Here is a 57,671-nt window from a genome sequence, read left to right on the forward strand (position 1 = left end):
CACTGCCACTGATTTGCAACAGGGCGCCCAGAATGATGATGCCGGAGATCGCATTGGTCACACTCATGAGCGGTGTATGCAGGGAATGGCTGACGTTCCAGATGACCTGCCAGCCAATGAAAATCGCCAGCACAAACACCGTGAAGTGGCTGACAAAATCGGCCGGAGCAACGGCGCCAAGGCTCAATATAAGAGCCCCGGCAATCAGCCAGTAGAGAGCTATGGGCCGGGCTTTGCGAGGAGCCGGTGGCGATTTCTCCGGTGTCTTTTGAGCCGATGGGGCCGCCGGTTTGGGCGCCGCAGAAAGCTTGGGCGGTGGGGGTGGCCAGGTGATATCGCCACCATGCACGACGGTGCAACTGCGGGTGATCTCATCGGTCAGATCAATGACCAGCTGGCCGTCCTTGTTCGGACACAAATGTTCGAGCAGACGCCACAGGTTGTTCGCCAGCAGTTGGCTGGCCTGGGTGGCGGCCCGTGCGGCCAGATTAGTAAAGCCGATGACGGTGACATCGTGCGCCTTTACCACCTCGTCTTTCACCGTGCACTCACAATTGCCACCGTTGGGCGACGCCAGATCAACCACCACGCTGCCGGGCTGCATGGCTTTAACCATAGCCTCAGTGATCAGCTTGGGTGCCGGCTTGCCCGGAATCAGGGCGGTGGTGATGATGATATCCACTTCTTTGGCCTGCTCCATAAACAGGGCCATTTCCGCATCAATAAAGGCCTTGGACATCTCCTTGGCGTAGCCACCCGTGCCGGCCCCGTCTTCTTCCAGTTCAATGGTGAGAAATTCACCGCCCATGGACTCTACCTGTTCCTTGACCTCCTTACGGGTGTCAAAGGCACGCACAATGGCGCCCAGGCTTTTCGCCGCGCCAATGGCGGCGAGCCCGGCAACACCGGCACCGATGACCAGCACCTTGGCCGGGGGAATCTTGCCTGCGGCGGTAATCTGACCGGTAAAGAAGCGACCGAATTGATTGGCTGCTTCAATCACCGCCCGGTAGCCAGCGATATTGGCCATTGAACTGAGCACATCCATTTTCTGGGCGCGGGAAATACGGGGGATGGCATCCAGAGAGAGGGCTGTCGTGTGCTGGCCGTTGAACTGTTCAAGCAGGGGCGCGTTTTGACCGGGTGCCAGAAAGGATATCCAGGTTTTGGCCTTCTCCGGCGTGCTGCCCAGGGCTTCAAGTTCACTGCCAGGCAGGCCTTCTGCTTGTGCCTGGGGGCCGTTGATCTTTAACAGGACATCGGCGCGCTGGTACAGCCGGGTTACGTCGGCTTCCAGTTCTGCGCCTGCCTGTTCATAGAGGGCATCTGCAAATTGTGCCCTGGCACCGGCACCGGGTTCTATGAGGACAGTAAACCCCAGATCGATCAGTTTACGGGTGGTATCGGGCGTGACTGGAACCCGGGTTTCTCCCGGAGCCCGGTCAACGGGAACAGCTAGGGTTAGCGACATGTGTATCCCTCAATTGCCTGATGACTCTGCTCGCTGCGCAACGCCTGGCGCTGTATCGGCAGTCCATCCTGTTTTTATTGTTGTTACCGCTTTACCAGACACCGGGATCGGTGAAACTGCTCGCAGAGTATTCAGTTGCGGTTAAGCCCGGTCTGGTAGCGTCATACTGGCTGGCTATTGAAGTCGGTGCAAGTCCAAAGGCCGCGGGTGACCTTCAACGAGTCGGACTTGGGCAACTTTCAAGGGTTACCACTAAAGGAGCAGGCGAAACCGGGCAATGCAGGCTAAACTGAATTGAGATATGGCAGGCTGCGGGGTATTCTAAGGCCCGGCGTTCTGGAGTCGTCGCAGGCCATTAAAATTATAAACGGCTCGCAAGCTCACTCCGATGCGGGATAACACGGTGCCGGATCGTTCCCATAGAGGTAAACGGCCGTGTCGGTTTTCCCCGACTAACCACAATAAAAAACTGGAACATTGAGGTCGGTAACCCGGTCGCTCTGGCTCGCATTCGCACTCCGGTAAGATAGCAGTCAGCAGACGCGTGTTGAGTACCTCCCTGACCCCATGATGGAGAGTTGAACATGAAAAGACGTGACGTCATCAAAAAAGGCTTGATCGGCGCAGGTAGCGTGGCGGCAGCGACCACCATTGGCACTCCGGCACTGGCTGAAGACCGCATTACCTGGCGTATGGTAACCACCTGGCCGAAGAACTTCCCTGGTCTGGGTGTGGGTGCGCAACGCCTTGCCGATCGTATTACCGCCATGTCCAATGGCCGATTGACGGTACAAGTCTATGCGGCTGGTGAGCTGGTGCCGCCTTTGGGTGCGTTCGATGCGGTAATTGAAGGGTCTGCCGAGATGAGCCACGGCGCTGCCTACTACTGGCAGAACAAGAGCCGGGCCACGTCCTTCTTTACCGGTGTGCCGTATGGCATGACGTCCCGCGAACTGGCGGCCTGGGTTCGTTACATGGGTGGCCAGGAAATCTGGGATGAAATTTACGATCAGTTTGGCGTAAAAGGCTTTTTGTCGGGTGACACCGGTACTCAGGCCGGTGGCTGGTTCCGCGAAGAAATCAACAGCCTGGAAGATATTCAGGGTTTGAAATTCCGGACCCCGGGTCTGGGCGGCCAGGTATGGGAAAAGCTGGGCGCCAGTGTGGTAAACATGGCCGGTGGTGAGATTTACCAGGCATTGCAATCCGGTGCACTGGATGCCGCTGAATTTGTTGGCCCCTACAACGACCTGGCACTGGGTTTCTACCAGATTGCCAAGAACTATTACATGCCGAGCTTTATCGAGCCGGGCCTGGCGACCGAAGCGGTGGTCAGCAAGTCCAAGTTCGAGGCATTGCCGCGCGACCTGCAACAAATTGTCGAGTTCGCCTGTCAGGCCGAGTACGATCAGGTAGCCTCGGATTTCTACGCCAACGACCCGATCGCTCTGCGCACTCTGGTGGAACAGCATGGGGTTCAGGTTAAATACTTCCCTGAAGAAGTATTGCAGGCTGGTGCTGAAGCCGCCAAGGAAGTTCTGGGTGAATTGCGCGACAGCGATGACGCCCTGGTGCGTAAGACCACTGAAAGCTACTTCGAAGCACTGGCTTTGTTGCGTACCCGTACCGAACAGGTTGACGGTGCCTTCCTGACCGCCCGTCAGAAGTACTTCCAGATGTAATACGAGCCCAGGCTCAAAAAAACCCGGCCTGTGCCGGGTTTTTTTATGGGCGGGTTATCGACGTCGATAACCCGAAGCTGCTTATTGGCCGGCTTTTAGTTATAGATCAGAGACGGCAGCCAGGTAACCAGTTGTGGAAAGGCCACCAGCAACACGATCACGATCAGTTGCAGGAACACAAAGGGAACAGCGCCCTTGTAAATGGTCATGGTCGAGACGGAATCGGGTGCAACGCCCCTTAGATAAAACAGCGCGAAACCAAAGGGTGGCGTCAGGAAGCTGGTTTGCAGATTGACCGCGACGATCACCCCCAGCCAGACAGGTTCTACGCCCATCATCAGCAGAATTGGTGCGGTGATCGGCAACACCAGAAAGATGATTTCAAAGGTATCCAGAATGAAACCAAGCAGGAACATCAGCAGCATCACGAACAGAATGGCGCCTAACTGGCCACCGGGCAGGCTGTTAAGGAAGTCGCTGACCAGTTCTTCACCACCCATCATCCGGAATACCAGAGAGAAGACGGTCGCACCGATCAGAATGATGAAGATCATGGTGGTGGTATTCGCCGTCGCGTACATGACCTGACGCAAATTGCTATAGGTCAGTTTGCGTTGGAATGCAGCCAGTACCATGGCACCAATAGCGCCTACCGAGGCCGATTCTGTTGGTGTGGCAATACCACCCAGAATGGAACCGAGCACCGCAATGATCAGCACCAGCGGTGGCAGCAGGGTAGTGAACACATCTTTCAACAACCGGGACTTTTCTTCGGCCGTCATGATCAGGGCCGGACAGCTGTCGGGTTGACGCACGGCCTTGAAGATCATGTACAGCATGTAGATGCCCATCAGCATCATGCCGGGTATGAAGGCACCAGCAAACAGGTCGCCGACGGAGACCGGCGTGGGTGCAAAGTTGCCCAGCGACATCTGTACCTGGCTGTTGATGCCCGAGAGCATATCGCCCATGAAAATCAGAACGGTAGAGGGCGGAATGATCTGGCCGAGCGTGCCAGAGGCGGTAATGACCCCGGTTGCCAGTTTGGGGTCGTAACCGGCTTTCAGCATCGCAGGCAGGGACAGCAAGCCCATGGTGACTACTGTGGCGCCAATAATACCGGTAGAGGCGGCGAGCAAGGCCCCCACAAGAATCACCGACAAGCCGAGACCGCCGCGCAGGTCGCCAAACAGTCGGCCCATGGTAATCAGCAATTTTTCGGCAATGCCGGAACGCTCCAGCATCATCCCCATAAAAATAAACAAGGGTACCGCGACCAGTACCTCGTTCAGCATGATGCCCATGTAGCGCGGTGCAACACTCGATAAGTTCGACAGATCAAGCGCGCCCAGAAAGTGGGCAATGGCCGCAAATATCAGCGAGGTGCCAGCCAGCGAAAACGCCACCGGGAAACCGAGCATTAGCACACCAATAACGGCAAAGAACATGACGAGCGCGAGGATTTCGCCCAACAACGTTACTTCCATCAGACGTTCTCCCCGTAACGATAATCTTCAGGTACCAGTTCCTGTCGGTTAGCCAAGACCAGAATGCTGCGCCCGATCATGGCCAAAGCCTGAATTGCGACCACAACGGCAAATACGATAATGAACGACTTAACAACATAAAGGCCCGGCATGCCCCCGTAATTGGATGAGCCTTCCATGAAGCGCCAGGACCGGGCGACATAGGGGTAGGCATACAGACTGATGGTGATGATAAAGGGAAACAAAAACACCAGGCAGCCAAACAGGTCAACCAGAGCCTTTCGTTTAATAGGGGCAGTCCGGTAAAACACGTCGACGCGCACATGGCCTTCACGGAGCAAGGTGTAGCCAGCGATCCCCATAAACATGACGCCATTCATCCAGACATACAGATCCTGCATCAGGACCGAGCCAGTCGAAAAGACATAGCGCATGACAACGACGGTGAAGCATACCAGTACAATTCCCAGCGTCAGCCAGGAAAATACCTGGCCCAGGAATCGGTTCAGCAGGCAACAGAGCCTGACCACGAACGCGAGGCTTTTCATGAGTGATCCTTTTTTATCGGGACAAGGCAAACACGAGGGATAGTTTTGATCATCGGCTGCAATGTGTCGTTGTAGTCGTGAGTTATTGTTTTACTGTTGCTTTAAGCGAGTTTGGCGCTAACGAAGTAGACTGCACGCCTGGTCAGAGTGCAGCACAACGGTCTTTCAGGGGGTATTAAACCATGCCAGCGCAGCCGACGCCAATGCTTGCAACCTGACCTGCCAGTGCGCCCAAACACCCGTCTTTATACCGTTAAGGTTGGCCCGTAGGGTGGTGAATCGATAGAGTTGGCGGTTCCTTGCCAGCCGACGCCGTGGTTGGCTGTTGTCCTTGTTGTAGAGAGAGAGGCCACACATGGCGCAATCAACGCCTTCCGAACAGGCTGAAGGCCGCCCGGTAAACCGTGCGCTGGGCTGGGCCTATGAGCAGGTAGTCGGTGAGGAGGACGCCAGGGTATGCAAAGACATTCCGGAAGCAGCCTGCCGGCACCAGCCCCGCAATTTCTTTGCCTACCTGGTGGCCAATACCTTCAGCAAGATAGCCGATGAGCTGAACAGCGCCCGCCTCATTTTGCCGTGGTTAATGAGCGCTCTGGGCGTGCCGCTGGTTCTGGTCGGCTTTCTGGTGCCGATACGCGAAGCGGGAGTGCTGATTCCCCAGTTGCTGGTGGCGGCCTATGTTCGCGGGCGGGCCTATCGCAAACCCGTCTGGTTAGTAGGGGCCGCGGTGTCCTCACTGGCCTTGCTAACCATGGCGGCAGCCGCCCTGTTTAGTGAGGGGCTGGTCGCGGGCATCTGGATGCTGTTGGGTCTGGTGTTTTATAGCCTGGCACGGGGTCTGTGCTCGGTGTCGGCGAAAGATGTTCTGGGCAAGGCTGTGTCCAAGAGCCGGCGAGGAACAGTGATGGGTTACAGTGCCTCGGTGTCGGGCCTCGCTGTCTTGGGGTTCGGGCTGGTGCTCACCGGAGTCCCAAACCTGAGTGAAAAGCCCGCCCTGCTGCTCGGGCTGTTGCTGGTGGCGATGCTGTTCTGGTGGCTCGCCATGCTGGCGTTTACCGCCATTGAGGAGGCGCCAGGCGCAACCGAAGGCGGAGGCAATGGCTGGTCCGTTGCCTGGCAGCAATTGGGGCTGTTACGGTCCGATTCGACCTTCCGTTTTTTTGTATTGTCCCGGTCGGCATTGCTCAGTGTTGCACTGATGCCGCCGTTTTATGTGGTGATGGTGCAACAGTCTGAGGGTGGCGGGCTTGGCTTGGGTGCACTGATCATCATCAGCGGACTTGCAGCCTCTTTGTCGTCGGGCGTCTGGGGGCGTTTCAGTGACCGTTCCAGTCAGAGCGTTATGGCGGTGGCTGCGTGCGGGGCTGCGCTGGCAGGCATACTGGCGTGGGCGAGTGCTGCCTGGTTATCCGGCGTGGCTCATCTGGTAGGTCTGAGTCTGGCGTATGGGATTATCATGATCTGTCACGGGGGCGTTCGACTGGGCCGCAAAGCCTATTTGGTCGATATGGCAACAGAGTCCAATCGGGCCAGCTACGTGGCGGTCAGCAATACCGTGGTAGGGGTGATCATGCTGATCGGCGGACTGTTTGGTTTGCTCGGTGATCTGTGGTCGCCGCTGGCGGTCATCCTACTGCTGAGCGGCTTGTCTGTCATGGCTGCGTTGATGTGCGCCCGCCTGCCCGCAGTGCAGTAACACAGAGGGCAGGCGCAGTGCCCGAACGGCGATGAGGGCGATTTACAGCAAATGGGGGTTCATGCGTTTGTAGTCACGCAAAGCTTTGCGTGCGCGTTCGACATCATTATACAAACGCATACGATCGTCTTTGCTGCCAGTCCCATTAGGGTTTTCTCTAACGAACTGGCGTTTTGCTTCTTCGGCTTCAACAATAGCCTGCTCAAGCTCTTCCAGCTTTTGATCCATAGTTCCCTCGTTGTCCCACGATGACCGCAATGTCAGCCGGCCAAAGATTCCTGTGTGTGAGTTTCATGGCGGGTTGAAAAGGGTAAGATGTCACGCCATCGTTACGTCACTCACGCACTCAATGCTAGTTGACCCGCATGACAATTGCTACTGCATGCGCTGATTTGTCACTGATCTACAGGGTTTCTTGTCGTATCGATCCTACGCAGTCTTCGTTCTGTCGGATTGTTCTGGCGATGCGCGAGTGTGTACGACATGGAGCGGATGCTATTGAAGCGATTTTTGTGATGGAATTCAAATCATTAGACTAAATAGAACGGTGGTAGATTAGATTTTTATGGTTTTTATACAGATATCAGGCCTCAAGTGCCGGGTATTGCGGCTGTAGCGGCAGGCTTACAAGCGCATTAAGGAACAGTGTGTTCTATTCATGGGCGGCAGGTCGCCTTTCGCAGGCGGGTCTGAGAACCTACAGACAAACCAACCCAGAGTCCCATGTGCACCCCTTCGAGTCGTTTCCTCAGGGTGGCCGCATCATTGAGCTGGGATGTTCCCTTACCAATACCGGAGTTGTTTCATGTCCCGATCACTCATTCAACAGTTGCCTGAGGCCCTGGCCGATCTGAAAACTCAGGGTCTGTACAAAACAGAGCGCATCATTCATTCCCCCCAGGGGGCGCAGGTGACAACCGACGGAGGGACAGTATTGAACCTCTGTGCCAACAACTACCTGGGGTTGGCCAATAGCCCGGCGTTGATTGCCGCCGCTAAACAGGGGCTCGATGAGTTTGGGTTCGGCGTCGCCTCGGTGCGGTTCATTTGTGGTACCCAGGATGTTCACAAAGCACTGGAGCAGCGCCTGAGCGACTTTCTCGGCATGGAAGACACCATCCTGTATTCCAGCTGTTTCGACGCCAATACCGGGCTGTTTGAAACCTTGCTGAATGACCAGGACGCCATCATTTCCGATGCGCTCAACCACGCCTCCATTATTGACGGCGTGCGCCTGTGCAAGGCACGCCGGTTTCGCTACAGCAACAATGACCTGGCTGAGCTCGAGCACTGTCTGCAGCAAAGCCAGTCGGCACGGTACCGCCTGATCGTGACCGATGGGGTGTTCTCGATGGATGGCGTGGTCGCCAACCTGACCGGTATTTGCGATCTGGCGGAGCGATATGACGCGCTGGTTATGGTCGACGACAGCCATGCGGTTGGCTTTATGGGCGAGCACGGTCGTGGAACGCCCGAGTTTCATGGGGTGATGGACCGGGTTGATATCATCACCGGTACCCTGGGCAAAGCCCTGGGTGGTGCCAGTGGCGGCTATACGGCGGCGGCAAAACCCATCGTCGACTGGTTGCGTCAGCGCTCACGCCCTTATTTGTTTTCCAATTCGCTGTCGCCGAGTATTGCAGCTGCCAGCCTGAAAGTGCTCGATATGATCGAGCAGGGCGGTGACCTGCGCCGGCAACTCTGGGACAACACCCGCTACTTTCGGGAACAGATGGAAGCCGCAGGCTTCACACTGGCCGGTGCCAATCATCCGATCATTCCGGTGATGGTTGGCGATGCTAACGTCGCCAGCACCATGGCGGACAAGTTGCTGCAGCGCGGTGTGTATGTGATCGGTTTCAGTTACCCTGTAGTGCCTCAGGGTGCCGCGCGCATTCGCACTCAAATGAGTGCCGGGCTTACCCGGGAGCAATTGGATATCGCCATTGCGGCGTTCACCGAGGTCGGTCGTGAACTGTCGATTATTTAAGGAGTCCTCGCTATGAAAGCCCTTGCCAAGCTGTACCCGGAAGCCGGTATCTGGATGACCGAGGTCGATGAGCCCGAGGTGGGTCACAACGACCTGCTGATTCGCATTCGCAAGACGGCGATCTGTGGCACTGATGTGCACATTTACAACTGGGATCAGTGGTCGCAAAACACAGTGCCGCTGGGCCTGGTTACCGGCCATGAGTACGTGGGCGAAGTCGTCGGCATGGGCGAGGAAGTCACCGGCTTTGCCATAGGTGATCGGGTCAGTGGCGAAGGCCATATTACCTGCGGTTATTGCCGTAACTGCCGCGCCGGGCGTCGCCATCTGTGCCGCAATACCGTCGGGGTCGGGGTTAACCGGGCCGGGGCCTTTGCCGAGTATCTGGTGATACCGGCGTTTAACGCCTTTAAGTTACCCGACGACGTCAGTGATGAACTGGCCGCTATTTTTGATCCGTTCGGTAACGCGGTGCACACCGCCCTGAGTTTCAACCTGGTAGCGGAAGATGTGCTGATTACCGGCGCAGGGCCGATTGGTATGATGGCTGCCGCCGTGGCCCGTCATGTCGGCGCCCGGAACATTGTGATCACCGATGTGAATGATTTCCGTCTGGCCCTGGCAAAACGCATGGGGGCTACCCGCACTGTTAATGTGGCCAACGAGAGCCTCAATGACGTCATGAGCAGTCTGGGCATGACCGAAGGGTTTGATGTTGGCCTGGAAATGTCGGGCGTGCCCAGTGCATTTCGTTCCATGCTGTCGTCGATGAATCATGGTGGCAAGGTAGCGCTGCTCGGCATTCCCGGTGAAGACATGGCCATCGACTGGAGTCAGGTCATTTTCAAGGGGCTGGAATTGAAAGGCATCTATGGCCGGGAAATGTTCGAAACCTGGTACAAGATGGCCGGTCTGATTCAGTCGGGCCTGGATCTGAAACCGATGATTACCCACACCCTGCCCGTCGCTGATTTTCAGGAAGGCTTCGATATCATGCGCAGCGGCCAATCCGGCAAGGTGATTCTGGACTGGGTATGAATACAACGCTCTTTCTGAATGCCTTTACCAGCTATTTCGTGGTCATTGACCCGATTGGCGCGGCGCTGATTTTCTATTCACTGACTCTGGGCCGAACCTTTCGGCAGCGCCTCAGGGTGATTCTGAAGGCGACCGGGATTGCCGCAGCGGTGATTCTGATCTTCGCCTGGGTGGGTGAAGGATTGCTAACCACGCTCGGTATTAGCATGGATGCCCTGAGAGTGGCCGGCGGTATTCTGCTGTTCAATACAGCCTTCAGAATGATCACCTCAGCACCGCTGCCGGACAAACCCACAGACCGCAGCGTGGGTGACATAGCCGTGTACCCGCTCGCTATTCCGCTGATGGCTGGTCCGGGTACCCTGACCATCACGGTGTTGTTAATGGCCGACGCAGACTCTCCGGCCAATCAGGGCTGGGTCATTGCGGCGGTGATTTCGGTGCTGCTGGTTACTCTGACGGCGGGTTTGCTGGCCAGTCAGATCCGCAGGGTCATCGGCAAGACCGGCGATGAAATCATTCAGCGTTTGCTCGGTGTGATACTGGCGGCGTTGGCGATTCAGTTTGTTGCCAACGGTGCCAATGGGTTGTTCTAGTCCAATTTCGGAGTTCAACTCGCAATGTTGCCAATGGTCCGTGCCGGGTACCGGGTGCACCTGTCCGGGGTCGGCGTAAACCCGTCCATGGGGCCTAGGCCGCATGATATGAATCCCATCCATGGGATTCACCCTACGGGCTCGCTCCGCTCATGCTAAAACGCTCCCGGCGTTTTAGTCCATGTTGCGGACTACCCCGGACAGGTGCACCCGATACCCATCACTCAATTGAGTGCGAACTCCTTGCGTGGTGTTTTAAGTTAAAAATCCGTTCCCAGCGAGATCAGCGGGCCAATTCCGTACTGGTAGCCCATGCCCAGGGTGAACTCATTCAGGGTGAACAGGGCGCTGACGCCGGGTATCAGTTCAAACTCTGAGCGCTCATTGGCGCAATAGGCATAGCCGGTGACGTTGGATTCATCAATGTCGCAGCGGGTTGAAGCCAGCAAGCCCAGCGAGGTGTAGAACGCGATGCGGTCGTTGGGCGCGTAGCCTTTCAATATGGACAGGTGCAGCGGGAAACCCACGACCGCGTTGGTCGAGACCCGGTCAGTGTCGCTGTGTGGTGGCTCGTACATGTTCACGTTGCCGGAGTAGTCTGACCGCAATACCAGACCCAGCTCAGCACCCCAGGTATCGGCCATAAAGCCGACGCCCACATAGGGCGATTCGAAATAACCCTGCTGACCGCCATAGGATATCCATACAAAGTCATCTTTGGCCTGGGCGATGCTGGTTGCTGTCATCAGGCAAGTGATGAGTATGGCTTGCCGGTATCCAGTCAGGCACGTCATGATTGATGGCTCCCGCAATCTTGGGTTTACGGTCGGATGCGCCTGGCGCAGTGCGACTCGCCGCTTAATGCAAAGACTAGAGTATCTGCCTGTTTCATGAACCCCAACTGAATTTTCACAGGCTGACAAACCGTAGGCTGAAACACCTGTTAATGTGAGGCTGGTCACACCAGGGAACGACGCTTTACCTGCCTTTACCTGAACCTCACCCGGCTTTACCTGACGCTGCTTGCCCGGCCCCCGGCTTGCTATAGCATCATCCGCACGCTTTACCCAGTCAGCAAGGGAATTAACAGTATGACTAGCCAGACCATAGATTTGAACTTAACACCGGATGAGGTTCGAGAATTGAACACCCCGAGTGAACCACCTGAGCAGGCTGAAAGTCACCCTGGCGAAGTCCCGCGTGCCTTTCACCCCCTGGGGTTCAAGGCACTGAGTCATGTTGGCAAACAGTTGATGGTTCGGGTATTTACCCTCTTGTTTTACTGCCTGTCAGCGTTACTGGTAATCAGCGGTGTGTTCCATTTTTTCACCGATGTGATGACCGGTGAGCGCAGTTTTATGTCCATCACCGTCAACCTGGTCAACTCGCTGATCATCGGGCTGGCCATGTTCGAGCTCGGGGCGGGCATCAGCAAGGAGTACACGGAATCGGATCAGGAAGAGAACGTCTTTACCAACATTCGCCGAACCATTACCCGGTTCCTGGGTACGGTGTGTATTGCGCTGGTGCTCGAATCGCTGATCATGATCATCAAATACAGCCAGCTCGATTTGGCCGGCAATCTGATGTACCCGGTCGCCATACTGGGTGGCGCCTCGGTATTGCTGATCTCGCTGGGTGGCTTTCTGGCGCTTACCCGAGGTCACACTCAATAACCTGTGCGACTGCTAAAGGGGCAACGCGGTGGTGTACTTCAACTGCTCCATCGCGAAACTGCTGCTCACATCCGCCAGTTTCACCCGGCTGACCAGCCGCTTATAGAAGCGGTCATAGGCGGCGATGTCGCTAACCACAACCCTGAGCAGATAATCCACGTCTCCGCTCATCCGGTAGGCTTCCATCACCTCGGGCATGGCCAGCACCGCCTCGGTAAAGTCCGTCAGCCAGGTGTCGTTGTGTTCGCGGGTACGAATAAAAACGAACACATCGACGCCCAGCGCCAGCGGTTGCCGGTTTAGCAGCGCAACCCGACGGCGAATATACCCCTGGTCTTCCAGTGCCTGGATACGACGCCAGCAGGGGCTGGTTGTTAAATTGACCTTGTCGGCGATGGCCTGCACCGACAGAGTCGCATCCTGTTGCAACAGGTTTAAAATGGCTATATCGATAGCGTCAGGCAATTTATGCCTCCATATTGCTAGATTTAAGAAATTGTTTTCTGAATTTAGCCTATTTATCGCAAAAAATGAAATACATTGGGACTCTCAAGGCGTCACACTGGTCGGGTAATGACTAACGGGAACCTCCCATGACCGCACACAGTAGCCGCCCCATAGCGACCAGCCCCGATTGGGCCCGTTTGCGCACCAACACTCTGTCTATACCCGGTAACCGGCTTTATGCCGACTGGACCGCCAGTGGGCGGCTTTATCGCCCGATCGAGCAGCGCTTGCTCGAGGTCGCAGGCCCGATGATGGCCAACACCCATACCGAAGACAGCCTCACCGGCGGGTTTATGACCCGGGCACTGGATGAAGCCCACCAGATCATGCGTCAGCATGTGAAGGCCGCCCATGACGATGTGCTGTTGTTTACCGGCACGGGCATGACCGGGGCACTGGCCAAGCTGGTGCGGATGCTGGGGCTCTGGGTTCACGAAACTCACCGCGAAGCAGTGCTGGCGACGCTGACCCACCGACCCCGGGTCTATGTAACCCATATGGAGCACCACAGTAACCATACTCTGTGGCTGGAAACCCTGGCCGAGGTGGTGATCATACCGCCGACTCAGACCGGAGACGTGGATCTGGACTGGCTGGCCGGGTCGCTGCGCGAGCTGCCTGCCGGTAAGCCCGTTATGGCCTCGGTCACGGCAGCAAGCAATGTGACTGGCGTGGCGGCACCGTACCGCGCCATTGCGCGACTGATGCATCAGGCGGGCGGCCATTGCTTTGTCGATTTTGCCTGCGCGGCTCCCTATGTCGACATCGACATGCACCCCGCAGACGATGAACCACTGGATGCCGTATTTTTCTCACCCCACAAATTTCTGGGCGGGCCCGGAGCCAGCGGTGTGCTGGTGTTCAATACGTCGCTGTATCAGAACCGGATACCGGAGCAGCCCGGCGGCGGCACCGTGGTCTGGACAAACCCTTGGGGGGAGCATCGCTTTTATCAGGACATCGCAACCCGTGAATCCGGCGGCACGCCGGGCATTCTGCAGAGTTTGAAAGCCGCCATGGCGGCGCAATTGAAAGATGAAATAGGCGTGAGCGCCATTGCTCAGCGCGAGCATGAGTTAAACCAGTATTTTCTGCAGGGGTTGGACCGCATTGCCGGCGTTCAGTGCCTGGTCCGGGAGCAAAGCGACCGACTCAGCGTCTTTTCAGTCGTCATCGAGGGCCTGCACTACCAGCAGGCGGTGCAGCGGCTGAGCCGTGAATATGGCATTGAGGCCCGGGGGGGCTGTGCCTGCGCAGGCACCTACGGACATTATTTGCTGGGCATAGACCGCGCGACCAGCCAGGCCATTACCGGTCAGCTGGACCGGGGCGAACTGGCCGCCAAACCTGGCTGGGTTCGGCTGAGCTTTCACCCGATGATGACCATCGAGGACCTTGACCGGATACTAATTGCATTAGAATCTATGGCGAATGGAGAGCGAGTTGCGAGCCCACAAGCACCCTTGGATACGGCTCATCTTTGGGGTGGCTGGACTACTGATTTAAGTTTCGAAGTTAGTACATAGTAAGCATCGGCTGCCGGTGGTGCCTCTGCGGCCTAGGCTCCAGGGAAGGGTTTACGCCGACCCCGCAGAGGTAGCACTGGTGGCCGATGCGGGCCATCGCCACTCAAGGAGCTCTGAACCTGAATGCTAGCCAGCAGCGGCCAATGACTGAATTTGATCGCGCAGGCTGAGCGCTTCGGCTCGTGCCGCCTCGGCAAAGTCGGTGCCCTGGCTGGCGTAAAGTATGCTGCGCGAGGCATTGATCATCAGTCCGCGCCCCGGAGCCGTTTGCCCGTTGTGAACCGTGCCGGGAAGGTCGCCCCCCTGTACGCCGATGCCGGGTACCAGAAAGGGCAGGTCCGGAGCGGCCTGACGAATGCGCGCCATCTCTTCCGGGGCCGTGGCGCCGACCACCAGAGCGATGTTTCTATTCTGGTTCCAGTGCTGCTGGGCGCGTCGCGCCACGTGAATGTAGAGCGGTTCGCCGTCGATCAGCAGGTTCTGGAATTCGGCCGCCGAGGGATTCGAGGTGCGGCACAGCAGAATGACGCCTTTATCGGCATGGTCTGCAAAGGGCAGAACGGTATCGGAACCCATATAGGGGTTAACCGTTACTGCATCGGCGCCGTAATGCTCGAACGCTTCACGCGCATACATGGCTGCGGTAGAACCGATGTCGCCTCGCTTGGAGTCCAGAATAACCGGAACGTCCGGATAATGGGCTTTGATGTAGGCAATGCTCGCCTTCAGTTGCGCTTCGGCTTGCTCGGCCGCGAAATGGGCAAACTGGGGTTTGAAGCAACAGGCCAGATCAGAGGTGGCGTCCACAATGGCCTTGTTGAACGCCAGAATGCCGTCACTCTGTTGCTGGAATGGGGCGGGCAGCCGGTCGATAAAGGGATCGAGCCCGATGCAAACCTGGGTGCCCTGGTCCCAGCGCCGGGCGATGGCGTTCATAAAGGTCACGGTGTTTTCCCCTGCTTGCGAATGGCCGCTGGCGACCGTTCAAAGTGTTTTGAAAAAGACTTTCGAATTGCGCTGAAAGTTATACAGACTCTGCCGTTCGGGTGGCAGCTCAGCCACTGGGGCAGACTCGAACCCGCGTTCGGCAAACCAGTGTGCAGTCTGGGTGGTCAGCACGAACAAGCGTTCAACCTTGTGCTCGCGTGCGCGTTTTTCCAGCGCTCGCAACAGCGCATCACCACGTCCGGACTGTCGGTAATCCTGATGCACCGCGACGCAGGCCAGCTCGGCTACCTGAGGTTCCGTGTCGGGAATCAGGTACAGTGCAGCACAGCCGACGATCATGCCATCGCGTTCGTTGACGTGAAAATGCGAGATCTCATTTTCCAGTTTTTCACGGTCACGGCGCACCAGAATGCCCCGCTCTTCCAGCGGTTGCAGCAGGGCGAGAATGCCGTTGATGTCATCGGGCCTGGCCGGGCGAAAGGTGTCGTAGCGGTCGCGGGCGATTAGCGTGCCGACGCCGTCGCGGGTAAAAAGTTCGGCTAGCAGGGCACCGTCCTGGTGGCCGTCGATCACATGGCAGCGCGGAATGCCGGCTTCACTGGCAGCCAGCGCTGTCAGCAACTCGCGCTCGCCAGCGGCCAGTCCGGTTTTGCCGTCGAGGCACCGGCGCAGTTCAAAGGCGTCCATTTCTTTCTGGTTGCCTGTAACCGGGTGCGGGTTGTCGCCGACGATGACGATTTTGTCGGCATCCATTCGGCGCGCGGTCTCAACCATCAGATGATCGGGCGCCAGATAAAAAACCTCGCCGGTGACCGAATAACCCAGCGGGGGCATCAGCACGATATTGCCTTTGTCGAGGTGTTCGCGAATGGCCAGGTGATCGATGCGGCGCACGCGCCCCTGGGCGAGCAAGTCGACACCATCCACTACGCCCGTGGGGCGTGCGGTGACAAAGTTGCCACTGATCACCCTGACCCGGGCTCCGTGCATCGGCGAATTGGCCAGACCCTGAGTGAATTGCGCTTCCAGCCGGCTGCGCCAGTGGCCGATGCGATTGAGTATGGCATCCATGGCATCGCCATCAATCTGGGCGTGTTCATCCAGTCGCAATTCGCCGACTTCATCTTCAGCATCAAACAACAGCAGCAGTTTCATGCCCAGGCTGTTCAGCAGGGCCAGATCGCTGACCAGGGCATGCACGGACGACGGGCTGAGCACGGTGCCGCGCACCCAGACAACAGCGGTTTTGCCCCGGTAGGCATGAATGTAGGGTGCGCTGTTGCGAAAAATACGAACGAAGTCGGTCAAGGCGGGTCTCCTTAGTTGCCGCCATGATACCGGATAAGGCCTGTCGGGCTCTACCGCCAGATGCAGGCGGTTGTCACATCACTTTGGAAAAACGCTGTCGGTTCTGGTCGCTTAAGTACGCATCAAAGACCATTAGGATCGGGCGAAGCAATAACCGGCCGAGAGCCGTTACGGTTATCCGGTGCTCATTCAATTGCACCAGGCCGTCCTGTTCCAAGTCGGCCAGTTGCTGCCATTCTCGGCTGAAATCCTGATCTGCATCCAGGCCATATTGTTCCGCGACAGGGACCAGATCTATCTGCCCCTGGCAGGCCAGCTGGTTGATGATGTCCCGCCGCATCTGGTCATCCCGGGTCAGGAAATAACCGCGCTGAACCGCCAATGTGCCCTGCTTGAGTGCGCTGTAGTAGGGGTCGAGCTGGCTGTGGTTCTGGATGAACGCGCCCTGTATCTGGCTGATACCGGAGACACCGAGCGCCAGCATGTCGGTTTCTGCCTGGGTGGAATACCCTTGAAAGTTACGTTGCAAGCTGCCATCGGCGAGCGCTTCGACCAGGGTGTCGTCACGCCGTGCAAAATGGTCCATGCCGATATAGACATAGCCCGCGCCCTGCAATTTGATGATGCAGTGCTGCAGAATGCGCAGTTTCTCGTCGGCGTCTGGCAGGCTGTCGCTGCTGATTCGTCGCTGAGCCAGAAAGCGATCTGGCAAGTGGGCGTAGTTGTACAGGCTGATGCGATCGGGTCCCAGATCGAGCACGTCGTCGAGCGTTGCATCAACCCGGCCGACGGTCTGGTAGGGCAAGCCATAAATCAGATCGAAGCTGATTGACTCGAACGCCAGGTGTCGCGCCTGATGCACCAGCGGTTCCACTACCGACTTTGGTTGTACCCGGTGAATGGCGACCTGGGTCTGGTGGTTGAAATCCTGAATTCCGAAGCTCAACCGGTTAAACCCACGCTGGCGCAACAACTCCAGCATGTCGGACGAGGTTTCCCGGGGGTCGAGTTCAATGGAGTATTCGCCCGGCCGGTCGCTTGGGTTCCAGTCGAAATAGATCGACAGCCGGTCCAGCAGTTGCCGCATCTGATTAACCGTCAGAAAGGTAGGCGTGCCGCCACCGAGATGAAGTTGGGTAACGGGTCGCTGGCCAAAATCGTGCGACATCAGCGCCATTTCCCGTTCCAGCCAGGTCAGGTAGTCGTCGCCTCGGGTGCTGCTTTTTGCAGCCACCTTATTGCAGCCACAGTAATAGCAGAGGTGGCGACAAAAGGGGATGTGTACATACAGCGACAACGGCGCCACGGAGGTTGTCTGCAGGCGATAGTGCTCGCTGGCCTCGGCTGCGCTGATGTCATGAAACTGGGCAGCGGTCGGGTAGGAGGTGTAGCGCGGTCCCTGAACGTTGTACTTTTCGATCAGGTGCGCATCCCACTGAATGGACTGGGCGTTGAAGGCCGACATGGCGTGTGCTCGCTGTGCTTAAGGGTTAACAGCATGCAAGCCTAAGCCTTTGGTCGCAGAGGAGGGCTGATCTGGGTCAAAACAGGGGCAGAAATTGGTGCAGGCCATGTCAGCCGCCGGACGAGTGACCGCTCAGGGTCACTGCCAGCTCAGGTGCTGTCAGGCAGGTTGCTGAAAGAACTCGCGTGAGCCGTAGACCACCATGGTCTTGCCTTTCACGCTGACCAGACCCTGTTCTTCCAGGTTCTTCAGTACCCGGCCGACCATTTCGCGTGAGCAACCGACAATGCGACCGATTTCCTGGCGAGTAATCTTGATCTGCATGCCCTCGGGGTGCGTCATGGCATCGGGCTGCTTGCACAGGTCGAGCAGGGTGCGCGCAACCCGGCCAGTAACGTCCAGAAACGCCAGGTCGCCAACTTTTCGGGTTGTGGCGCGCAGGCGGGTGGCCATCTGTTCGCCAATAAAATACAGAATGCGGGCGTCGTTCTGGGTGATCTCGCGAAATTTGGTGTAGGAAATTTCGGCCACTTCGCACTCGGTTTTGGTTTTAACCCAGGCCGATCGCGAATCCATGGCGTCGAATAGGCCCAGTTCGCCGAAGAAATCACCGGCGTTCAGATACGCCATGATCATTTCCCGGCCGTCATCATCTTCGATAATGACCGAAACGGTACCTTTAATGATGTAATACAGGGAGTCGCTTTTGTCACCGGCATATATCAGGGTGGTTTTGGATGGGTAGCGACGGCGGTGGCATTGCGACAGGAAGTAGTCGAGATGCGTATGTTCGAGTGACTGATTAACCATGATCTCTGCTTTCCAGTGTAGCGTCTACGGCCGGGGGGTCACTGCCTGATCAGCCCCGGGGCTCCATGTTGTATGTTCGGTCTAACCGCTGTGCGACGAACGCAACATAGACCGGCGCCTCCAACCTGTGTCAGATTAAAGGGTAACCTGTCTGCGAGTATAGACCGAATTACGTGAATTCGGGCACAGAATGTCTGTGCGCAGTGTGCGAACACTGCTCGGCATTATGGGATATTCAATCGATTCTGGCTATGGGCTCTGCCTATTTGTATGACTTGCGTCCCGTTTTTACACGTTCATTGAGCATTATGACCACGATTCGGAGTCAGCGTTCATTGGGTGGCATCCGCTATTCGGCTCGATGCCGACACCGAACTCAATTAATAATGCCTAACACGGAGGGTTTCAGCCTCTATTCGGCTTTAAATCAGACTGTGCTAGGCTTCGCGCCTCAGACGGTATTGAACACTAACCCGGGCCCGGGGTCTCGGGTTACAGAGGAGTAATGAACAGTGAAAGCAACGGTTGCATGGGCAGGTGGCAAGGCCTTTTCATACGAGTCGGAATCGGGTCATAAGGGCTATATGGATGGTGCCGCCAAAGACGGCCCGGGTAGCAAGGGCCCAAGCCCGATGGAATTGATTCTGAATGGCCTGGGCGGCTGTACCTCTTATGATGTGGTTAACATCCTGCAGAAAAGTCGCCAGGACGTGGTGAACTGCGAAGCGCAGCTGAGCGCTGAGCGCGCTGACACCGTGCCGGCGGTTTTTACCAAAATACACATTCACTTTATCGTTACTGGCCGCCAGCTTAAACCTGCTCAGGTAGAGCGAGCCATAGCACTCTCGGCCGAAAAGTACTGTTCGGCGTCCATGATGCTGGAAAAGGGTGGCGTTGTGATCACTCATGATTTTGAGTTGGTTGATGTTGAGTGACATTGGTCATCACGGATTCTGGCACCCGCTGCAGTAAAATCAGCCACCGGGTGTAGCGACAGCCACCATTGGACATTCAATAAAAAAGTGCTGGGCTCATCCGGGTGTGATCCGCATAATACGGCCCGCTCAAGTACAGCCCGGCTGTGCTGTGCCCCGTGGGGCGACTGGTTTGACGGTTCAGCCCCTTGAAATTGCCGGCCTGTAAGAGGTTCCATTGCTCATGAACGACGAATTGCGTTTACACGGTTTCAACAACCTGACCAAATCGCTCAGCTTCAACATCTATGACATTAACTATGCCAAAACCGAGCAGCAGCAGAACGAGTACATTGCCTATATTGATGAAATGTACAATGCCGATCGCCTGACTGAAATCCTGACTCAGGTGACGGATATTATTGGAGCCAACATATTGAATGTGGCCCGTCAGGATTACGAGCCACACGGTGCCAGCGTTACGATTCTGATCTCCGAGTACCCGGTTGACGGCAACGAGGACTTTTCCACCGCGACGCCGGGGCCGATGCCCAATTCGGTGGTGGGGCACCTCGATAAAAGCCACATTACCGTTCATACCTACCCGGAAAGCCACCCGGATAATGGCATTTCGACCTTTCGTGCCGATATCGACGTCAGCACCTGCGGGGTTATCTCGCCCCTGAAAGCGTTGAATTTCCTGATTCACTCATTCGACAGCGATATTGTGACCACCGATTACCGGGTGCGGGGCTTTACCCGGGATGTCGACGGGCGCAAGCACTACATCGATCACCAGATAAACTCCATTCAGAATTATCTGGCGGAAGACACCAAGCAAGCCTACGAAATGATCGATGTGAATATTTATCAGGAGAATATCTTCCACACCAAAATGCTGTTGAAAGAGTTCAATATCGAAAATTACCTTTTTGGCAGCGGTGTTGAAGCCTATTCCGAGTCTGAACTGACCAGCATTACCGAGCGACTCTGGCGGGAAATGCAGGAAATCTTCTACTCTCGCAACATGAGCAACGGCCCCGGCCCCAGTCATTCCGGCTAAATTGTTCAAACATTGAACAGGTTCGCTGTAAATTTTGGCGATCGGCTCGAATAGACCGTAAAGTGTGATGAATATCGCCTATTCCTGACTGTACACCCCGGCCCGGCAAGGTAAACTGACACAAAGAATACATCGTCTATCAGGATGATGGTTGCCAGCCGGGCCGCATTGTCGCCATCCACCCTGGGTGGTGTTGAGTGAAACTGGCTGAATTATAACTATAAGCATCAGCAAAACGGGTAGTCTCATGGGTCAGGAAATCGAATTGAAGCTCAGTATTCGTCCCTCAGCGGTCGAAGCTTTCAGGTCACATCCGGTATTGTCCTCTCTGCCATCCCAGTCTTCTGCGCTCGAAAACCAGTATTACGATACGCCCGATCAACAACTGACGCAGTCCGGTACGGCACTGCGTTTGCGCTTTCAGGGCAGTCACTGTGTTCAGACGCTGAAAACCCGGGGCTCCAATGTGGGCGGGCTGCATCAGCGCGACGAGTGGGAAGTTGAACGGCCCGATGGCCAGCTTGATCTGTCGGAATGTCCGGACGGGGTGCTGCCTGAAGGCGTTGCCAGTCAGTTGACGCAGCTGTTTAGCACCCGGTTTAACCGGCACCGCTGGCTGGTACAGCACCAGGGTGCCGATATTGAAGTTGTACTGGATGAAGGAGAGGTGTCTGCGGGCGCCGATTCCCAGGCGATCAGTGAAGTCGAACTTGAATTGAAATCGGGTGGCCTGACGGCCTTGTTGTCGCTGGCGCACGAACTGACGCGCAGTATACCGCTGGTGCCTTCCGATATCTCCAAGGCCGAGCGTGGGTATCGTCTGTTGAACCATGCAGCACCGGTTAGTCTGCCGTTGCCAGCCATTGTGGCCCAGCAGAGCATGGAGAGCGCCTTTTGTGCGCTTTTCGGTTACGAACTGGAGCGCCTGCAGCGGCAGTGGGATCTGTTCTGGATGACACAGCAATGGTCTCAGGTACAGGCCATGCTGGTTACGCTGGGCAATATGCAGACGGAATTTGAATGGTTCAGCGATATTCTGCCAACCCGGCATCGCCTTCAGGTTAAAGCCTGGGTGGGCTGGCTTGAAGGCGCCATTCGTCCGCTGGTGTCCTGGTGGCCGGCGTGTTTTGCGCTCAGTCAGGATGCTCGCAGCGAGCCGGAAAACATTGCCGTCAGTTTGCAACAGGCTAAGGCCATCCGTGCGTTGGAGGGCATTGAAGATCTGGCGAGCAATGCTGATTTTGGCCATACACTGATGTCGATGACGCAGTGGTTGCATTTGCGCAGCTGGCGGGAAGATCAGACCGAGGAGCACAAGTGTGCTTCCGAAGTTGCGGTGAGCGACGGCCTCGACCGTTCGTTATCCACTGCCTGGCAGGCCTTCAACCCCGATCAGTTTGCCGGTAGCACCAGTCATGCCCTGGCTCAGTACCCGGCGGTGCATCGCTTGTTGATGCTGTGCCAGTACTTCAACACCCTCTATAGCGAAGATTTGGATCATTACCAGGCCGAGCTACAGGCGCTTGAAGATAATCTGTCGAAATTGTCGGCCATGGATGTCGTCAGTCGTCTGCACGAATGGCTAAACGACTTGCCTCTGGAACAGCAAGCCTCGGTGTACAGCTGGACGCGCAGCCAGCCGGTGCTGTTGCGCGACATCAAGCAACTGGCGGGTCGCCTGTTTGATTCCCGGGACGCCGTACTGGAGGTGTAATCTTGGCCGCAGCCTCCTTGTTGCCGGGTCGGTTAGACATAGACAGCGTATTGCGGGCACTGCAGGACGATGGACGTCTCAGTGCCGAGCAAACCGACCGGGCCCGTCGCAAGGTGCGCCCGGGCAAGGAACATCCGCTGCAGCGCCTGGCCTCGCTCGAGTTAACCGACCTGGCCAACCCCGCCAAAAAACTCAGCCTCAATGCGCTGACGCAATGGCTGGCCGAACACGTTGGCTTACCCTACCGAAATATTGACCCGCTGAAAGTCGACGTCACCCGCATCACCGATGTCATGTCGTATGAATTCGCGCGTCGTTACAACCTGTTGCCTCTGGTCATTGAAGACGACGTGGTGGAAATCGCCACCAGCGAGCCATTGCTGACCGGTTGGGAAGACGCGATCGAACAGGTATCCCGGCGTAGCATACGCAAGGTTGTAGCCAGCCCCGAAGACATCGACCGATTTTCGCTCGAATTTTATGCGCTGAACCGTTCTGTGACCGGAGCGGTTGGGCGTAAGACGGCAGCCGGTATCGGCAACTTTGAACAACTGATTGAACTCGGCAATCTGCAGAATGTCGAAGCCAACGATGAACACATCGTCAATATCGTTGACTGGTTGTTTCAGTATGCATTCGATCAGCGCGCCAGTGATATTCACGTCGAACCTCGACGCGATTATGCCCATATCCGGTTCCGTATTGATGGCATCTTACACGCTGTGTATCAGATGCCCATCCAGGTGGGCCAGGCTGTGGTCAGCCGCATCAAGATTCTCGGCCGGATGAACGTGGCAGAGAAGCGCAAACCTCAGGACGGGCGGGTTAAAACCAAAACGCCGGAAGGGCAGGAAGTGGAGCTGCGACTGTCGACGCTGCCAACCGCCTTCGGCGAAAAGCTGGTGATGCGGATATTTGATCCGGAAGTGTTGCTGAAAAGCTTCTCTGCGCTTGGCTTGCAGGATGAAGACCTCAACAACTGGAAGCAGATGATCCGCAACCCGAACGGCATCATTCTGGTGACCGGGCCAACCGGCTCGGGTAAAACGACCACGCTGTACTCAACGCTGCGTACCCTGGCCACGCCAGAAGTGAATGTCTGCACCATTGAAGACCCGATTGAAATGGTGGAGCCGGCGTTCAATCAAATGCAGATTCAGCAGAACATCGATCTCAGTTTTGCCGACGGCATTCGCGCTCTGATGCGTCAGGACCCGGACATCATCATGATTGGTGAGATTCGCGACCTGGAAACCGCACAGATGGCCGTGCAAGCGGCACTGACGGGCCACCTGGTGCTTTCGACCGTGCACACCAATGATGCCCCTACTGCCATTACGCGACTGCTTGATCTGGGCGTGCCCAGTTATCTGATCAAAGCCACCGTCCTGGGCGCCATGGCGCAACGCCTGGTGCGAACCCTGTGTCCGCATTGCAAGACCACCACCAACGCGAGTGAGGATATCTGGCAGCAACTGGTTAAGCCCTGGTCGGCGCCGAAACCGGCGTCGTTCTATCAGCCGGTGGGGTGCCTGGAGTGTCGCAATACTGGGTATCTGGGTCGTTCAGGTTTGTATGAAAGCTTTCTGATGAGCAGTGAGCTGGCCGGGTTGGTGACGGACGACTGTGATCCGCAACGGTTTCGCAAACACGCCATCAAACAGGGCATGCTCAGCTTGCGTTTATCCGGAGCCCGTAAAGTGGCGGCCGGTATTACCACACCGGAAGAGGTGTTCCGGGTGACGCCGGAAGTTCGCTAGCGGGCCATGCGTGGCACTCTGTTAGCAGGGAGCGACGCCAGCAAGGCCAGAGGCGCCCTAAATCCGGTAGACCGTTTTGGTCATGACCTTTGAAATCTCCGTCATGAGTTGCTTTACCGGGGTCGGGAATGTCCGTCCGCCGGCCGCAAGGGCGTGTTCGGCATGTCGTTCTTCATCAGACAGCATGCGTTCGAGAATGGCGGTTGAGCGGGGGTCTTGCCGGTCAATCTGGTTCAGGTGGTCGCGCAGATGCGCACTGACCTGGTCTTCTGTGGCAGCGACAAAACCCAGCGACCAGCGGTCACCCGCCATGCCCGCCGCAGCCCCCATGGCGTAGGAAAGCCCGTAAAATATCGGGTTTAGAAAGCTGGTGCGGCTGTTCAGTTCATTGAGGCGCTGTTCGCACCAGGCCAGGTGATCGAGCTCTTCTTCGGCCGCCTGGTTCATGTCTTCCCGGACTTGCGCCAGTTTCGCGGTGAGCGCCTGGCCCTGATACAACCCTTGGGCACAGACTTCACCGGTATGATTGATGCGCATCAAACCGGCGATATGGTGTGTCTGAGCGGTGTCCAGCGCCGGTATGTCCTGATCTTCGACCGGCAGTGGCTGGCGCGCCTGAACGGCCCCCGGCGTCAGCGTCTTAAGGGCGTTGTCGAGGTGGGCGACCAGACGATCAGAAAAAGAGTGACTTCTTGGCATGGGTGCGTTCCCGGTTGGCCTGAATATCAGGCATGGCTTGCATGAGCGTTTGTTTCAGTGCCCGGCCGGATACCGGCTTGGTCAGCAAATACTGAATGTTAAGCCGGCTTTCATCGAGATCGACATGACCGACATCAACCCCGGTTAACATGATGATAATAATGTCTTTGTTCAGACTGCTGTCGGCGCGAATGCGCTCCGCCAGTTCGATGCCGGTCATGCTCGGCATATTCTGGTCGAGGACCAGAACATCAACCGGCGTGCCCTTGTGATATTCGTTATGGAGATTGGCCAGAGCTGACTGGCCATTGCTCATGCTGAACACATCCATTCCCCAGCTCATGCCCAGATGTTCTATGACCTTGCGGCAGGTGAGGTTGTCGTCGACGACCATCAGGCGCATCTGGTCCAGATCCTGAACCGAATAGTCATCGACTTCGGTGGTCGCGCTGATTTCGGCCAGCGGCAGATCGATCCAGAACGTTGTGCCCATGCGCAGCTCACTGCTGAAGGTAATTTGGCCACCCAGCAATCCGACCAGAATGCGGGTAATGGGCAAGCCCAGGTGCATATCACGCGGCGCCAGCTGATCTTCTGCCCGAACCGCCGGAAAGTCGAACAGATTGCTTTTCAGTTCCTTGGGCAGGCCGGGCCCGGTATCGGTCACGCTGAAGCGGATGCGGTTGTGATGCCAGGGTTTGACCTGAATCAGAACCTCGCCGTTGTCGGTGTAATTCAGGGCGTTGTCGAGCAGGTTGCTCAGTACCTGGGCAATGATCTGGGCGTTGCCCCGATAACGCGTCGGCAGTTCCGGGGCGACGTCCATCACCAGTTCCAGTTGCTTGGCATGGGCGAGACGTGAGTAGGGTTGGATGGCGTCTTCCAGCAAATCGTACAGATCAAACTCGTCTTCGCCTTCCGGCAGCCGGTTCAGACCGATGCGCACCAGGTTTTGCAACTGATCAGCCTGGCGCAGCAAGGAAAACCCGGCCGCTTGCACGGTGTTCACGTACTCCTGCTGGTGCGCCGACAAGCTGGTGTCTTGCAGCAGTTCGGTCATGCCGAGCACGCCGTTGATCGGACCGCGCATTTCGTGGTTCAGTTTACGTAACAGGGGCCAGTGCAGGTTGGGCAGATTAAGACCGTCGACCGCGAGCCGGGAGTCACTCTTGCGGGCAACGCCAAAGGCCGCCCAGCCGACTATCAGGGCGGCGGTCACGGCGAGGCTGTGCAGCGCGAAGGCATTCAGGGCAATACTCTTAATCAGGCCGAGGCTGGCGGTCATGATAACAATGAACAGAATCAGCAGATTGCCTACGCCGGCCAACAACCAGCCTTCAGAGGGAGCCTTGGCATCCCGCCGATAAAACCAGAGTGCAACAATGGTCAGCAACAGGACCGGGATCAGGGTCAGCAGAATCGGGCTGAAGCTGCGTGACATCGGCAGTAGGGTGACCACGGCCAGCACGGCCAGCAACCTCAGCAGCCAGGTCAGGCTTTCGCGCAGCCAGGCGGGATAGGTTTCTTTGCGTACCTCGGCCAGCAGACCAAGCATGCTCATGAGAACCGTTACCCCACCCACGTTACGCGCATGAATGTCCAGGTAGCCCTGACCCGGAATCACGAAAGAGGCCAGGCCACTCCAGCCTGCATTGATCGCGATAAAACCCAGGTTAAGGAGCAGCGCCCACAGAATGGCAGCGGATCTCAGCTTGAACCAGGCGATCAGCGCGATCAGCGCCAGTACCCACTGAACAGCAAACAGCGCTGAGTGAATGCTGATGCTGCGCGCAACCCGGAGCTTCAGAGTGCGCTCATCCACCACAGAGATAAGGGTGTTAAGCGGGTCGGCCGATTGCAGCTTGATGTACAGATATTGGTTTCCGGGCTGAATCGGTACCGGAAGAACGTAGGTTCCAAGTGGCTCCGGCCGACTGTCCAGCGGCACACTGGCGCCTGAACGAACGCTACTGAAGGTCAGAGCGGCGGCACTCTCGTTAAAGCTGGTGTAGGCGGTCGGATTGGTGCTGGGGTAGTAGATCTCGATCAGATGGTTCGCGTGACTTTCTACGAAAAATGAATAGCTTCGGGTCTGGCCACCGGAGTTATTGACCGGTACACGGATCCAGTAGGCGCCATCAAAGAGGCCGCTGCGCAACAGGCGCTGGTGCAAGGGCGTGAACTGATTGGCCAGCCCTTCCTGCTGCAGCTGGTAGACAGAGTACTGGTTGTCGGCATCGAACAGATAATCCGAATGCTCAAGGATGTTAATATCCAGAGAGCTCTGGTTGAGCATGATGGGCTCATCGGCCGCCGCCAGGCTCACCAGCAGGGTGAGCGCCAACAGCAGCGTGATGGCAGCGCTGGCGCTGTGGATCAGTCGAACAGTTTTCACTAGGCAGAGCTCCGGCACCGAACGTCCCTGGGCGTCAGCTGGTTGCTGATGCCCGCGTGCGCGCAGTATAACGCCGACGGGCACTGGCCCCAAGTCGGTGCCGCAGAAGTCGGGGCTCTCGCCCCGTTTGCTGTGCCGGTCAGTCGCGGTTGATCGCCCGGTGTCCGATGTCGGTGCGGTAGTAGCGATCTGCGAACTGAACCGACTCGACCGCCTCATAGGCGCGTCGTTGGGCATCGCCAATGGTCTGGCCCAGAGCAGTGGCACACAGCACGCGGCCACCCCGTGTGACTGTCTCACCCTTGTCGTTCAGGCCTGTACCCGCCTGAAAGACTTTGGCATTGGGGCCGAGGTCGGTGTCCAGACCGCTGATGGCATCGCCCGAGCGATAACTGGCCGGGTATCCGCCAGCGGCCAGCACGACACCCAGCGCCGGTCGCGGATCCCACTGGGTCTGCTGACCTTCGAGCCTCCCTTCGACCGCTGCCAGGCACAGGGCTACCAGGTCCGATTGGAGGCGCATCATGATCGGTTGGGTTTCTGGGTCACCGAAGCGGCAGTTGTACTCCAGCACGTTAGGCGTGCCATCAGCGGCGACCATGATGCCAGCGTAGAGAAAGCCCCGATAGCGGTTGCCCTCGGCCTGCATGCCGTGCACGGTGGGGTAAATCACCTCATCCATGATGCGCTGATGCAATTCATCGGTGACCACTGGGGCGGGCGAATAGGCACCCATGCCCCCGGTGTTGGGTCCGGTATCGCCGTTATCGCGCGCCTTGTGATCCTGGGAGGAGGCAAAGGGCACAACGGTGTCACCATCGACCATAACGATGAAGCTGGCTTCCTCGCCAGTCAGGCATTGCTCAACCACCACGCGTGAACCGGCGTTGCCGAACGCATTGCCAGACAGCATGTCGTCGATGGCGGCGATGGCTTCTGCTTCGGACTGGGCGACGATGACCCCTTTGCCGGCTGCCAGTCCATCGGCTTTAACGACGATGGGCGCGCCTTTTTCCTGCACAAAGGCGCGGGCTTCAGCGGCGTCGGTAAATACCTGGTACCAGGCCGTCGGGATAGCATGACGCTGCAGGAAGTCTTTGGTGAATGCCTTGGAGCCTTCGAGTTGGGCCGCACCCTGGGTAGGCCCGAAAATAGGCAGGCCGCGCTGCTCGAACAGGTCGACCACGCCAGCGACCAGAGGTGCCTCGGGGCCGACGATGGTCAGGCCAACCTGGTGTTCCTCGGCAAAGCGTGCCAGGCCGTCCAGATCCAGAACGTCGATGGCAACGTTCTCGATTCCAGTTTCACGAGCCGTTCCCGCATTGCCCGGTGCGACATAAACCGTGTCGGCCAGGGGGCTTTGCCGGGCTTTCCAGGCCAGGGCGTGCTCGCGCCCGCCATTGCCAATGATCAGAATGTTCATATCAGATGTCCTGTGTACTTAATAGGTTACCAACTCAAGCTTCGTGGTCACCTTCAAAGGATTAGCCCTACCTGGTGACCGGTGCGGGCGATTGGCAACGCAATCAACCGCGAACGCCGAAACTTGGGTCACCACGCCGGGCCGGTATCAGTGGCGGAAATGGCGCATGCCGGTCAACACCATGGAAATGCCATGCTCGTCTGCCGCGGCGATGACTTCGTCGTCGCGCATGCTGCCACCCGGTTGAATCACGGCTTTGACGCCCATCTCAGCGGCCTGGTCGAGGCCATCCCGGAACGGGAAGAAGGCGTCGGATGCCATAACCGAACCGGCGATTTGCAACCCTTCGTCGGCGGCCTTGATGCCGGCAATTTTAGCACTGTAAACGCGGCTCATTTGACCCGCGCCGACACCGACGGTCTGGCCGTCTTTGGCGTAGACAATGGCGTTGGATTTAACGAACTTGCACACCGACCAGGCGAATTGCAGGTCGAGCAGTTGTTCAGGGGTTGGTGCTGTTTTCGTGACCAGCCTGAATTCATCAGCCGGGACTTCACCCAGGTCCCGGTCCTGAATGAGCAGCCCACCGTTGACGCGTTTGAAGTCAAAACCGGGCAGCGCACGATCCCAGTAGCCACTGCTGAGCAGGCGAACATTGGGTTTGGCGGCAACGATGGAGGCTGCTTCGGCACTGACTGAGGGCGCGATGATCACTTCGACAAACTGACGGTCAATAATAGCGCGGGCCGTGGTGGCATCGAGCTCCCGATTGAAGGCGATGATGCCACCGAAAGCCGAGGTCGGGTCGGTCTGGAAGGCGCGTTCGTAAGCGGCCAGCTGTGTATCGGCAACCGCCACACCGCAGGGGTTGGCGTGTTTGACGATGACACAGGCCGGTTGCTCGAAGCGTTTGACACATTCCAGGGCCGCATCGGTATCGGCAATGTTGTTGTAGCTCAGCGCCTTGCCCTGCAAGCTGGTTGCGGTAGCTATGCTGGCCTCGGGGGTCTCGGTATCGACGTAAAATGCCGCTTTCTGGTGCGGGTTTTCGCCGTAGCGCATAACATCTTTCAATTGCCACTGCTGATTGTAGGTGTTCGGGAAATCGGCTTTTTCGGGAACGCTGGCCGGGTCGGTATCGAGGTCTACCCGGCCGAGGTAATTGGCGATCATGCCATCGTACGCAGCCGTATGTTCAAAGGCGGACCGGGCCAACCGGAAGCGGGTTGAACGCGACAAACCGCCGCTGGCATCCCATTCACTGATAATGGCCGGATAATCGTCGGTGTTGACGACGATGGCCACGTCGGCGTGGTTTTTGGCCGCCGAGCGCACCATGGTCGGGCCGCCGATGTCGATGTTTTCAATAGCGTCGGCCAGGGTGCAGTCGTCACGGCTGACGGTGTCCGCGAAGGGGTAGAGGTTGACCACCACCAGATCGATGGCAGCAATGCCGTGTTCGTTCATGACCGTGTCGTCCTGACCGCGGCGGCCCAAAATGCCACCGTGAATCTTCGGGTGCAGCGTCTTTACCCGGCCGTCCATCATTTCCGGAAAACCGGTGTGGGCGGATACTTCGGTTACCGGAACACCAGCGTCCGTCAGCAGGCGAAAGGTGCCCCCGGTGGACAACAGCTCGACACCGCGCTGGTTGAGTTCACGGGCAAAGTCGACGATGCCGGTTTTGTCGGAGACGCTGATCAGGGCGCGTTGTGGCGTTTTGGTCATAAGATCCTCGAACGATCGGTCGGTGGCTTGCAGCGGCAGACACGGTGCCGGGTTGGGCCGGTTTCAGTCAAAAAGCAGAGTCTGTGATGGTCAATCTGGTGCAACTGGTCAAAAACCGGTTGTCCGAAATGCAAAAAGGCGACTCGACGTCGCCTTTTAAGTGATTAGAGCAGCCCGTACTGCTTCAGTTTCTTGCGCAAGGTACCCCGGTTGAGGCCGAGCACCCGGCTGGCTTTGGTCTGGTTGTCCCGACTGAAGCGCATGACGGCTTCGAGCATGGGGGCTTCCACTTCGCTCATGACCATCTGGTAGACATTGGCAACGTCCTGGCCTTCGAGGTGGGCAAAGTAGTTGCGCATGGCAATTTCAACGCTGTCACGCAAAGTCTGGGGGTTGTCGGCCGAGGAGTGGATGTTCAGTGAATCTTTTGAATCAGGGCGCTGAGGGTCCTGGGCAACGGTGTCGAGGTTCATGCTGCTGTATCCTTTAACGATGTCAAACGTTGAAAAAGGGTGGCTATAACCTGGAGCTGCTCACGCGGTTGCTCCAGGTGATTGAATGCTGAGAGTGTCGTCCGGTCGACACCCCGGGCTTTGAGGTACCAGCCCACGTGTTTACGGGCAATGCGAACGCCCATGTAGTCTCCATAAAACTGATGCAGCGACTGGACATGTTGGCTCAGCGTTGCAGCAACTGTGTCCAAATCCGGCTCTGGCAGTATCTCGCCATGGGCCAGGTAATGATTGATCGCCTGAAAGATCCAGGGGTTTCCCTGGGCCGCCCGGCCAATCATCACCCCGTCGGCACCGGTGACTGAGAGCACCTTCGCTGCCTGCTGCGGGCTGTCGATATCACCATTGGCGAGCACCGGAATTGTTACGGCCTGCTTTACCTGTGCGATGGTGTCGTACTCGGCCGCGCCTTTATAGGCATCGGCCCGGGTCCGTCCATGCACCGACAGCAGCGCAATGCCCAGGTCTTCCGCCATGCGAGCAATGGTGACGGCATTGCGCTGGTCTGCCGACCAGCCAGTCCGGATTTTCAGGGTAACGGGTACATCAACCGCCCCAACCACGGCGGCCAGGATGTCCCGAACCAGAGCTTCATCGCGCATCAGGGCGGAACCGGCCGCCTTGTTGCACACTTTCTTGGCCGGGCAGCCCATATTAATGTCGATAATCTGTGCGCCGCGTGCCACATTGGCCTGCGCAGCCTGCGCCATCATGTCGGCGTCGCCACCGGCAATCTGGACACTGATCGGCCCCTGTTCACCACGGTGATCAAGCCGCCAGCGAGACTTGTTGCTGTTCCAAAGGCGAGTATCACTGGTGACCATTTCCGACACGACCAGCCCCGCACCCAGCGACCGGCACAGCGAACGAAACGGTCGATCGGTGACTCCGGCCATAGGCGCCAGGACGGTCGGTTGTGTAATGGTATAGGGGCCGATGGCAAACACAGTAATCGGTTAAAAATTGCTCAGCTCAAGGGCGGGGAATGATACTGGCTCTGGCGTTCAGATGAAAGATTGACAATCCGTTTCTTTTCAAAAAATGGGGCCATTGGCCCCATTGATTGTCTGAGCTGTTCCGGTGTTGCAATCAACCGGTTCCGGCAGGCGCCAGAACAAGCTGGTAGTTCACGGCCCGGGTGCCGGGATCGCGAATCGGAAGGGAGACATAGATGCGTGTATTGACGGGCATCAGCCGGGTGCCGGTTAGCTCGCCACGCAGGTATTGCTCTGGTGTGAACGACTGGTCGGCCACCAGTTCCCCGTTGACGTCGGTGTATTGCAGAATCAACACCGGGAACGGTTGCCGGAAGGCGGCGCGGTTGGTCAGAACGGCGTCGAGCAATTTCACATCATTCAATGCCCGGTGATCACGGATCAGGACGTTTGACGTGCGCACCAGCTCCAGGTCCTCCTGTTCCGGCAAGGTACAGCCCACTGCGTTACACACCGTCTGATAAAGACCCCGCCACTGATCCATCTTGGCGTAAGTGTCGCGTTGCACCCAGGCAAGCTGGGCGACCAAAACCCCGATCAGCACGACAATAAAGACCGCACCCAGCCAGCGCCAGCGCGCCAGCCGGTCTTCGGCATTGAAATCCAGGTCGATGTCGTGATTTAGCTGACGAACAACAGAGGATGCGGAGGCCTTGTCGTTGCCGCGCCGGTCGGTGCTGCCGAAAGCGGGGCTGTCGAACTCGTCGGGTTCCGAGTCGTCAACGGACCAGGCGGGTTCGGCTTCTGGCTGTTTTGCCTTGACCGGCCGGGGGTCGGACATTGGCTTGCTAACGAACTGTGCTTTTTCCTGGCGACGGCTATCCCGGGATTCTTCGCGTTCAAGTTCTTCCAGAATTGACTCTGCCCAGCTTTCATCGGCGCTTTCCGGGTCGTCGAGGATGTCTTTTTCATCATCGGCCTCACGCTGGAAGGGGTTGGCGCTTTTGCGATTGCTGGTCGGGTTGTTGAGGCTAATGAACGAGTCGCTTAAATCGCCCAGTTCGGAATCGTCATCGTCCTGGTCGTAGAGATCGTCATCGCTGTCCTGAAAGACGAATTCCTGGTCTTCTTCTGGGTTGTCTGCAAACAAAAAGTCGGCATCGTCATCGTCGTCCGCGGCAAAACGCGAGGGCGGGGCTGGCTTGGCGGGTTTGGGTTTGGCTGGCGGTGCCTTGGGTTTGGCGGCTGCTGCGGCTTTCGGTGCTGCTGCTCGCGGGGCTTGAGCCGGTTTTTTTTCTGTTGGCCGGGCCGGCTTTGCAGTGCTGGGCGCCGGGCGGGCTACCGGTTTGGGTTTTGGCTTGCCGGCAGCGGCAGTCACAATGTGGTTTCGGGCACTAAAAACCTGCAGGCAGGCGCCACAGCGGACAGAGCCGTTGGCTATGGACAGCTGTTCGTCACTGACGCGAAAAGAGGTGCCGCAGTGCGGGCACTGTGTAATAAAGGTTTCAGCCATTGCTAATTATGATTCCTGGCATCCATGCACGATTGGTCCTGTCTCTGGCCACGGTTCAGGTGACCCGCAGGGTAATATTGGTCCGTTTTATGTGGCGCGACGGTCGGTTAGTGTAAGAAAGGCGCTGTCAGATAACAATATGTGACTGCCTCAACCCACAAGCAGGCGCCCTTAATGACGCCGTCGCCCGTTCAGTCGAACCCAGCCATCATGGCTTGCGCGGGGCTCAAAGTCGACCCAGGGGGCATAGGCTGCGAGTACGGCATCGGCCTGGTGTTCCAGTATGCCCGACAGTGCAATTTTGCCGTCGGGTCTGAGCCGGTTGCAAATCGACGCTGCCAAGTCGCATAGCGGGCCTGCGAGTATGTTGGCGACGACCAGATCATAGTGCGGGTCGAGATCCTGGTCGTCGAGCATGACCCGAAAGCGTGATGGGTCGATGGCGTTGTTGACGGCATTGGCCCGGGTCGCATCGAGTGCCTGGGGGTCAATATCGAGTCCGTCCATGCGGTCAGCGCCCAGTAATAGGGCGGCCAGACCGAGGATGCCGGAGCCACAGCCATAGTCCAGCACAGTATCGCCGGACCGGGTATTCTGGTCGAGCCAGGTCAGGCACAGGAAGGTGGTCGGGTGAGTGCCAGTACCAAACGCGAGGCCGGGGTCCAGTCTCAGGTTAATGGCAGTCGGATCGGGTGGCTCGAGCCAGGATGGGCAGATCCACAACCGGTCGCCGCAGGGAATGGGCTTGAAATTGTCCATCCAGCTACGTTCCCAGTCTTTGTCTTCCAGAATCTCTGTGATGATAGGGCCCTGAGCTTCAATGTTCATTGCCTGCATGGCGTCTTGTAACTGCCCGGTCAGGGCATTGGCATCCAGTTCGTGGTCGAACAGGCCCTGAATCGTTGTGTGCTGCCACAGCGGTGTTGTACCACGGATGGGTTCGAAAACCGGTTGGTCTTCGGTATCGACCAGGGTCACCGCCTGGCACCCGGCCAGCAGCAGGGCATCTTCCAGAGCGTCGGTGTGCTCGGGTAGCGTGGGAATTTTGATGTGTAACCAGGGCATGGCAAATCCTGTGCAAAGTTGGGCAGCGTTTCAGAGGCGAAGTGTACACCAGAGCGCCTGTTGGTTCAGTTCTGCCTGCAATCAGGCTCGCGAAAGGCTGTTTACGGCCAAACAACAAAAAGCCGGGCAGAACCCGGCTTGGTAGCAGTCAGTGTTCCGGCAACGGGTGCCGGATTGTCCGCTTACTGTTCGTCGGCCAGTTTGTGCTCAAGGTAGTGAATGTTAACACCACCACGCGCAAAGCCAGCGTCTCGTACCAGGTCCATTTGCAACGGGGTGTTGGTCTTGATGCCAGCGATGACCAGTTCATCCAGTGCCGATTTCATGCGCGCCAGCGCCTGGGGACGATCGTCTGCCAGGGTAATCAGCTTGCCGATCATGGAGTCGTAAAACGGCGGAATGGTGTAGCCGGAATAAATGTGCGAATCCCAGCGAACGCCCAGGCCACCGGGCGGGTGGAACTGGGTAATTTTGCCCGGGCTGGGCATAAAAGTACGCGGGTCTTCGGCGTTAATGCGGCACTCAAAGGCATGGCCCTTGATATGGATTTCATCCTGACGATAGGACAGTGGCTCGCCCGAGGCGATGCGCAGCTGTTCCTTGATGATGTCCACCCCGGTCACCATTTCGGTCACCGGATGTTCAACTTGAACGCGGGTGTTCATTTCAATGAAATAGAAGTTGCCGTCTTCGTACAGGAATTCAAAGGTGCCAGCGCCCCGGTAGCCAATCTCGATGCAGGCATCCACGCAGGCCTTCTGCACTTTGGCACGCGCTTCCGGGTCGATGTGCGGCGCCGGTGCTTCTTCCATAACCTTCTGGTGACGACGCTGCAGTGAGCAGTCGCGATCGCCGAGGTGAATGGCGTTACCGTGGGTGTCGGCCAGTACCTGAATTTCAACGTGACGCGGATTTTGCAGGAACTTTTCCATGTAAACGGTGCCGTCACCAAAGGCGGCTGCAGCTTCGTTCTGGGTGACCTGAATGGCGTTGAGCAGGTCTTTTTCTGCATGAACAACGCGCATGCCACGACCGCCGCCACCCGCGGCGGCCTTGATGATGACCGGATAGCCTACATGGCGACCCATGGCCAGGCATTTTTCCGGGTCGTCGGTCATCGGGCCATCGGAACCCGGAACCGTCGGTACACCGGCTTTTTTCATGGCTTCAATGGCCGATACCTTGTCACCCATCAGCCGGATAACGCTGGACGAAGGGCCGATGAAGGTAAAACCGGATTTCTCGACCTGCTCGCAGAAGTCAGCCCGCTCGGCCAGAAAGCCGTAACCGGGGTGTATGCCATCGGCATCGGTGACTTCGGCCGCGGCGATCAGGGCGGGTATGTTCAGGTAACTGGCGGAGGATGCATTGGGACCAATACAGACCGACTCGTCGGCAAGTTTCACGTGTTTCAACTCACGGTCGACGACAGAGTGCACCGCCACCGTCTGAATGCCCAGCTCTTTGCAGGCCCGCAGGATGCGCAAGGCAATCTCGCCGCGGTTAGCAATCAGGACTTTCTTAAGCATGACAGGCCTCGTTAGCTAATGGTGACCAGGGGTTGGTCGAATTCGACCGGCTGACCGTTTTCAACCAGAATCGCTTCAACGGTGCCGCTCTTGTCGGCTTCGATCTGGTTCATCATCTTCATCGCTTCAACGATGCAAATGGTGTCACCCTCTTTCACTTGCTGGCCTACTTCTACAAAGTTGGGGCTGGTTGGCGACGGCGCGCGATAGAAAGTGCCGACCATGGGTGAGCGTACAGAGTGGCCTGCCGGTTCAGCCGGGGCACTGGGTTCGGCAGCTGCCGGGGCCGGTGCGGCGGCAGGCGCTGCCATCGGAGCAGGCGCTGCTGCGTAATGCATTTGCTGCGGGGGCAGGCTGTGTGAGGTACGGCTGATGCGAATGGCTTCTTCACCTTCGGTGATTTCAATTTCATCAATGCCGGATTCTTCCAGCAGTTCGATCAACTTCTTGACCTTGCGAATGTCCATAACGGGTTCCTTTATTCAGTGCGTTAACTGTTGATGGGCGGCGTGCAGAGCGAGTTCGTAGCTGTGCGCTCCAAATCCACATATCACTCCGACCGCCTGGTCGGAAAGATACGAATGATGTCTGAACGGTTCACGGGCATGCACATTGGACAAGTGCAATTCAATGTAGGGAATGGCAACGCCGGCTAGTGCATCGCGCAGGGCAACACTGGTGTGAGTGAATGCACCGGGGTTGATCAGGATGAAGTTGACCCCTTCCTCCCGGGCTTGATGAATGCGGTCTATCAGCATGCCTTCGTGATTGCTTTGGGCACAGGCAAGACTGTGGCCGAGGTCGGCAGCGGCGCGTGTTAGCGACTGTTCGATATCGTTGAGCGTAGTGTGCCCGTATACCTCGGGCTCCCGGGTGCCCAGCAAATTGAGGTTGGGGCCATTGAGCAGCAGTAATTGCGCCATGAGTACCTGTTAGTCCTTAGCTGTTGGTCCGGATGAGAGTGTAGGTGGTGAATTGACCAATGTCCGGGAACCTGACCGGAAATATAGACGATAGTGCTGTTAAATTCGTCGAACAACTGAATCGACGAATTTTAGTTGTGAATTTACATCATCAAATGCCTCCCTTTCCATGCTTTTCGTGCATTTCAGGCGCTGTCCGGCCGGAAGCGGTGAAGGCGGCCCAATGGGCATTATTGCTTTTGTGACCATCATCCCTTGGTTTCGGGTGAGCGGATGACTAAGCTGGCGGCAACAGTATTGCATTCCTCACTATTTCAAAGTCGACAGGCAGGGAGTTCAGACAGATGATTCGTGAACGATGGTCACGCATTAAGACAGGGGTGGGTCGGGGGCTTAGCCGTTTTCGACTGACCGGTCGTTCCAGCCGCTGGCTGGGCCTGGTGGCACTGGTTGTGTTTCTGGCGCTGGTTCTGCTGGGCTGGTACTGGAGTAACGAACCCGGAGAGCGGGATGTCGTTGCGCTCGCCGAACGCAATGCCAGCGACAATGGCCACGAGCTGGTCGTTGGGTACACCACAACTTATACCCTCAAGGAACTGATGACCGTGGTGCTGGAAAAGCCCGGTGGGTATTTGTCCAATGATGTGACACCGCCCTCGTTGTGGCTCGACAACATGCCAAGCTGGGAGTTTGGGGTAATCATTCAGGTGCGGGATTTGAGCCGTGCCATGCGCCGGGATATGAGTCGCTCTCAGTCTCAGTCGACTGAAGATCCGGATCTGGCCAGAGCGGAGCCGCTGTTTCATTTTGACCACAACAGTTGGATGCTTCCGTCCACCGAGAGTGAGTACCGGCGGGGGCTTGGGTACATCGATGCCTATATGCTGCGCTTGTCCGATCCCGAAAACACCCGGGCTCAGTTCTATGCGCGTGCCGATAACCTGAACCGCTGGCTGGAAGATGTTGAAACCCGACTGGGCTCCCTGTCACAGCGACTGAGTGCCTCGGTGGGTCAGCGCAGTGTCAGTACCAATCTGATGCTCAACCCTGATGCGGCCAATGACGTTATCAGCAGCGAAGAGCAGATTGTAAAAACGCCGCGCCTCGAAGTGGACAATGTTTTTTATGAAGCCCGGGGGTCTGCCTGGGCGTTGTTACACATTTTGAAAGCCATTGAAGCGGATTTTGGTTCGATTCTGGATAACAAGAATGCCCGGGTCAGTTTGCAGCAAGTGATCCGCGAGCTGGAAGGCACCCAGAGAATGGTCTTTTCGCCCATGGTCCTGAACGGCAGTGGCTTTGGTCTTCTGGCCAATCATTCGCTGGTCATGGCCAACTACATATCGCGTGCGAACGCTGCTCTGGCCGATCTGCGCGAGCTGATGGCCAGTGGTTAACGGGTTAGCGACAGGCATAAAAAAGCCGGGAGTGTGATCCCGGCTTTTTTTTCGTTTTTTCGGCGAGTCAGGCCAATTGGGTTATTGCTTGTCGTAGGCGGTGGCCGCTTCAGTAATAATGTCTTTGGCGCGGGCTGCATCGGCCCAGCCTTCGACTTTGACCCACTTGCCTTTTTCGAGATCCTTGTAGTTCTCGAAGAAATGTTTGATCTGTTCCAGCAGTAGGGCGGGCAGGTCGGTCACTTCCTGCACATCGTCGTACAGAGCGCTGAGCTTGCTGTGCGGAACCGCAACCACTTTGGCATCGGAGCCCGCTTCGTCGGACATCTCCAATACGCCCACCGGACGCGCGCGAATGACACTGCCGGGTACCACCGGGTAGGGCGTAACGACCAATACGTCTACCGCATCGCCATCATCGGCCAGGGTGTTGGGAATGTAGCCATAGTTAGCCGGATAGAACATGGGCGTGGCCATGAAGCGGTCGACCATCAGGGCGTCGAAGTCCTTGTCGATTTCGTATTTGATCGGGCTGCTGTTCGCTGGGATTTCAATGGCAACGTAGACATCGTTAGGCAGGTCTTTCCCGGCCGGGATCTGGTTATAGCTCATGAAGCGGGCCTCCTGGTTCGTAAAATGGTACCGCCTGGTCTCAGGCGGCAGGTATTAACAGTGTGCGCGCCATTATAGGGACTGACACGCAGCTTTGCAGCCTTACCATGGTCGCAGTGTGAGGGATTTCCGCACGGTGCGCAGAGCTCACTGACTGTGGGTGATGCTGGCAAAGCGTTCGAAATAGTCCGGAAAGGTTTTTGACGTACAGCCCGGGTCGTTAATGGTGATCTCGGCTTCGCTGAAAGCAGCCAGCGAAAAGCACATGGCAATGCGATGATCGTTGTACGTATCAATGGCGGCCGATTGCACTGACTTGGGCGGCGTGATGGCAATGTAATCCTCGCCTTCATCCACAGTGGCGCCCAGTTTGCGCAATTCTGTCGCCATAGCCGCAAGCCGGTCGGTCTCCTTGACCCGCCAGTTATAAATATTGCGGATGCGTGTGGTGCCCTCGGCAAACAGGGCTGTGGTGGCAATGGTCATGGCCGCATCGGGAATGTGGTTCAGGTCGACATCAACGGCTTTGAGCGGGCCGTCTTTGCTGACTTCAATCCAGTGTTCGCTCCAGGTTACCCGGGCACCCATTTGTTCGAGTACCTCGGCGAAACGGGCATCACCCTGTACCGATGCCGTTCCGGTGCCTTCAACCCGAACGGGTCCGCCACCAATGGCGCCGGCAGCGAGAAAATAGCTGGCACTGGAGGCATCGCCTTCGACCATGATCCGGCCCGGGCTGACGTAAGCCTGGTCGGCACTGATGTGGAAGGAGCGGTAGTTGTCGTTGGTAACCGTAACTCCGAATTGCTGCATAACATTGAGCGTGATGTCGATATAGGGTTTGGACACCAGCTCACCGGTTACCCTGATGGTGAGGTCTTCGGTCAGCAGCGGCGCTGCCATCAGTAGCGCCGTGAGAAACTGACTGGAAATGCTGCCATCAATACTGACTTCGCCGCCCCGAAGTGTCTGGGCTTTAATCCGCAGGGGCGGGAAACCGGCTTGTCCGAGGTAGGTGACGTTGGCACCCAGCGGCGTCAGTGCGTCGATCAGGTCACCGATGGGGCGTTCAGCCATGCGCGGTTCACCGGTCAGTTCGAACTCACCGGAACCGGCACAGAGGGCGGCAGCCAGGGGCCGCATGGCCGTGCCGGCATTGCCCAGAAACAGGGTTAACACCTGGCCGCGAGCCAGTTCACCCGCCTGGCCGACTACCCGGCATTCGGTGCCATCGTCGCTCAGGTAATAGGGAATGCCCAGTTCGTACAGGGCGTCGAGCATATAGCGGATGTCGTCGCTGACCAGCAGGTTGCTGACGCGGGTAGTGCCCTTGCACAGGGCTGCCAGCAACAGGATTCGGTTCGACAGGCTTTTGGAGCCCGGAATTTGAACGGTGCCGCGCGCCTGTCGCAGTCTGGGGAGGGTCAGAGTTTGCATAGCCATCCGTACGCTGAAGAAATCGGGCGGCTATTGTACGTCAGCTTGGGGTGGTCTTGCATCCAGTGCAACACCTTGAAAGAGAGTGTTGCACCTTACGGCATGCTCAACGGGGTTTGTGCTGTTATTTAACGATCAGAATATCGACTGTTATGCGGTCTAGAATTTTCTCGGCGGTATGGCCAAGCAGCCAGCGTTCCAGTCCGCTTCGGGCTACGGCCCCCATGATGACCATGTCAACATTGGCCTGGTGCAGATATTCCGGAATAACCGACAGTGTTGAACCGGTTTCGAGCACCGTGTTGGCCCGGTCGATCTGGTGCTGATCGGCCAGTTGGTGCAAGGCCTGCTCGTGTTGCTCGCGAATCTCTTCACTGATGTCGGCACTGTCAATGGTCGGCTGATCGAGATAAATAAGCAGCGGCGTGGGGTCGTACACATGCAGCAGTTCGAGCTGGCCGTTGAGATGGGTGCCAAAATCCTTGCCCCAGCGGACAATGTGTTCATCGAGCGTATCGGGTTTGTCGTTGGCTTGCACCGGGTCTACGGCGGCGGTAAGGCGCACCGGGTCACCCCAGGCGTTTGATTTGGTCAGCAGTAGCGGCACCGGGCAATGGCGAATCAGCTCCCAGTCGGTCTGGCTGAAAAAAGTACGCTGAATGACGTTTTGATGGTGGGTTGCCTTTACCACCATATCGGTCGGGTGTTCAGACAGGTAATTCAGCAGTGCCGTGCCGGCATGCTTATCCCAGACGCCTTCGAGTGAGACCTCGACGGCTTCATTGCGAGCGATGTCGGCGATGGTTTCCAGCCCTTCCATCATGCGATGCATGTAGGCTTTCTGGGCTTTTTCCGACGTCTCCGGGTTGAGCGGATGGTTGGACGCCAGGCTGGCATTGTAGCCGCAGGCGAACAGGGTGAGGTGCGCGTCGTCAAGACGCGCCAGACGGCTGGCCTTGCTGACGGCCAGGGCACTGTCTTCGGCCGGATCAATCAGGACAATAATGTGTTTGTGTTTAAACATGGCCAGTTCCTCACAGGGTCGATACATTCGGCAGCTGTTGTCTAAAGCTTAGTCGCAGTTACTGCGCTTGTCTGCGCGTGCTTCAAATTATTCCGAGTCTTCCCGGTGCAGGCTGGCACTAGTGGTCCGTGCGCAAAGCTCTGTCACTGTTCACTTTGCCAGCAAGCCCGGAGCTACGTTGTCAAACCTTGAAATAGCGGTGCTATTCCAGCGGTCCTCCACCTCGCTCAGAACTTGCTGGCGTCGTTCCTGAGTAACAGAATTTCACGCATGGGCCACTAGTCGGCCGGGGTAAAAACCGTCACCACTTTTTGCACACCCGAGACTTCCGACGCGATGGTAACCGCCTGTTGCGCGGTGTCACGGGTCACCCGGCCGAGCAAATAAACCACACCCTCTTCAACCACAATATTAACGTTGGATGACGAGAATTCATCGGTGGTAAACATTCTGGATTTAACTTTTACCTCAAGCCAGGAGTCATTGGTGCGCACGCCAGCTGAGATAGGTGCCTTGGCTGACAGGTGGTTGTGCACTGCTTCAACCCTGGGGTCATTGCGCGCAACCTCGGTAGCCCGGGCAATTAAGTCAGTGCTGGGAACCTGGCCAACCAGAAGCACCAGACCGCTGTTGACGTGAATGCCGATGCGGCTCTGGCTGAAGCGCTCGTCGGCTTTGTCGAGGTTGACGGCGAGGCGCGTTTCGAGGCTGTTGTCGTCAATCACCTGGCCCATGCTGCGGCCTTCGGTGTCGGGAACAATGGGCTCATCGGTGGCGCTGCCTAGTAGGCTAGCGCACCCGCTGAGGGCGAGAAAACCGGACATAACGATGATAACAGGGAGTTTCATATCAGAGCTCACTTCCAAATAATTGATGTTCGATCAGCGCACCCAGGCAGTTCAGAATCAAATGGTGGGTTAGCTGCAGACTGGTATTGGTGGCACCGGAAACACTGAGTTCAACATCATTTTCTTCCAACAAGGTGGCGATGTCACCACCGTCCGGCCCGGTTAGTGCGACAACGCACAAACCCATGTCGTGAGCGGCCTGCACCGCTTTTATCACTGCAGGCGCCTTGCCGGATGCTGAAATTGCGAGCAGCACGTCCTGTTCGTGCCCAAGCGTGCGAACCTGCCGGGCGAAAATGTCATTAGGGTTGGTATCGTAGCTGATGCCACTCATCAGCGACCCGTCGCCCGACAGCGCTAAAACGGGCAAGCCGGGGCGCTCCCTGTCGAATCGACTGAGCATGCCGGTGGCAAAGCCCTGGCCAAGTGCGGCGGAACTGCCCATGCCGCAGACCAGTATTTTTCCGTCGTTAAGCAGCGCTTCGGTTAGCAGGTCGGCGCCGTGGTGCAGCAATTCGTCGAGTTGTTCGGCCACCCACTGAAAGGATTCCAGGCTTTGGCCAATGTGCTCGTAGAGAATGTCATCGGGCTCGGTCATCAGGCCGCAAAGGCTCCTTTAATCCAGTGAATGGCATCGTTTTTGTCGAGTGCCAGTACATCAAAGCGGGCGCCACAGCGGGCATGTGCCGGGTTGGATTGCAAATACCATTGCGCTGCCCGAATCAGCTTTTTCTGTTTCGCGGGGGTCACGCTGGCACTGGCCGACCCAAACCGCTCATTACGGCGCTGCCGGACTTCAACAAACACCAGCGTTTCGCCATCGCGGCAAATCAGATCTATCTCGCCGACCTTGACCTGAAAATTGCGCGCCAGCACCGTCCAGCCCTGCTGCTGGCACCAATCGTGTGCCTGATCTTCCGCATCGCCGCCTTTTACCGGTCGCCAAACCATCAGGGCGTTATACCCGTGGGGTTGAGGACGTTGACCGGCCCGCTGCCCGGGCGAACTTCACCGTTGCTGAACTGGGCCCAGGTCAGCTCGCGTTCAATCCGCCGTCGGGCATCGAGCCTTAAAGTGCCGGTGACACCGTAGACGCGAGTGTCGGGAAACTGTTGCAGTTGTGGCAAGCGCGGGTAGAGCCGGTAGCTGTCTACACCCAATGCGACCAGGGATTCAAAGCCGGCAAACTGTTCATTGAATGCTGCCCGGACATCGCGCTTGATCTGGTTTTCGCGCAGTTCCCAGGGCATTTCAACGAAAGAGACGCCGTTTAGATCCTGATCGCGGCTGGTATTGCGGGTGCCATCATAGAGATGCGATGTAGCCATAACCGGAATGTCCGAGGCGTATTGAAAGTTCAGCATGGGTTTGAGCTGACGAGCCTGAGACGGAAAAGCGACCATGAATATCATGTCGATGTCTTCGCGCCGGCGTGGTTCAAAAATAATGTCTCGCTCAATCAGGGAATCGAGCGTGCGCATGCGTCGTTCACTCTGGTCGATATTGAGTGCCCGGCGAACGGTGTTGAGGTATTGGTCTGGCTGGGTATAGAGCGATTTGCTGGTTATCCGCCCACCCTGGGTTTCCCAGTTGCGAACGAAAGTGTCGCTCACTTTGCGACCCCATTCAGAATCGGGTGCCAGCACCATGGCGTTGCGGTTGCCTTGCTGCCAGGCCCGTTCGGCCACCTGTTTGGCTTCGTCTTCCGGTGCCAGGCCGAACTGGTAAAAGTTGGACGGACCACTGCCCGCGAGGTCACTGTAGTTCAGGGCCAGTACCGGAACTGACAGCACGGTTTGCTGCTGCAATTGCTGAACCCGTGTTTTATCGAGCGGACCGATGATCAGATCAGCGCCTTCGAACACGGCTTGCTTGTAGGTGTTGTAGGCATCGGCATTTTTGGTGGTGTCAAAGAAAGTCAGCGAGGGGACATCGCCCTCTTCAAGGTTCGATTCGTACCAGGCGGCCAGCAAACCACTGCGAATGGCCTTGCCGGCCATCTCCAATGGACCCGACAGGGGCAGCAGCACCGCGATGTTGCGTGGCTGGGTGTTGGCCAGCTGGCGCAGTAACGCCAGGTCACCAGGGATGTTCTGAGCGGCCGGGTGTGACGGGTGACTGTTGATCCATTCGTCGATGGCGATCACCTGGCGGCGCAGGTCGTCCGGGTTGTCCCGTGCGATCAGCGCCAGCTCGAGCCAGCCGGTCAGGTCGGGGCTCGATTCTGCAGCCACCAGGTCGCGAATCGATTCTTCGGGCACCAGTTGCAGATCGAACCAAATCTGTTCGTTGTTGAAGCGGGCATCATCGTCTTCTAGAACTGGCGCCAGAAATATTCGCTCACGCGCGGCCGATAAATAGTTGCCGGAATATTCGTAAGCTTCCGCCCGCATTAGGCTGATGACTTTTTGTTGCTCCAGCGGCAAGCCATCGAACAGGGAGGCGCGGTCACCACTGAGCCAGTTGAGTGCTTCATTGCCGTCACCCAGACTCAGCGCCAGCTCGGCTCTGAGTTGGGCGTAGCGAGTACGCTGGGCCGTGGTTAACTGATCGAACTGAAGACCGCTCAGTACCACCTCGGCTTCATTGACCTGGTAGTCTTCAAGCAAGGCCTGCGCCTGGTCCAGGCGCTGATCGACCAGGCCGTCGACCGTTTGTGCTGATTCATCCGAGGACGGGCCCGAAGTGGTTGACTGGCTGGCACAGCCGGCCAGCAGCGCGATGGCAATTCCGATGCAGAGTGACAGGGCAGTTTTGGTGATGGGCATTTTCAACATGGAGCGGGCGCTGGTTACAATGGATTACTGGCATTCTACTGAATAAAGTGAAGATGAAATAGGGCGTTGCCTGTAAGGAACCCGCTTCTGGTACAGTGTCGGTTATTACCGTTCCCGTTAACCCTAGTCTGCCCGGGTGCTTCTGGCACCACCCAACCGAGGTCTCATGTCTGTCAATACAACTCTGCCAGCGGCTCTTTATGTCGTCGCGACGCCCATCGGAAATCTGGATGATATTACGCGCCGTGCGGTCTCGGTGCTGTCGTCAGTGGATGTCTGCTGTGCGGAAGATACCCGGCACAGCCGCCGTCTGCTGGATCATCTGGGGGCGTCGCCCCGGCTCATTTCTGTCCATGAGCACAATGAGCGTGACCGCGGACACTTTATTGTTTCTTTACTGGAGCAGGGGCAGTCGGTGGCACTGATCAGCGATGCCGGTACGCCGCTGATCTCCGACCCGGGCTATCACCTGGTTCAGGCCGTTGCCGAAGCCGGCTTTCCGGTGCACCCGGTTCCCGGGGTCAGCGCGGTCATTACCGCCTTGAGTGTCGCGGGCCTGCCTACGGATCATTGGCGGTTCGAAGGCTTTCTGCCAGCTAAGACGGCCGCCCGGCAAAAAGCGTTGCAAGCCTGTTCAGAGAGCCCCCACACCCTGGTGTTTTACGAAAGCAGTCACCGCATTCTGGCCAGCCTGGCGGACATGGTGTCGGTCTATGGTGGCGAGCGGCGGGTGGTGGTTGCCCGGGAGCTGACCAAGACCTTTGAAACGGTATTGCGGGGTTCGCTCGATGAAGTTCTCGGCTGGGTCGAGGCTGACGAGCATCAGCGCAAAGGTGAGTTTGTGGTGATGGTGGCCGGGGAGGAGCGAGCGGACCAGACGGTCGGACTGGACCCCAAGGCGCTGGCGGATGTGCTGGCGCCGCTGATGCCCCCCAAACAGGCAGCGGCAGCCATGGTGTCGTTAATTGGTGGGCGCAAGAAAGAGTGGTATGAGCTGATTACCGGTTTGAATAAGGCGGACTGACGTTCAGGGTCTCGGCGACAGAAAAACACTTGCGATTCGTCGGGTTTCCCGTATTGTGCGCCCCGCGAGTTGGCCAGGCAGTCGCTGCTTCGAAAGAAGGAGAGGAAAGTCCGGGCTCCACAGGGCAGGGTGCCAGATAACGTCTGGGCGGCGAAAGCCGACGGAAAGTGCAGCAGAAAGGAAACCGCCTCTCGTTCGCGAGCGGTAAGGGTGAAAAGGTGCGGTAAGAGCGCACCGCAGGTCTGGTAACAGAGCTGGCGATGGTAAACCCCACCTGGAGCAAGGCCAAATAGGGTCCCACTAAGGCGCGGCCCGCGTCGGGACCGGGTAGGCTGCTTGACCCTGCGGGTGACTGCAGGGCTAGACGAATGACTGTCCACGACAGAACCCGGCTTATCGGCTGGCTCGCAACTATGGCTCTAAGCCCCTAACCACGGGGTTTAGAGCCTATCCCCAGCACCTCTATTCTGAGGTGGTACAATAAATGGTACAAAAACGCCCGAGTGGTTATTACTTCCGATGGGTCTTTCCTGTTCAAATAAGATTAATTCTCAAAAAGACTGAGCTAGTTAAATCTCTCAAAACACACCACAAATCACTAGCCTATGCCAAGGCAGAAAGATTGTTTAGGATGGTTTCTGAACTAAAACAATGTTTGGAAGGTTTTAACGTGGGGCAGATTACTCAGGAGGAATTTGAAACTATTGTTGCTGAAGTTTGGGATAAGGCTAGAAATTCAACAATTTTCCCCGCTTATAGCAGGGCCCACGCTGAATCTAGGCTCGAACAAGCTCGTGACAAATTGGAACATATATCCCACGCTTATAGAGGTACGCACCCTACTGGTGGTATTAAGCCTTCGCTGTTCAGTTCCTATCAGGACATAGCAAAGAGTAAGCTAGGGTTAGCGTTCAGTAATAGCGTTGATGAAGAAGATCATTTTGATGGTGGTTGGATAGGTTCAACTGAAGATTTTAATCTAGCTGATCGTTTGGCGGTGCAAATAATGGAGGCTGAGCGTCACTACAATCAACGGGTCATAGAAGTCTTATCGCCAAATGAACAAGTAGGCGCTTCTGAGCAAATAAATACTGATAAGAGTTCCGATAGCTCTGCCTCAGAAGGTGTTGGGTTGTCCGGATATGATTTAAGTAGCGTCTTCAGCCAATTTTTGGAGTATAAAAAATCAACAGGTAACATTACTAAAAAGCTTGAAAAAGACTATTTGTCATATTGGCAATGTATTACCTATTTCCTCAAAGATAAGGATATTACGCTGTACAAAAAGAAGGATTTTAGTACCTACTTTTTTGATGCGAGGTCGATACCAAGAAGGAATCTAAAAGAATATAAGAATAAATCTTTAGACAAAATTTTCGAGATTACGCCGCCTGAAGAGATCCCTGAAGAAGATACTATTTCCTATAAAACAATCGTGGAGCATCGAAAGCTAATTCAGGGAATTTTAAAATTTGCTCGTGATGAAGAATACGTTCTAACTACACCCGAGGTACGTATTCCTTATGAGGCTGGTTCTGACAACAGATATGCTCCTTATACTGACAGGGAGGTATTGGCTCTGTTATCGGGTTTGATACCTGCAACTCATAGGTATTGGATTACATATATTGCCAGCTACTCAGGTATGCGGAGTAACGAGATTTGCCAGCTGATGAAATCCGATGTGAGATTTGACTCTGACTCTTGTAGATATTTCTTTTCAGTGAATGATGAAGGAGAGAAGCGTCTTAAGTCAAAAGCTTCAAAACGAAATGTACCTATTCATCAACGTCTTATTGATTTGGGCTTAATTGACTATGTTAATAGTACTAACAAAGAGCTCTTTGAAGGTACAGATTCGAAGTCAATTACTCGATGGTTTCGATCATATAGGGAGAAAATGGGTGTGCCTAGTGTGTCAGATACTGGTAACAGAAAAGTATTTCATTCCTTTAGGCATACATTCACCTCTAAGGCAGCATCAAATAACATCACTAAAGAGAGGATCGCTGCCGTTGCTGGTCATGATGGAGTAAGAACAATTACTGATAATTATATTCACTTTGACAGCTTGGCTTCTTTGATTGATGTGGTTGATGTTATTGATTACGGTGAGGTGTTTTAGCTTTAATTAACGCCGCCTCATAGGTTGTTTGATTTGACAATTGTTAAGGACAAGTTATGCGTGTTGTTATAGATACTAATATTCTTCATCAAGAAGGGCTCTCTTCAATAAGCATGCATAAGCTATACAACTTGGTTGTGTCTTGTGGTTTACAGATATACCTCCCTGAGATTGTTGAAAGAGAATATATCACAAGCAGAGAAATAGAGATTATTGCACAGCTAAAAAATATCAAAAAGAGTTATAAGGAAATAAACAAGATGACACCTGAGTTTTCGTCATCTAAGGGCAACATTAAGACTGAACTACAAAATTTGGATTTGAAAATAAAATCAGCAGCTGGTGATGTTTACGTCTGGTTTGATAGATGGACGAGTGACTATAGAGTAAAGAGATTAGATATTAAACCTCATTATATCAGTTCAATCTTTGATGATTATTTTTCAGGCTCTGGAGCTTTTAAGCAGAGGAAAAATAGAAATGATATTCTTGATGCTATTATTTTAGAAAATATCAAAGAGTTATCTTCTCAGGGTGAAAGTCTTACTCTCTTGTGCGGCGACAAGGGGTTGTCCCAGGCGGCAAGTAAGTTAGAAGGAATTAACATTTATAGTAGCCTAAAAGAGTTTTTAGAAACTAAAGAGGTAAGTGATAGACTTTCCAAAGTATCTACAGACGATAATACCAAGAAGTATATTGATTTTTTCAGCTCACCTGAATTTGAACTAGCTCTCAGGAGTTTTATTCATTATTTATACGATCTTGGTTATTTAGTTACTGAGTCCGTTAATAACGATCTAGGGGCAATTCCCAGTGGATATTCGAATGTTACTGTTGAGCCTTTTGGTGAAAGGTTAGATGAGCTAGAGGTTATTGATGTTGTGGGCTTGGGATCGGAAATATATAAGTTGTCTGTAGAATTCGAGATAGATTCTGTGGTGACTTTTGCTATCCCATATGAGTATACTGAAGATATTGAGTCACCATATTCAATTGATAGTATAAATGGAGATGGTGTTTGTGAGGTAAGCATGGAACGCAAGGCTATTTACCCCATAGTTCTTACAACAAATGTTGGTGATGGTTTCATTAAAAACATTAAGGAAGATAGTCAGTTTTTGATCAATCGCTTTTCAACAACAGTTGAAATTGAAAACCCATTTATACAGCATGCTCTATTAAGTTAATTGAGGTTATACTTTATGGGTATTGCTAATCAAGTCCAGGTCTACATAAAAATACAAATATTCGATCAAGGTGATTCATGGAATTGACTGAACCAAATCCATATACTCGTAACCTAATTATAATTTCACTATTGTTTATATTTTATAATTGGCTTGATCTTTCACCGCCAGAATTAACTACATTTAATATTCTATTCAACAAGTTTGAAATTGGAAACAAAGACCCTCTTTCAGTAATACCATGGATTTTTTATTTTTGGTTTCTTTTTCGTTTCATACAGGAATCTCAGAACAACTCAATAGATGTCTACAAGGCTAGGGTTACGAAACTTCCAATACCAAAAAGGTTAGAGTATAAGTTGCGAAGCCTAGCCGATGAACATTACAAAGACATTGGTAAAGGAGAGCTTATAGAAGAGAAAAACATAACCGAAGAATCGGCGGCTGATGCTAAAATTGAAATACATTATTTGAATGCAAGGGAGTCATTGCTTCCCAGGCTGTATTACTCCGCTACATATCAGAGTAATAATAATGGTAGGAGGGAAGGCAAGTTTTTTATTGCAAAGATAAATTTTAAAGATGGTATTCCATTGCTACTTGCAGCAACTCTAAAGTATGCTTATAAGGAAAATTGCGTAGCAACTGAGTTGGTGCCATATTTTTTGGCATACACAGCTTTCTTAAGCGGAATGGAGATAGTATTATTCAAGTGAGGTCCCCACTGGTAGGTTTAATGTAGTTACCAAATACTTTTGTAGTGACTATTCAGCGACATGTCTCCAAAAACTATAATTTTTTAATTTTTTTGAGGTCGGTGCTTGGCAGAACATATCTTGACGGCGGAAGACTGTTGAAATTTCAAAATATCCACTACGTTCCAGTAGGTGCTCCATAAGTTTGTAGCTGCAATGTACCAATAGCCTATGCCCTAGTGATGTTAGTGATAAACCTATCAAAATAACCATTTACATACCCTAGTGATAGAATTATCATAAAGACCTATTTTGATTGGAATCAGGTCATGGCTCGCTACATTTATGCTCGCACCAGTACCAAGGAACAGAATGTTAACCAGCAAGCTGAATTGCTATCTCAGGCATACCCTGATGCGATTGTTGTCAAAGAGCAGGGCTCTGCTACCAACTTGAACCGGCCAGTGTTGGAACAGCTACTTGAATCCCTTAAGCCTCAGGATGACTTGATAATCTATGACCTATCTAGGCTTAGCCGTGATACCAGTGACTTCCTAAAGTTGTTAGAACAGTTCAATCAGCAAGACATAGGGCTGGTAGTTCATAATATGGGGGGTGCAACTCAAGACACCCGCACGGCTACAGGGAAGATGGTTTTGACAGTTTTAGCTTCTGTTAACCAAATGCAGGTGGAGCTAATGAAGGAAAAACAACTCATTGGTATTGAGACAGCTAAGAAGGCTGGCAAATACAAGGGCAGGAAGCCCGTTGATCAGGCCAAGATTGATAAGGCACTGCGTTACCTTGATAACGGCCTGACTAAGGATGAAGCGGCAAAGCTCGCAGGCGTCGGGGTTGCTACACTTTACCGTAACCTCAAGTCAAAGAATGGTGTTTCCTCTAACACCGTATAGCTAAAAAATCGAAACCGAGCTTTTCACTTGAGCGCAATGTGATCACGGAATCACCACCTTTAAGATTCCTCAGAGATCTGACTGCAGGAGCTACATAAAGCGATTGCATTTGACCTACCTATGATTCGATCATGAGGAGCTTAGTTCGGTCTGTGTATAAAAGGACTGGAGTGGGAAGTTAGGGGGGAATCCACACCTGTCATTGTTTATATTCATTAAACCCTTTAAGTGTCAGGTTTATTTACACTTTGTAATAGTTAAATAGCATACGTAAGTCTAAAACGCCCTAGAATGGGGGTCAAAAAGGGATGGCATATTACTTGCTCCAGTAAATTTTTAACGTTTCATCAAGTCTGGAGAAGATTATTTATGAAGAAAATCCTAATTTGTATCCCTTTGATGTTGATTGTAGGAAGCTCTAATGCAGCATTGATTAAAACTGGACTTCAGCTGGTCGATGATAGCAGTGGTTTGAGTTGGTTGGATTTATCATACACAACAGATCTAAATTACCTACAAATTCAAGAGACTTTATCAGACTCTTCAAGCTATGTTGGTGAAAACCAGTTTAGACTCGCAACTGAGTCAGAGGTTACTGACTTATTCAGTCAATTTTTTCCGAGTCTGCCATATAATCAGGGCAGCTATGGTCGTTATTACACAGAGGATCTGAACTCAATATACACTGAACAAATAACTAAATTCGTAAGTTTAATGGGAGATACAGTTCCCTCTGATCCTCATATTGCTGCATCTGGATTCTTTCTCTCAGATGATTCATATGTCGAGTTGAACGGCGTATATAGCAGTACACTCGAAGGTAATACCACTAACCTAATTTTTGACTCAGAATACGCTCCCAATTATGGCGAGACCTACTCTTCCATAGGAGCCGGCTGGTATTTGGTAAGGGATCTAAGCCTTCCACATGTTGAGGTATCTGAACCAAGTACGATTTTTTTGATGGGTCTAGGGTTTCTGGGGATCATTGCGAATAGAAAACGAAAAACGCCTAAGTGATGGAATGGATGCACCCCTCAGCGGTGTGTTCTACAAACAAACCTAATATCAAATGCGGTTAAATCTAGCGAGGGAAGAACTGCCCCTCTGTATTGTAACTACAAGGAATACTGGTAAACATAAGCTTAGTACGCCGGTTGATCAGGCTAAAATTGACAAGGCTCTGCGTTACATTGGGAGTGGCGAGCTAACTAAAGAGGAAGCTGCTAGGCTTGCTAGTATTGGCGTAGCCACTTTGTATCGCTACTTGAAAGACCTTAAGGAAGCCGTTTAGAGCTGATAGCCAATTGCCATTCTTACTTTCGGCTGCCTGAGCGCTGTTCTAAGGTGTTTTACACCCTACCCAGTAGGTTGGTATGGGTTTTGCTTTAAATGCTCTTATGCGAACGCGCAGGAGCTCCCAGGAGTATCCCTGATAATAACCTCTACCCCTTTATGGTTTGATGGTGCTCTAAAGGGCAATATTTACTCAAACCAACAGCTGAGCCTGATCTCGTGTCAAAGCATGTCTACTGGCTCTAAAGGAACATCCAACCATTCTTCGATGTTTGCTAAGTTTTCACTGATCTGAGCATCCCTTCCTTGCTTGTTTATATCTTTTAAGCCGATATTGGAACAGTTATAGGTTCTTTCCCCTTTCCCTGACTCAACTCTGAGCTTTGTATAGGCCTTGGCAAGGTAAGAGATGGCATAGAAGGCCTCGTCTATCACACCACCAAGTACCATGTTTTTATTTGCCACCCTGTTTTGAAGTGCTTCCCTTTTGATTAGCACTGAAAGATCATCAATACGAATGCTTTCTTGGTCTTGAGCCCTTACTTCAGGGCTCATCCTTGTCCTGTCTAGGTAAAAATAGCTCGAACTACGGTTTCTATCGTTTATTCCAGCCTGTTGCTCCCAAGATGACAGGATTAGTTTTTTTACCGCTTCCGCTAATCTTGGTGGTTTATGGTCATTGTGCTTTTTTAAAGCCACCCATAGGTGCCAGTGAGCCCCAGTGTTGTAATCGTCGTTTCCGTATTCCTTCACCCATACATAAGCCATTTTTGTCTGGTACTTACGTTCTAGCTTCCTGCGAACCGATGTCAAAAACGGTGACATACTGATTGAGGTATGGTGTTTTGGTGGTGAAAGGCTGCTAGCAGTATTGCCGGGGGCCAGGTCAAACCTAATCAATATGACCCTTGAGTATCGAGCTAAAATCCGAGTCAGCTCACGATATGAGCAATCAAGTATCTCTTTGTATTCAGGTTGTGAGGGGCTGCATTGAACGGGCAACCCTTTGTATCTGTCTGATTGGTACTCTGTTAAATGCTTAAGATTTGCCTGAATTCCGAGCAATCTGCTTCTCCATCAGTGTTATTGGGGGTTTCTGCTCTGTGTATAATGTAAAGATATTAGTACATTGAATTAGATTACAATACTAGCTGTCTAATAGGGTAATAAAGGTTAGTAAGCCCTCTAAATCAGTTCTTTCAGCTTAATTAGTCATGTCAAAAAGTGCAGACCACTTGTTTTCAGCTAGAAACCAGTTCCGCCTCAGTAATCCTGACCAAGAGGTCAGTCTTATAGTCCCGTGGCTGGTGCTTTCAGCCTACTTTAACAGCAATATTTGAGTCTTGGCTGTCTTGTGAGTGAGGGGTGACTAAGCATACGGGGCGGAATTCATGGGTGTTACTCCCACAATTTACGCTGACTCTGGTACAAACTAGTACAAGAGGAGGTACAATTTAGATTGATAGGCGTCTACAACCCAGAGGTGTTGAGGGGTGTGTAATGCGGGTGTCGGCTTATCGGCTGACTCGCACTCATTTTTAAATCCAGGGTTACTAGGCAGTGTGGCTCTTGGTTCGTGTCGGCTACCAGATAGGCCAACCCAGCAGCCGGCACTTGGCTTGTTGCCCCTCTGGTCTTGTGGCTTCTATGGTATAGGAGCGAAACTTCGAGCCGGTCAGGGGTTGACGTTCTTTTAACTCTTCTAAGCAGGCAGTCCCCACTTATCTTTGACGGGCATCTGATTCGTTTGACCTGCAATGCAAGTGGCTTCCCGAAAAAATGTTTTATCTCAGCGTTAAAGTGCGTTCTTTTTAAATTGAGTGAGCTTGTTCACTTCTTCCCTTCTGTACATTGTCAGCAAACCGCAAAGCCCGTAACGATGCGGCTGTGCGCCGTTTCACATCTGACCGGTGTTCTGCTTCTCTAATTCCCTCGTAGACTTATAAAACTATTTTATATTCCAAAATATTCTTTAACTTAATGTGTCACTTTAACTTGAGCGGCCAAGTTGGTCTGTTTGCTTGGGTTTGGTGTGTTAGTGGTCGCTAACTTTGGGGTCCGAGTTTGTGCGCCATTTCCTAACTTGCTGTTTTTAGTGGTTTTTTCTGAAGCTCCCCGGCTAGTGACCACTTGCTTGTGGGTCGCGTGACTCCTATAGTGTCGTTATGTGGAGAAAAGTGGCAAAAAGTGGGTTTGAAGGGCATGGATTAACCGGAATTGGCCGTTAGGCATCCGGGCACGCATCCGGCACAACCCAACAGGAAGTCAGACCAACACAACGGATTACGACCACCATGGCACGAGCGACCGACACAATCATGCTCCGAGGAGTGCACACCCTGGCATTGGATGCCAAGGGTCGCCTCGCCGTGCCTAGTCGTTACCGCTCTGTGTTGCAGGCGCTGGCCGAAGGCCAGCTAGTGGTCACCATTGATACTGAAGCCCGCTGTTTGCTGATTTACCCGCTGGATGAGTGGGAAGTCATTCAGGAAAAAATCACTGCACTGTCCAGCTTCAATAAGGCGGCCCGCCGAATTCAGCGTTTGCTGGTCGGTCATGCGACGGATGTGGAGATGGACGGTTCCGGCCGGGTGCTGATTCCGCCGCCGCTGCGGGATTATGCCAGCCTGGATAAAAAAGTCGTCCTGCTGGGCCAGGGCAACAAATTTGAATTGTGGTCGGAAGAACTGTGGGAGCGCACGCGCGATGCCTACCTGGATGAAGCCGGCGATGAAGACACCTTAACTGAAGAACTGGAGCAAATTTCACTGTGACCCCAACACCGGATCAGGCGTTCAGTCATGAAACCGTTTTGCTGCACGAGACCGTGGCGGCATTGCAGGTGGCGGATGGCGTCTACGTCGACGGTACCTTCGGGCGGGGCGGTCACAGTCGTTTGTTGTTAGAGCAGCTGTCGCCCTCGGGTCAGTTGGTCGTGGTTGATAAGGACCCGCTGGCGATAGCGACGGCTAATGAGCTGGCTGAGCAGGATTCCCGGGTTAGCGTCTGCCACGCCAGCTTCGCCGATTTGAAATCTCAGTTGCAGCAGCGCGATCTGGCCGGCCGGGTCAATGGTATCTTGCTGGATCTGGGAGTGTCTTCGCCGCAGCTTGACGATGCCAGCCGGGGGTTCAGTTTCCGCGCGGATGGCCCTTTGGATATGCGCATGGATCCGACCTCGGGCGTCAGTGCAGCGCAGTGGATTGCGCATGTCGGCGAGACAGATCTGGCCAATGTACTGTTTCGCTACGGCGATGAGCGTTACAGCCGCCGGATTGCCCGCGCCATAGTGCGCGCGCGCGGTGAGGCCCCCATTACCACAACCTTGCAGCTGGCGGACATCGTGTCGAAGGCGCACCCGGCCTGGGAGCGTCACAAGCACCCGGCAACGCGCAGTTTTCAGGCAATCCGCATTCACATCAACGCAGAGCTGGCCGATCTGGAAACGCTGCTGGCCGACTGCGTTGAATTGCTGGCCCCCGGTGGCCGGCTGGCGGTCATTACCTTTCACAGCCTGGAAGACCGGCTGGTTAAGCAGTTTATTCGTGAGCAGGAACAGGGCCCTGAATTACCGCCGGGTTTGCCGGTTCTTGAGGCAGAGATTCCGCGCACGATGAAAAAGGTGGGTAAGCCGATCAAGGCCAGTGCGGCTGAAGTGCAGGGCAATATTCGCTCGCGCAGTGCAACCCTCAGGGTTGCTGAGAAGTTGTGATGGAGGTCGGGTGATGTCCTGGCCAGCCCGGTTGCTGACTCTGGGGTTGCTGGTTGCGGTACTGGTGTCCGCCTTCGGGGTCATTCAGGTGACCTACCAGACCCGAGTGCAGTTTGCCCAGTTGGAGTCGTTGCGACTGGAAGGGCAGCGACTGGAAGAAGAGTGGGGGCGCTTGCTGCTGGAGGAGAGCGCTTTTTCGTCTCCTGCCCGGGTCGAGCGTCTGGTACGCGAAGAGTTGGGTATGTCGGAACCTGAACCAGAGCAGATGCGTTGGTTGAACCGAAGCGAACGGCAAATACAAACAGATTGAGTTAAGTCACTTAAAAGGGAAACCGGAAAAACATGTTGGCAAACTGGCGCTTTCATTTTGTTCAAATCGTGCTGCTGGCTCTGCTGGCGGTCGTGGTTTGGCGCGTGCTCAGTTTGCAGGTACTGGAGAAGGAATTTCTGATCGACCAGGGTACCTCGCGCTGGCAGCGTGCCGAAGTGATTAACGCGCCCCGGGGTATGTTGACCGATCGCCATGGCGAACCGGTCGCGGTCAGTACACCCGTGGTTTCTGTCTGGGCCGACCCTCGCGAGCTGGGCGAGTCCGATATCAGCCGTCTCGCGGCGGCATCAGGGGTGAGTGAACGCACGCTGGCGGCGCGCCGCCAGCAACACCGCGCGTTCATGTACGTAACCCGGCACCTGGCGCCTTCTGATGCGGAAGAGATTCTGGCGCTGGGCATTCCCGGTGTTTATGGGCTGACCGAATACAAGCGGTATTACCCGGCGGGTGAAGTGGCCAGTCATATCGTTGGGATCACGGATATTGACGACCGTGGTCAGGAAGGTATTGAGCTGGCTTACGACCGGCAACTGCAGTCACGTGCTGGAAAGAAAGAAGTGATTCGCGATCTGATTGGCCGGTCGGTGCGTGATGTTGGCGAGCTGGAAGCCCCCAAGGCCGGTCGGGATCTGAGTCTGACCCTGGATCTGAGGTTGCAGTATCTGGCCTACCGGGAGCTGAAGAAAGCCGTGACGCAGATGGGCGCAACCGGCGGGTCCGTAGTCATGATGGATGTGCATACCGGCGATGTGCTGGCTATGGTGAACCAGCCTGGCTTTAACCCCAATAATCGGGCCAGCATGACGCCTGCCGCCATGCGCAACCGGGCGATGACCGATCAGTTTGAACCGGGTTCGGTGATGAAGCCCATAACCATGGCAGTTGCGCTGCAAAGTGGCCAGTTCCGGCCCGACACCGTTATTGATACCAGTCCGGGCTATATGAGGCTGGGCAGCTACACTATTCGCGATTTTCGCAATTACGGTGAACTGGATCTGACCGGCATTATTACCAAGTCGAGCAACATTGGCATGGCCAAGGTAGCGCTGGCGCTCGAAGGGCAGGATATCTGGGACATGCTCTACTCGCTGGGTCTGGGTCAGAGTACGGGCATTGGCTACCCCGGTGAAGCGGTTGGCCGCTTGCCGAATCAGGTGGAGTGGCGGCCGGTCGAGCAAGCGTCCATGGCCTATGGCTACGGGATTGCGGTCACGCCACTGCAATTGGCCCAAGCTTATTCGACTCTGGCCAATGGCGGACACAAGGTCAACGCTCGAATTCTGATGGATGCGCCCATTGAGACGGGCCCTCAGGTCATCTCCGGCGAAATCTCCAGTCAGGTTCTGGCGATGATGGAAACCGTCGTGCAAC

The 57,671-nt window shown here is 55.1% G+C and carries 51 protein-coding genes and 1 other RNA gene (2 of these 52 running past the window's edge); 23 read left to right on the plus strand and 29 right to left on the minus strand.

Annotated features, from left to right (window positions below):
• Positions 1-1,471, minus strand: the 5' portion of a protein-coding gene (locus tag ACHUE7_RS04980) for a Re/Si-specific NAD(P)(+) transhydrogenase subunit alpha (RefSeq protein WP_394169003.1). It extends 122 nt beyond the left edge of the window; only the first 1,471 of its 1,593 coding nucleotides appear in the window; the start codon lies at positions 1,469-1,471; its stop codon lies beyond the left edge, outside the window.
• 584 nt (positions 1,472-2,055) lie between these two features.
• On the opposite strand from ACHUE7_RS04980, the gene ACHUE7_RS04985 reads away from it, so the two are divergent.
• Entirely contained in the window at positions 2,056-3,153 is a 1,098-nt protein-coding gene (locus tag ACHUE7_RS04985) for a TRAP transporter substrate-binding protein (RefSeq protein WP_348477128.1), read from the plus strand.
• 95 nt (positions 3,154-3,248) lie between these two features.
• Here ACHUE7_RS04985 and ACHUE7_RS04990 read toward each other — a convergent pair whose 3' ends face one another.
• Both ACHUE7_RS04990 and ACHUE7_RS04995 read right to left on the minus strand, forming a co-directional pair.
• Positions 3,249-4,625 (minus strand): TRAP transporter large permease, encoded by a 1,377-nt coding sequence (locus ACHUE7_RS04990; RefSeq protein WP_394169161.1) that lies wholly within the window; start codon positions 4,623-4,625, stop codon positions 3,249-3,251.
• Positions 4,626-4,639: 14 nt separating this feature from the next.
• On the minus strand, positions 4,640-5,188 hold the full coding sequence (locus ACHUE7_RS04995; protein ID WP_394169004.1) for a TRAP transporter small permease subunit: 549 nt from the start codon (positions 5,186-5,188) through the stop codon (positions 4,640-4,642).
• Between the two features lie 355 nt (positions 5,189-5,543).
• On the opposite strand from ACHUE7_RS04995, the gene ACHUE7_RS05000 reads away from it, so the two are divergent.
• Complete coding sequence (locus ACHUE7_RS05000; RefSeq protein WP_394169005.1) at positions 5,544-6,884, plus strand: MFS transporter; 1,341 nt, start codon at positions 5,544-5,546, stop codon at positions 6,882-6,884.
• Between the two features lie 42 nt (positions 6,885-6,926).
• Here the strand turns inward: ACHUE7_RS05000 and ACHUE7_RS05005 are convergent, their stop codons facing one another.
• Entirely contained in the window at positions 6,927-7,112 is a 186-nt protein-coding gene (locus ACHUE7_RS05005; protein WP_127556438.1) for a hypothetical protein, read from the minus strand.
• A 577-nt stretch (positions 7,113-7,689) separates the two neighbouring features.
• Here ACHUE7_RS05005 and ACHUE7_RS05010 point away from each other — a divergent pair.
• Genes ACHUE7_RS05010 through ACHUE7_RS05020 form a run of 3 tightly spaced genes read left to right on the plus strand, consistent with a single transcriptional unit; the run spans position 7,690 to position 10,508 of the window.
• Positions 7,690-8,874 carry a glycine C-acetyltransferase gene (locus tag ACHUE7_RS05010; protein WP_394169006.1) on the plus strand — a complete coding sequence of 395 codons (1,185 nt, stop codon included), beginning with the start codon at positions 7,690-7,692 and terminating at the stop codon, positions 8,872-8,874.
• 12 nt (positions 8,875-8,886) lie between these two features.
• Positions 8,887-9,912 carry an L-threonine 3-dehydrogenase gene (tdh, locus tag ACHUE7_RS05015; protein ID WP_394169007.1) on the plus strand — a complete coding sequence of 342 codons (1,026 nt, stop codon included), beginning with the start codon at positions 8,887-8,889 and terminating at the stop codon, positions 9,910-9,912.
• Positions 9,909-10,508 (plus strand): MarC family protein, encoded by a 600-nt coding sequence (locus ACHUE7_RS05020; protein ID WP_394169008.1) that lies wholly within the window; start codon positions 9,909-9,911, stop codon positions 10,506-10,508. Before tdh ends, ACHUE7_RS05020 begins: the two co-directional genes overlap by 4 nt.
• A gap of 260 nt (positions 10,509-10,768) precedes the next feature.
• Here the strand turns inward: ACHUE7_RS05020 and ACHUE7_RS05025 are convergent, their stop codons facing one another.
• Entirely contained in the window at positions 10,769-11,302 is a 534-nt protein-coding gene (locus ACHUE7_RS05025) for a hypothetical protein (RefSeq protein ID WP_394169009.1), read from the minus strand.
• A 297-nt stretch (positions 11,303-11,599) separates the two neighbouring features.
• Between ACHUE7_RS05025 and ACHUE7_RS05030 the strand changes: the two genes are divergently transcribed.
• Positions 11,600-12,184: a hypothetical protein gene (locus tag ACHUE7_RS05030; RefSeq protein ID WP_394169010.1), complete on the plus strand. Its 585-nt coding sequence runs from the start codon at positions 11,600-11,602 to the stop codon at positions 12,182-12,184.
• Positions 12,185-12,196: 12 nt separating this feature from the next.
• Here ACHUE7_RS05030 and ACHUE7_RS05035 read toward each other — a convergent pair whose 3' ends face one another.
• Positions 12,197-12,649, minus strand: coding sequence for an Lrp/AsnC family transcriptional regulator (locus ACHUE7_RS05035; RefSeq protein ID WP_127556433.1), 453 nt, complete (start codon positions 12,647-12,649; stop codon positions 12,197-12,199).
• A gap of 128 nt (positions 12,650-12,777) precedes the next feature.
• On the opposite strand from ACHUE7_RS05035, the gene ACHUE7_RS05040 reads away from it, so the two are divergent.
• The gene (locus ACHUE7_RS05040; RefSeq protein ID WP_394169011.1) at positions 12,778-14,217 is read left to right on the plus strand and encodes an aminotransferase class V-fold PLP-dependent enzyme; all 1,440 of its coding nucleotides are present in this window, start codon (positions 12,778-12,780) and stop codon (positions 14,215-14,217) included.
• A gap of 126 nt (positions 14,218-14,343) precedes the next feature.
• Here the strand turns inward: ACHUE7_RS05040 and pyrF are convergent, their stop codons facing one another.
• From pyrF to crp, 4 genes are all read right to left on the minus strand, one after another.
• Complete coding sequence (pyrF, locus tag ACHUE7_RS05045; RefSeq protein WP_394169162.1) at positions 14,344-15,153, minus strand: orotidine-5'-phosphate decarboxylase; 810 nt, start codon at positions 15,151-15,153, stop codon at positions 14,344-14,346.
• Positions 15,154-15,201: 48 nt separating this feature from the next.
• Positions 15,202-16,473 (minus strand): amino-acid N-acetyltransferase, encoded by a 1,272-nt coding sequence (argA, locus tag ACHUE7_RS05050; protein ID WP_394169012.1) that lies wholly within the window; start codon positions 16,471-16,473, stop codon positions 15,202-15,204.
• Between the two features lie 73 nt (positions 16,474-16,546).
• A complete protein-coding gene (gene hemN, locus ACHUE7_RS05055) occupies positions 16,547-17,938 on the minus strand; it encodes an oxygen-independent coproporphyrinogen III oxidase (protein WP_394169013.1) in 1,392 nt (463 codons plus the stop codon).
• A 159-nt stretch (positions 17,939-18,097) separates the two neighbouring features.
• The gene (gene crp, locus ACHUE7_RS05060) at positions 18,098-18,748 is read right to left on the minus strand and encodes a cAMP-activated global transcriptional regulator CRP (RefSeq protein ID WP_028669485.1); all 651 of its coding nucleotides are present in this window, start codon (positions 18,746-18,748) and stop codon (positions 18,098-18,100) included.
• A gap of 512 nt (positions 18,749-19,260) precedes the next feature.
• On the opposite strand from crp, the gene ACHUE7_RS05065 reads away from it, so the two are divergent.
• From ACHUE7_RS05065 to tfpB, 4 genes are all read left to right on the plus strand, one after another.
• Positions 19,261-19,683: an OsmC family protein gene (locus ACHUE7_RS05065; protein ID WP_213679342.1), complete on the plus strand. Its 423-nt coding sequence runs from the start codon at positions 19,261-19,263 to the stop codon at positions 19,681-19,683.
• Positions 19,684-19,906: 223 nt separating this feature from the next.
• Complete coding sequence (gene speD, locus ACHUE7_RS05070; RefSeq protein WP_394169014.1) at positions 19,907-20,725, plus strand: adenosylmethionine decarboxylase; 819 nt, start codon at positions 19,907-19,909, stop codon at positions 20,723-20,725.
• Positions 20,726-20,972: 247 nt separating this feature from the next.
• Positions 20,973-22,439: a CYTH domain-containing protein gene (locus ACHUE7_RS05075; protein ID WP_394169015.1), complete on the plus strand. Its 1,467-nt coding sequence runs from the start codon at positions 20,973-20,975 to the stop codon at positions 22,437-22,439.
• Positions 22,439-24,199 (plus strand): type IV pilus assembly ATPase TfpB, encoded by a 1,761-nt coding sequence (gene tfpB / locus ACHUE7_RS05080; RefSeq protein WP_394169163.1) that lies wholly within the window; start codon positions 22,439-22,441, stop codon positions 24,197-24,199. Before ACHUE7_RS05075 ends, tfpB begins: the two co-directional genes overlap by 1 nt.
• Before the next feature lie 57 nt (positions 24,200-24,256).
• Here the strand turns inward: tfpB and coq7 are convergent, their stop codons facing one another.
• The 11 genes from coq7 to aroQ form a co-directional block, all read right to left on the minus strand.
• Entirely contained in the window at positions 24,257-24,898 is a 642-nt protein-coding gene (gene coq7 / locus ACHUE7_RS05085) for a 2-polyprenyl-3-methyl-6-methoxy-1,4-benzoquinone monooxygenase (RefSeq protein WP_394169016.1), read from the minus strand.
• The gene (locus ACHUE7_RS05090) at positions 24,873-27,293 is read right to left on the minus strand and encodes a hybrid sensor histidine kinase/response regulator (protein ID WP_394169017.1); all 2,421 of its coding nucleotides are present in this window, start codon (positions 27,291-27,293) and stop codon (positions 24,873-24,875) included. The genes coq7 and ACHUE7_RS05090 overlap by 26 nt, the downstream gene beginning before the upstream one ends.
• A gap of 139 nt (positions 27,294-27,432) precedes the next feature.
• Positions 27,433-28,716, minus strand: a complete 1,284-nt coding sequence (gene purD, locus ACHUE7_RS05095; protein ID WP_394169018.1) for a phosphoribosylamine--glycine ligase — start codon at positions 28,714-28,716, stop codon at positions 27,433-27,435.
• Between the two features lie 147 nt (positions 28,717-28,863).
• A complete protein-coding gene (gene purH / locus ACHUE7_RS05100; protein WP_394169019.1) occupies positions 28,864-30,444 on the minus strand; it encodes a bifunctional phosphoribosylaminoimidazolecarboxamide formyltransferase/IMP cyclohydrolase in 1,581 nt (526 codons plus the stop codon).
• 164 nt (positions 30,445-30,608) lie between these two features.
• Positions 30,609-30,917, minus strand: a complete 309-nt coding sequence (gene fis, locus ACHUE7_RS05105; RefSeq protein ID WP_028669477.1) for a DNA-binding transcriptional regulator Fis — start codon at positions 30,915-30,917, stop codon at positions 30,609-30,611.
• Positions 30,914-31,903, minus strand: coding sequence for a tRNA dihydrouridine synthase DusB (gene dusB / locus ACHUE7_RS05110; RefSeq protein ID WP_394169020.1), 990 nt, complete (start codon positions 31,901-31,903; stop codon positions 30,914-30,916). Before dusB ends, fis begins: the two co-directional genes overlap by 4 nt.
• Before the next feature lie 142 nt (positions 31,904-32,045).
• Entirely contained in the window at positions 32,046-33,404 is a 1,359-nt protein-coding gene (locus ACHUE7_RS05115; RefSeq protein WP_394169021.1) for a DUF3426 domain-containing protein, read from the minus strand.
• Between the two features lie 171 nt (positions 33,405-33,575).
• A complete protein-coding gene (prmA, locus tag ACHUE7_RS05120) occupies positions 33,576-34,469 on the minus strand; it encodes a 50S ribosomal protein L11 methyltransferase (protein ID WP_394169022.1) in 894 nt (297 codons plus the stop codon).
• A gap of 182 nt (positions 34,470-34,651) precedes the next feature.
• On the minus strand, positions 34,652-35,998 hold the full coding sequence (accC, locus tag ACHUE7_RS05125; protein ID WP_348477156.1) for an acetyl-CoA carboxylase biotin carboxylase subunit: 1,347 nt from the start codon (positions 35,996-35,998) through the stop codon (positions 34,652-34,654).
• A gap of 11 nt (positions 35,999-36,009) precedes the next feature.
• Positions 36,010-36,465, minus strand: coding sequence for an acetyl-CoA carboxylase biotin carboxyl carrier protein (gene accB, locus ACHUE7_RS05130; protein ID WP_394169023.1), 456 nt, complete (start codon positions 36,463-36,465; stop codon positions 36,010-36,012).
• A gap of 15 nt (positions 36,466-36,480) precedes the next feature.
• Complete coding sequence (gene aroQ, locus ACHUE7_RS05135) at positions 36,481-36,921, minus strand: type II 3-dehydroquinate dehydratase (RefSeq protein ID WP_394169024.1); 441 nt, start codon at positions 36,919-36,921, stop codon at positions 36,481-36,483.
• A 344-nt stretch (positions 36,922-37,265) separates the two neighbouring features.
• On the opposite strand from aroQ, the gene ACHUE7_RS05140 reads away from it, so the two are divergent.
• Positions 37,266-38,318: a DUF2333 family protein gene (locus tag ACHUE7_RS05140; RefSeq protein WP_394169025.1), complete on the plus strand. Its 1,053-nt coding sequence runs from the start codon at positions 37,266-37,268 to the stop codon at positions 38,316-38,318.
• A gap of 81 nt (positions 38,319-38,399) precedes the next feature.
• Here ACHUE7_RS05140 and ppa read toward each other — a convergent pair whose 3' ends face one another.
• The 7 genes from ppa to ACHUE7_RS05175 form a co-directional block, all read right to left on the minus strand.
• Positions 38,400-38,930, minus strand: coding sequence for an inorganic diphosphatase (gene ppa, locus ACHUE7_RS05145; RefSeq protein WP_348477159.1), 531 nt, complete (start codon positions 38,928-38,930; stop codon positions 38,400-38,402).
• Between the two features lie 147 nt (positions 38,931-39,077).
• On the minus strand, positions 39,078-40,367 hold the full coding sequence (aroA, locus tag ACHUE7_RS05150; protein ID WP_394169026.1) for a 3-phosphoshikimate 1-carboxyvinyltransferase: 1,290 nt from the start codon (positions 40,365-40,367) through the stop codon (positions 39,078-39,080).
• Between the two features lie 124 nt (positions 40,368-40,491).
• Positions 40,492-41,391 carry a universal stress protein gene (locus tag ACHUE7_RS05155; protein WP_394169027.1) on the minus strand — a complete coding sequence of 300 codons (900 nt, stop codon included), beginning with the start codon at positions 41,389-41,391 and terminating at the stop codon, positions 40,492-40,494.
• A gap of 278 nt (positions 41,392-41,669) precedes the next feature.
• Positions 41,670-42,239 (minus strand): BON domain-containing protein, encoded by a 570-nt coding sequence (locus tag ACHUE7_RS05160; RefSeq protein ID WP_394169028.1) that lies wholly within the window; start codon positions 42,237-42,239, stop codon positions 41,670-41,672.
• A gap of 1 nt (position 42,240) precedes the next feature.
• On the minus strand, positions 42,241-42,837 hold the full coding sequence (locus ACHUE7_RS05165; RefSeq protein WP_127556410.1) for a D-sedoheptulose-7-phosphate isomerase: 597 nt from the start codon (positions 42,835-42,837) through the stop codon (positions 42,241-42,243).
• Positions 42,837-43,190 (minus strand): YraN family protein, encoded by a 354-nt coding sequence (locus tag ACHUE7_RS05170; protein WP_394169029.1) that lies wholly within the window; start codon positions 43,188-43,190, stop codon positions 42,837-42,839. Before ACHUE7_RS05170 ends, ACHUE7_RS05165 begins: the two co-directional genes overlap by 1 nt.
• Positions 43,190-45,016, minus strand: a complete 1,827-nt coding sequence (locus ACHUE7_RS05175) for a penicillin-binding protein activator (RefSeq protein WP_394169030.1) — start codon at positions 45,014-45,016, stop codon at positions 43,190-43,192. Before ACHUE7_RS05175 ends, ACHUE7_RS05170 begins: the two co-directional genes overlap by 1 nt.
• Before the next feature lie 166 nt (positions 45,017-45,182).
• Between ACHUE7_RS05175 and rsmI the strand changes: the two genes are divergently transcribed.
• The 7 genes from rsmI to ACHUE7_RS05210 all read left to right on the plus strand — a co-directional run bounded on the left by rsmI (position 45,183) and on the right by ACHUE7_RS05210 (position 51,981).
• Positions 45,183-46,040, plus strand: a complete 858-nt coding sequence (gene rsmI / locus ACHUE7_RS05180) for a 16S rRNA (cytidine(1402)-2'-O)-methyltransferase (protein WP_394169031.1) — start codon at positions 45,183-45,185, stop codon at positions 46,038-46,040.
• A 65-nt stretch (positions 46,041-46,105) separates the two neighbouring features.
• An RNA gene (rnpB, locus tag ACHUE7_RS05185) (RNase P RNA component class A) lies at positions 46,106-46,452 on the plus strand.
• 72 nt (positions 46,453-46,524) lie between these two features.
• Positions 46,525-48,165: a tyrosine-type recombinase/integrase gene (locus ACHUE7_RS05190; protein ID WP_394169032.1), complete on the plus strand. Its 1,641-nt coding sequence runs from the start codon at positions 46,525-46,527 to the stop codon at positions 48,163-48,165.
• Positions 48,166-48,221: 56 nt separating this feature from the next.
• Entirely contained in the window at positions 48,222-49,352 is a 1,131-nt protein-coding gene (locus ACHUE7_RS05195) for a PIN domain-containing protein (protein ID WP_394169033.1), read from the plus strand.
• A gap of 77 nt (positions 49,353-49,429) precedes the next feature.
• The gene (locus ACHUE7_RS05200) at positions 49,430-50,068 is read left to right on the plus strand and encodes a hypothetical protein (RefSeq protein WP_394169034.1); all 639 of its coding nucleotides are present in this window, start codon (positions 49,430-49,432) and stop codon (positions 50,066-50,068) included.
• Between the two features lie 308 nt (positions 50,069-50,376).
• Positions 50,377-50,961, plus strand: a complete 585-nt coding sequence (locus tag ACHUE7_RS05205; protein WP_394169035.1) for a recombinase family protein — start codon at positions 50,377-50,379, stop codon at positions 50,959-50,961.
• 369 nt (positions 50,962-51,330) lie between these two features.
• Entirely contained in the window at positions 51,331-51,981 is a 651-nt protein-coding gene (locus tag ACHUE7_RS05210; protein WP_394169036.1) for a PEP-CTERM sorting domain-containing protein, read from the plus strand.
• Between the two features lie 498 nt (positions 51,982-52,479).
• On the opposite strand, the gene ACHUE7_RS05215 is transcribed toward ACHUE7_RS05210, so the two are convergent.
• A complete protein-coding gene (locus ACHUE7_RS05215; protein WP_394169037.1) occupies positions 52,480-53,322 on the minus strand; it encodes a YagK/YfjJ domain-containing protein in 843 nt (280 codons plus the stop codon).
• A gap of 1,253 nt (positions 53,323-54,575) precedes the next feature.
• Here ACHUE7_RS05215 and mraZ point away from each other — a divergent pair.
• The 4 genes in view from mraZ to ACHUE7_RS05235 are tightly spaced (at most 32 nt apart) and all read left to right on the plus strand, a layout consistent with a single transcriptional unit that may run on beyond the window.
• Positions 54,576-55,031 (plus strand): division/cell wall cluster transcriptional repressor MraZ, encoded by a 456-nt coding sequence (mraZ, locus tag ACHUE7_RS05220; RefSeq protein ID WP_127557859.1) that lies wholly within the window; start codon positions 54,576-54,578, stop codon positions 55,029-55,031.
• A complete protein-coding gene (rsmH, locus tag ACHUE7_RS05225; RefSeq protein WP_394169038.1) occupies positions 55,028-55,969 on the plus strand; it encodes a 16S rRNA (cytosine(1402)-N(4))-methyltransferase RsmH in 942 nt (313 codons plus the stop codon). Before mraZ ends, rsmH begins: the two co-directional genes overlap by 4 nt.
• A gap of 13 nt (positions 55,970-55,982) precedes the next feature.
• A complete protein-coding gene (gene ftsL, locus ACHUE7_RS05230) occupies positions 55,983-56,279 on the plus strand; it encodes a cell division protein FtsL (RefSeq protein ID WP_394169039.1) in 297 nt (98 codons plus the stop codon).
• A gap of 32 nt (positions 56,280-56,311) precedes the next feature.
• Positions 56,312-57,671, plus strand: partial view of a peptidoglycan D,D-transpeptidase FtsI family protein gene (locus tag ACHUE7_RS05235; protein ID WP_394169040.1) — the 5' portion only. 308 nt of this gene lie beyond the right edge of the window; the window shows 1,360 of its 1,668 coding nt (coding positions 1-1,360); the start codon lies at positions 56,312-56,314; its stop codon lies off the right edge, out of view.

It is taken from the genome of Saccharospirillum alexandrii, assembly GCF_043641555.1.
Lineage (GTDB): Bacteria > Pseudomonadota > Gammaproteobacteria > Pseudomonadales > Natronospirillaceae > Saccharospirillum > Saccharospirillum alexandrii_A.

Excerpts from the sequence above, each read along its gene's own strand:
- ACHUE7_RS04985 (WP_348477128.1), top strand. The coding sequence starts at position 2,056 with ATGAAAAGACGTGACGTCATCAAAAAAGGCTTGATCGGCGCAGGTAGC.
- ACHUE7_RS04995 (WP_394169004.1), bottom strand. The coding sequence starts at position 5,188 with ATGAAAAGCCTCGCGTTCGTGGTCAGGCTCTGTTGCCTGCTGAACCGA.
- ACHUE7_RS05000 (WP_394169005.1), top strand. The coding sequence starts at position 5,544 with ATGGCGCAATCAACGCCTTCCGAACAGGCTGAAGGCCGCCCGGTAAAC.
- ACHUE7_RS05005 (WP_127556438.1), bottom strand. The coding sequence starts at position 7,112 with ATGGATCAAAAGCTGGAAGAGCTTGAGCAGGCTATTGTTGAAGCCGAA.
- ACHUE7_RS05010 (WP_394169006.1), top strand. The coding sequence starts at position 7,690 with ATGTCCCGATCACTCATTCAACAGTTGCCTGAGGCCCTGGCCGATCTG.
- tdh (WP_394169007.1), top strand. The coding sequence starts at position 8,887 with ATGAAAGCCCTTGCCAAGCTGTACCCGGAAGCCGGTATCTGGATGACC.
- ACHUE7_RS05020 (WP_394169008.1), top strand. The coding sequence starts at position 9,909 with ATGAATACAACGCTCTTTCTGAATGCCTTTACCAGCTATTTCGTGGTC.
- ACHUE7_RS05025 (WP_394169009.1), bottom strand. The coding sequence starts at position 11,302 with ATGACGTGCCTGACTGGATACCGGCAAGCCATACTCATCACTTGCCTG.
- ACHUE7_RS05030 (WP_394169010.1), top strand. The coding sequence starts at position 11,600 with ATGACTAGCCAGACCATAGATTTGAACTTAACACCGGATGAGGTTCGA.
- ACHUE7_RS05040 (WP_394169011.1), top strand. The coding sequence starts at position 12,778 with ATGACCGCACACAGTAGCCGCCCCATAGCGACCAGCCCCGATTGGGCC.
- pyrF (WP_394169162.1), bottom strand. The coding sequence starts at position 15,153 with ATGAACGCCATCGCCCGGCGCTGGGACCAGGGCACCCAGGTTTGCATC.
- hemN (WP_394169013.1), bottom strand. The coding sequence starts at position 17,938 with ATGTCGGCCTTCAACGCCCAGTCCATTCAGTGGGATGCGCACCTGATC.
- crp (WP_028669485.1), bottom strand. The coding sequence starts at position 18,748 with ATGGTTAATCAGTCACTCGAACATACGCATCTCGACTACTTCCTGTCG.
- speD (WP_394169014.1), top strand. The coding sequence starts at position 19,907 with ATGAACGACGAATTGCGTTTACACGGTTTCAACAACCTGACCAAATCG.
- ACHUE7_RS05075 (WP_394169015.1), top strand. The coding sequence starts at position 20,973 with ATGGGTCAGGAAATCGAATTGAAGCTCAGTATTCGTCCCTCAGCGGTC.
- coq7 (WP_394169016.1), bottom strand. The coding sequence starts at position 24,898 with ATGCCAAGAAGTCACTCTTTTTCTGATCGTCTGGTCGCCCACCTCGAC.
- purD (WP_394169018.1), bottom strand. The coding sequence starts at position 28,716 with ATGAACATTCTGATCATTGGCAATGGCGGGCGCGAGCACGCCCTGGCC.
- purH (WP_394169019.1), bottom strand. The coding sequence starts at position 30,444 with ATGACCAAAACGCCACAACGCGCCCTGATCAGCGTCTCCGACAAAACC.
- fis (WP_028669477.1), bottom strand. The coding sequence starts at position 30,917 with ATGAACCTCGACACCGTTGCCCAGGACCCTCAGCGCCCTGATTCAAAA.
- ACHUE7_RS05115 (WP_394169021.1), bottom strand. The coding sequence starts at position 33,404 with ATGGCTGAAACCTTTATTACACAGTGCCCGCACTGCGGCACCTCTTTT.
- prmA (WP_394169022.1), bottom strand. The coding sequence starts at position 34,469 with ATGCCCTGGTTACACATCAAAATTCCCACGCTACCCGAGCACACCGAC.
- accC (WP_348477156.1), bottom strand. The coding sequence starts at position 35,998 with ATGCTTAAGAAAGTCCTGATTGCTAACCGCGGCGAGATTGCCTTGCGC.
- accB (WP_394169023.1), bottom strand. The coding sequence starts at position 36,465 with ATGGACATTCGCAAGGTCAAGAAGTTGATCGAACTGCTGGAAGAATCC.
- aroQ (WP_394169024.1), bottom strand. The coding sequence starts at position 36,921 with ATGGCGCAATTACTGCTGCTCAATGGCCCCAACCTCAATTTGCTGGGC.
- ACHUE7_RS05140 (WP_394169025.1), top strand. The coding sequence starts at position 37,266 with ATGATTCGTGAACGATGGTCACGCATTAAGACAGGGGTGGGTCGGGGG.
- ppa (WP_348477159.1), bottom strand. The coding sequence starts at position 38,930 with ATGAGCTATAACCAGATCCCGGCCGGGAAAGACCTGCCTAACGATGTC.
- aroA (WP_394169026.1), bottom strand. The coding sequence starts at position 40,367 with ATGCAAACTCTGACCCTCCCCAGACTGCGACAGGCGCGCGGCACCGTT.
- ACHUE7_RS05155 (WP_394169027.1), bottom strand. The coding sequence starts at position 41,391 with ATGTTTAAACACAAACACATTATTGTCCTGATTGATCCGGCCGAAGAC.
- ACHUE7_RS05160 (WP_394169028.1), bottom strand. The coding sequence starts at position 42,239 with ATGAAACTCCCTGTTATCATCGTTATGTCCGGTTTTCTCGCCCTCAGC.
- ACHUE7_RS05165 (WP_127556410.1), bottom strand. The coding sequence starts at position 42,837 with ATGACCGAGCCCGATGACATTCTCTACGAGCACATTGGCCAAAGCCTG.
- ACHUE7_RS05170 (WP_394169029.1), bottom strand. The coding sequence starts at position 43,190 with ATGGTTTGGCGACCGGTAAAAGGCGGCGATGCGGAAGATCAGGCACAC.
- ACHUE7_RS05175 (WP_394169030.1), bottom strand. The coding sequence starts at position 45,016 with ATGTTGAAAATGCCCATCACCAAAACTGCCCTGTCACTCTGCATCGGA.
- rsmI (WP_394169031.1), top strand. The coding sequence starts at position 45,183 with ATGTCTGTCAATACAACTCTGCCAGCGGCTCTTTATGTCGTCGCGACG.
- ACHUE7_RS05190 (WP_394169032.1), top strand. The coding sequence starts at position 46,525 with ATGGTACAAAAACGCCCGAGTGGTTATTACTTCCGATGGGTCTTTCCT.
- ACHUE7_RS05195 (WP_394169033.1), top strand. The coding sequence starts at position 48,222 with ATGCGTGTTGTTATAGATACTAATATTCTTCATCAAGAAGGGCTCTCT.
- ACHUE7_RS05200 (WP_394169034.1), top strand. The coding sequence starts at position 49,430 with ATGGAATTGACTGAACCAAATCCATATACTCGTAACCTAATTATAATT.
- ACHUE7_RS05205 (WP_394169035.1), top strand. The coding sequence starts at position 50,377 with ATGGCTCGCTACATTTATGCTCGCACCAGTACCAAGGAACAGAATGTT.
- ACHUE7_RS05210 (WP_394169036.1), top strand. The coding sequence starts at position 51,331 with ATGAAGAAAATCCTAATTTGTATCCCTTTGATGTTGATTGTAGGAAGC.
- mraZ (WP_127557859.1), top strand. The coding sequence starts at position 54,576 with ATGCTCCGAGGAGTGCACACCCTGGCATTGGATGCCAAGGGTCGCCTC.
- ftsL (WP_394169039.1), top strand. The coding sequence starts at position 55,983 with ATGTCCTGGCCAGCCCGGTTGCTGACTCTGGGGTTGCTGGTTGCGGTA.